Raw genomic sequence first — 57,671 nt, forward strand, 5'->3', positions numbered from 1 at the left:
ACAACAGGTTGATATTCCTGTACCACCTCTTTATCGTTTGAGCAATGGAGGGACGCAGAAGGATAGAAGAAGCGTGCGATTGGTTGTGCACGTCCAAGCAGTTAGGCTGATAAGTAGGCAAATCCGCTTATCGTGAAGGCTGAGCTGTGATGGGGAAGCTCCTTATGGAGCGAAGTCTTTGATTCCCCGCTGCCAAGAAAAGCTTCTAGCGAGATAAAAGGTGCCTGTACCGCAAACCGACACAGGTAGGCGAGGAGAGAATCCTAAGGTGTGCGAGAGAACTCTGGTTAAGGAACTCGGCAAAATGACCCCGTAACTTCGGGAGAAGGGGTGCTTTCTTAACGGAAAGCCGCAGTGAATAGGCCCAAGCGACTGTTTAGCAAAAACACAGGTCTCTGCGAAGCCGTAAGGCGAAGTATAGGGGCTGACACCTGCCCGGTGCTGGAAGGTTAAGGAGAGGGGTTAGCGTAAGCGAAGCTCTGAACTGAAGCCCCAGTAAACGGCGGCCGTAACTATAACGGTCCTAAGGTAGCGAAATTCCTTGTCGGGTAAGTTCCGACCCGCACGAAAGGTGTAACGATTTGGGCACTGTCTCAACCAGAGACTCGGTGAAATTATAGTACCTGTGAAGATGCAGGTTACCCGCGACAGGACGGAAAGACCCCGTGGAGCTTTACTGTAGCCTGATATTGAATTTTGGTACAGTTTGTACAGGATAGGCGGGAGCCATTGAAACCGGAGCGCTAGCTTCGGTGGAGGCGCTGGTGGGATACCGCCCTGACTGTATTGAAATTCTAACCTACGGGTCTTATCGACCCGGGAGACAGTGTCAGGTGGGCAGTTTGACTGGGGCGGTCGCCTCCTAAAGTGTAACGGAGGCGCCCAAAGGTTCCCTCAGAATGGTTGGAAATCATTCGTAGAGTGCAAAGGCATAAGGGAGCTTGACTGCGAGACCTACAAGTCGAGCAGGGACGAAAGTCGGGCTTAGTGATCCGGTGGTTCCGCATGGAAGGGCCATCGCTCAACGGATAAAAGCTACCCCGGGGATAACAGGCTTATCTCCCCCAAGAGTCCACATCGACGGGGAGGTTTGGCACCTCGATGTCGGCTCATCGCATCCTGGGGCTGTAGTCGGTCCCAAGGGTTGGGCTGTTCGCCCATTAAAGCGGTACGCGAGCTGGGTTCAGAACGTCGTGAGACAGTTCGGTCCCTATCCGTCGTGGGCGTAGGAAATTTGAGAGGAGCTGTCCTTAGTACGAGAGGACCGGGATGGACGCACCGCTGGTGTACCAGTTGTTCTGCCAAGGGCATAGCTGGGTAGCTATGTGCGGAAGGGATAAGTGCTGAAAGCATCTAAGCATGAAGCCCCCCTCAAGATGAGATTTCCCATAGCGTAAGCTAGTAAGATCCCTGAAAGATGATCAGGTTGATAGGTTCGAGGTGGAAGCATGGTGACATGTGGAGCTGACGAATACTAATAGATCGAGGACTTAACCATATAATATGTAGCAAATGTTATCTAGTTTTGAAGGAATATGCCTTCATAGTTTGGTGATGATGGCAGAGAGGTCACACCCGTTCCCATACCGAACACGGAAGTTAAGCTCTCTAGCGCCGATGGTAGTTGGGACCTTGTCCCTGTGAGAGTAGGACGTCGCCAAGCAAAAACCTAAGTCGTTTCGACTTAGGTTTTTTTATGTTTATTTTTATTTACCAAATGTTAAAATCCATAAATTGAATGAAGCTAAAGAAGAGAAAAGAATGAAATAGAGGCTGTTTAAAATAATGGCAATGATTTTTTGTGCTCCTGATTTTCCGAATGCTCCTAAAATAATACCTAAGATAGGAAGCATTAGTTCTATCATAAGTATATATTTAAAATAATGAGAGTAGAAAAAATGGGATGATATAAATAAGTATTCAATAACTACAGCAATTATCGCGATAGAGAAACATAAATAGGATAATAGCACAGTTATTTTTTTCACGGTTATTTCTCCTTAGAAATTAAATGATTATAATATAAGTTCTATTGATGTATAGAATACAAGAGTGTATATACTTTGGTTGAAACATACTGAAGTAAATTATACGTAAAATAGATCTCTAGAAATATATATTCTAATTCCCCTTTCTTCTTGCATATAGTTGCAATTCTTCTTTTGAATATAACTAAAACACGAACGTTATTGATTACTAATAAAAAAACATTCGATTATTTGTTGACATTGTTTATGAAATATTGTTAATATAGCCATAGAAACAATAATATATAAGACCTCATATAATCGCGGGGATATGGCCTGCAAGTCTCTACCTAACGACCGTTATTCGTTAGACTATGAGGGAAAGTCACTCGGTATTTTTCTATTCACAAGGGATACGTATGCCTGAGTAGAGCGCTTTCTCTCATAGTAAAAGAGAAACTGTTCTATTTCAGGCTTTTTTTATTTGAATCGGGGGGATTCTAATATGAAATCACTAGTTGGAGTCATAATGGGAAGCACGTCAGACTGGGAAACAATGAAATATGCTTGTGACATTTTAGATGAATTAAATATACCGTATGAGAAAAAAGTTGTATCCGCTCATAGGACTCCGGATTATATGTTTGAATATGCAGAGACAGCTCGTGAACGTGGATTAAAAGTTATTATTGCTGGAGCCGGTGGAGCAGCGCATTTACCAGGAATGGTTGCAGCGAAGACAAATCTTCCTGTAATCGGTGTTCCAGTTCAATCAAAGGCGTTAAACGGCCTAGATTCATTATTATCCATTGTCCAAATGCCAGGAGGTGTTCCAGTTGCAACTGTTGCAATTGGTAAGGCTGGTTCAACGAATGCTGGATTACTTGCTGCACAAATACTTGGATCATTTCATGATGATATACATGATGCATTAGAGTTGAGACGAGAAGCTATTGAGAAAACTGTGCGTGAAGGTAGTGAGCTAGTATGACGAGAATCATTTTACCTGGAAAAACAATCGGCATTATTGGAGGCGGCCAGCTTGGAAGAATGATGGGGTTGGCAGCTAAGGAAATGGGTTATAAAATCGCTGTTTTAGACCCTACAAAGCATTCACCATGTGCACAAGTTGCTGATAATGAGATTGTTGCATCTTATGACGATCTAAAAGCAATTCAGCACTTAGCAGAGATAAGCGACGTTGTCACATATGAATTTGAGAATATTGATTATAGATGTTTACAATGGCTTGAAAAACATGCGTATTTACCACAAGGTAGTCAATTATTAAATAAAACACAAAATCGCTTTACTGAAAAGAATGCAATTGAAAAAGCTGGTTTACCGGTAGCATCGTATAGATTGGTTCAAAATGAAAATCAACTTGCAGAAGCAATTACAGAGTTATCTTTTCCTTCTGTCTTAAAAACAACGACAGGTGGATACGATGGTAAAGGGCAAGTTGTTTTAAAGAGCGAAGCTGATGTTGTAAGAGCAAAAGAGCTTACTAATAAAGCAGAATGCATTCTAGAAAAATGGGTACCTTTTGAAAAAGAAATATCAGTTATTGTAATTCGTAGTGTAAGTGGTGAAACGAAAGTATTTCCTGTAGCAGAAAATATTCATGTGAATAACATCTTGCATGAATCTATCGTTCCAGCTCGCATTACAGAAGAGCTTTCTCAAAAAGCAATTGCTTATGCAAAGGTACTTGCGGATGAATTAAAACTTGTGGGAACACTAGCGGTAGAGATGTTTGCTACAGCTGATGGTGAGATTTACATTAATGAATTAGCACCAAGACCTCACAATTCAGGGCATTATACACAGGATGCATGTGAAACGAGCCAATTTGGTCAACATATTCGAGCAATCTGTAATTTACCTCTTGGAGAAACAAATTTGTTAAAACCAGTTGTCATGGTAAACATTTTAGGCGAACATATAGAAGGGGTCCTAGGACAAGTGAATAGACTAACCGGGTGCTATTTACACTTGTATGGAAAAGAAGAAGCAAAAGCGCAGCGAAAAATGGGGCATGTTAATATTTTAAATGATAATATTGAAGTCGCTCTAGAAAAAGCGAAGAGTTTGCATATTTGGGACCATCAAGAACAACTGTTGGAGGGAAAAAGATGATTAATCGTTATACACGCCCTGAAATGGGTGCAATTTGGACGGAAGAAAACAAATTTAAGGCATGGTTAGAAGTTGAGATTTTAGCTTGTGAAGCATGGGCTGAGCTTGGCGACATTCCAAAAGAAGATGTGAAAAAAATTCGTGAACATGCATCATTTGATATCGATCGTATTTATGAAATCGAAAAAGAAACACGTCATGATGTAGTTGCATTCACTCGTGCTGTATCAGAAACACCAGCATTAGGTGAGGAACGTAAATGGGTTCATTACGGTTTAACATCTACAGACGTAGTAGATACAGCATTATCTTACATCTTAAAACAAGCGAATGAAATCTTATTAAAAGACTTAGAAAACTTCGTTAGCATTTTAGCTAACAAAGCGAAAGAGCACAAATACACAATCATGATGGGGAGAACACATGGTGTTCATGCAGAACCAACAACATTTGGTTTAAAGCTTGGTCTTTGGTATGAAGAAATGAAACGTAACGTAGAGCGTTTCAAACAAGCTGCTGATACAGTTCGCGTTGGTAAATTATCTGGTGCGGTTGGTACATACGCGAATATTGATCCATTCGTAGAAAAATTTGTTTGTGAAAACTTAGGATTAGAAGCAGCACCAATTTCTACACAAACATTGCAACGTGATCGCCATGCTCATTACATGTCAACACTTGCACTAATCGCAACATCTATTGAAAAGATGGCAGTTGAGATTCGTGGTTTACAAAAGAGTGAAACACGTGAAGTTGAAGAGGCTTTCGCAAAAGGTCAAAAAGGCTCTTCTGCAATGCCACATAAACGTAATCCAATTGGATCTGAAAATATGACCGGTTTAGCTCGTGTTATCCGCGGTTATATGATGACAGCTTACGAGAATGTTCCATTATGGCATGAGCGCGATATTTCTCATTCTTCAGCAGAACGCGTAATTTTACCAGATGCTACAATCGCGTTAAATTACATGTTAAATCGCTTTGGTAATATCGTTAAAAACTTAACTGTATACCCAGAGAATATGAAACGCAATATGACAAGAACATACGGCTTAATTTATTCTCAGCGCGTAATGCTTACATTAATCGACAAAGGTATGGTACGTGAAGAAGCTTATGATATCGTACAACCTAAAGCGATGGAAGCTTGGGAAACACAAGTACAATTTAAAGAGCTTGTAGAAGGTGATGAGCGCATTACGAGCAAGTTAACGCAAGAAGAAATTAATGAGTGCTTCAACTATGAGCATCATATGCAACATGTTGATACAATCTTTGAACGCCTTGGATTAAACGAAGCGTAAAATTTCATATGGCACAGAATAGAGTCATTCTGTGCCATTCTTTATAAAAATATTATTCACATTTTTCAAACTACAGGGGGCTTGCGAAATGCAAAAGCTAGAATTGCTGTATGAAGGTAAGGCAAAAAGAATTTATCGTACAGAATCAGCAGATATGGTTTGGGTAGAGTATAAAGATAGTGCGACTGCTTTCAATGGGGAGAAAAAAGAGACGATTACAGGAAAAGGTCGTTTGAACAATGAGATTACAACTTTATTGTTCAGAAAGTTACAAGAAGTAGGAATTAAAACACATTTCGTTGAGAAGTTATCTGAAACAGAGCAACTTGTTAAAAAAGTGAGTATTATTCCTCTAGAAGTTGTCACAAGAAATGTAATTGCAGGAAGCCTTTCAAAACGATTAAGAATGGAAGAAGGAACTGTACTTGCAGAACCAATCGTAGAATTTTACTTCAAAGATGATGATTTAGGAGATCCGCTTGTAACGGAAGATCATATTCGTGTATTAAACGTTGCATCACCAGAGCAAGTAAGCGTATTACGAGATATGGCTCTACAAATCAATCAAGTATTGATTGAGCATTTCGCAAGCTGTCGTGTAAGATTAGTAGATTTCAAATTAGAGTTTGGTGTAACAGATGAGGGAGAAATTATTTTAGCGGATGAAATTTCACCAGATACTTGCCGTTTATGGGATGAAGCGAGCAATGAAAAGTTTGATAAAGACGTATTCCGTCGTGATCTTGGGAATTTAACAGAAGCATATGAAGAAATTTTAAAACGTTTAGGGGGAATTTCACATGTATAAAGTTAAGGTATATGTAACGTTAAGAGAAAGTGTATTAGATCCACAAGGAACAGCAGTAAAAGGGGCACTTCATAGTCTTTCATTTACAGAAGTACAAGACGTTCGAATCGGAAAGTACATGGAACTAACAATTGATAAATCAGTATCTGACCTTGATGCAAAGGTAAAAGAAATGTGTGAAAAACTATTAACAAACGTTGTAATGGAAGACTTCCGTTATGAAGTTGAGGAGGTTGTCGCACAGTGAAATTTGCAGTAATAGTATTTCCGGGTTCGAACTGTGATGTCGATATGTTCCATGCAATTAAAGATGAGCTTGGTGAAGAGGTAGATTACGTTTGGCACGATAGAGAGAATTTAGATGAATATGATGCAATTTTACTACCAGGTGGCTTCTCTTACGGTGACTACTTACGCTGTGGTGCTATTTCTCGCTTTGCTAATGCAATGAAAGCAGTGCAAAAAGCTGCTGAGCAAGGAAAGCCGATTTTAGGTGTATGTAATGGATTCCAGATTCTTGTTGAATCGGGATTACTACCAGGAGCATTAATGAGAAACGAAAACTTAAAGTTTATGTGCCGTACGGTTCAGTTACGTGTTGAAAATAATGAAACTATGTTTACATCACAATATGAAAAAGATGAAGTAATCAATATTCCAATTGCACATGGTGAGGGGAATTACTATTGTGATGAAGCAACTCTTAAACAATTAGAAGAGAATAATCAAATCGCATTCCGTTATGTAGAAAATCCGAATGGAAGCGTTTCAGATATTGCTGGTATTGTAAATGAAAAAGGGAATGTACTTGGTATGATGCCACACCCAGAGCGTGCTGTAGATGAATTACTTGGCGGTGCTGAAGGGTTAAAAGTCTTTCAATCTATCTTAAAACAGTGGAGGGAAACATATGTCGTTAATGCTTGAACCAAATCCAACACAAATTAAAGAAGAACGCATATATGCGGAAATGGGGCTAACAGACGAAGAGTTTGCCATGGTTGAAAAGATTTTAGGCCGTCTGCCAAATTATACAGAAACAGGATTATTCTCTGTTATGTGGTCTGAACATTGTAGTTATAAAAATTCGAAGCCAGTACTTCGTAAATTCCCAACGACGGGTGAGCGCGTTCTGCAAGGACCTGGAGAAGGTGCTGGAATTGTAGACATCGGTGATAATCAAGCGGTTGTATTTAAAATGGAAAGCCATAACCACCCTTCTGCAATTGAACCATATCAAGGAGCAGCAACAGGCGTTGGCGGTATTATTCGTGATGTATTCTCTATGGGAGCACGTCCGGTAGCCCTATTAAACTCACTTCGCTTCGGTGAATTACAATCACCACGTGTGAAATACTTATTCGAAGAAGTAGTAGCAGGAATTGCAGGATACGGTAACTGCATCGGTATTCCTACTGTTGGCGGCGAAGTACAATTTGATCCATGTTATGAAGGAAATCCACTTGTAAATGCAATGTGCGTAGGTTTAATTAACCATGAAGATATTAAAAAAGGGCAAGCGCACGGTGCTGGTAATACAGTAATGTACGTAGGAGCATCAACTGGTCGTGATGGTATTCACGGTGCAACATTCGCATCTGAAGAGCTATCTGAAAGTTCAGAAGCGAAACGTCCGGCAGTTCAAGTAGGAGATCCATTTATGGAGAAACTTCTTATTGAAGCGTGTTTAGAACTTATTCAGTCTGATGCACTTGTTGGAATTCAAGATATGGGCGCAGCTGGTTTAACATCATCTTCTGCAGAAATGGCAAGTAAAGCAGGAATGGGTATTGAAATGTACTTAGATGATGTACCACAGCGTGAAACAGGAATGACACCATATGAAATGATGCTATCTGAATCACAAGAGCGTATGTTAATTGTTATAAAAAAAGGTAGAGAGCAAGAAATAGTAGATTTATTTGAGAAGTATGGTCTTGCAGCAGTTACGATGGGGAAAGTAACGGAAGACAAAATGCTTCGTTTATTCCATAAAGGTGAAAAGGTAGCTGAAGTACCAGCAGATGCTCTTGCAGAAGAAGCACCAATTTATCATAAACCATCAAAAGAAGCAGCATACTTTGCTGAGTTCCAGCAGATGAAAATGGAAACACCAAAAGTAGAAGATTATAAAGAAACGTTATTCGCTTTACTACAACAACCGACAATTGCAAGTAAAGAGTGGGTATATGATCAATATGATTATCAAGTACGCACAAGCACAGTTGTTACACCAGGTTCAGATGCAGCGGTTGTACGTGTGCGCGGTACAGAAAAAGGATTAGCAATGACGACAGATTGCAACTCACGCTATATTTACTTAGATCCAGAAATGGGCGGGAAAATTGCGGTAGCAGAGGCAGCTCGTAATATCGTATGTTCTGGCGGAGAACCACTTGCAATTACAGATTGCTTAAACTTTGGTAACCCAGAAAAACCAGAGATCTTCTGGCAAATTGAGAAATCAGTAGACGGTATGAGTGAAGCTTGTCGCACATTACAAACGCCAGTTATCGGCGGAAACGTATCGATGTATAACGAGCGTAGTGGTGAAGCGGTATATCCAACACCGACTGTTGGTATGGTTGGTCTTGTACATGATCTAAAACACGTAACAACACAAGAATTTAAGCAAGCTGGCGATTTAGTTTACGTAATCGGAGAGACGAAAGCTGAGTTTGGTGGAAGTGAATTACAGAAAATGGTCCACGGCAAAATTTTCGGCCAATCACCAAGTATCGATCTAGATGTAGAATTAAAACGTCAAAAACAAGTATTAGAAGCAATTCAAGCTGGCCTTGTTCAATCTGCACATGATGTTGCTGAAGGTGGTTTAGCAGTTGCAATTTCTGAAAGTGCAATTGGTGCTAACGGTTTAGGTGCTAATGTGAAATTAGACGGAGAAGCAACGGCAGTATTATTTGCGGAATCACAATCTCGCTTCGTTCTAACTGTAAAACGTGAAAATAAAGAAGCATTCGAGAAAGTCGTTGAAGCAATTCAAGTTGGAGAAGTGACAAATACAAATGAAGTAACAATTAATAATGAAGAAAATGAAGTATTACTTACAGCAAATGTAGACGAAATGAGAAAGGCTTGGAAAGGGGCAATCCCATGCTTGCTGAAATAAAGGGGTTAAATGAAGAATGTGGCGTTTTCGGAATTTGGGGGCATGAAAATGCAGCACAAGTTTCGTACTACGGATTGCACAGTTTGCAGCACCGTGGGCAAGAGGGCGCAGGCATTGTTGTAAATAATGGGGAAAAAATCATCGGTCACAAGGGGTTAGGTTTAATATCAGAAGTGTTTTCAAGAGGTGAGCTAGAAGGATTAAACGGGAAATCAGCAATCGGACACGTACGATATGCGACAGCAGGTGGAAGTGAAGTTGCTAACGTTCAACCATTATTATTCCGTTTTTCTGATCATAGTATGGCATTAGCTCATAACGGAAATTTAATTAATGCAAAGATGCTTCGTCGTGAATTAGAGGCAGAAGGAAGTATTTTTCAAACAAGTTCAGATACAGAAGTACTTTTACATCTCATTAAACGTAGTACAAAAGATTCTTTAATTGAAAGTGTAAAAGAGGCTTTAAATAAAGTGAAAGGTGCGTTTGCATATCTTTTACTAACTGGAAATGAAATGATCGTTGCGTTGGATCCAAATGGATTCCGTCCTCTTTCAATTGGAAAGATGGGGGATGCTTACGTTGTAGCATCAGAAACATGTGCTTTCGATGTAGTGGGTGCTACATATATTCGCGATGTAGAACCTGGTGAATTACTTATCATCAATGATGAAGGAATTCATGTAGATCGTTTTACAAATGAAGTAGATCATGCAATTTGTAGTATGGAATACATTTACTTTGCACGTCCGGATTCTAATATTGCAGGTATTAACGTTCATGCAGCACGTAAAAATATGGGGAAACGTTTAGCGGCAGAAGCTCCTATTGAAGCTGATGTTGTTACTGGTGTACCAGATTCTAGTATTTCAGCTGCGATTGGCTATGCGGAGGCGACAGGCATTCCGTATGAGTTAGGATTAATTAAAAATCGTTACGTTGGACGTACATTTATTCAACCTTCTCAAGAACTGCGCGAGCAAGGGGTAAAGATGAAGCTTTCCGCAGTAAGAGGTGTAGTTGAAGGGAAACGAGTTGTTATGATTGACGATTCTATCGTAAGAGGAACGACAAGTAAACGAATTGTTCGTATGCTTCGCGAGGCTGGAGCGACAGAGGTTCATGTAAGAATCGCTTCACCACCTCTGAAATATCCATGCTTCTATGGTATTGATATTCAAACGAGAAAAGAATTAATTGCAGCAAATAATACAGTAGAAGAAATACGTGAAATAATCGGAGCAGATTCTTTAACATTTTTAAGCGAAGATGGATTAGTAGATGCAATTGGACGTCCATATGAAGGGAAATATGGCGGCCTATGTATGGCTTACTTCAATGGAGACTATCCAACAGCACTTTATGATTATGAGCAAGAGCTTTTAGAAAGTATGAAATAAGAAGAAAAAAGCTTCTACCTCTTTTGATGTAGAAGCTAGCTTCTTTCTTAAAACGGCCGCCCTGGATGGGGAGAAATTAAAAGACGAGGTGTAAATAACGATGGCGAATGCATATAAGCAAGCAGGAGTAGATATTGAAGCTGGATATGAAGCGGTATCTCGCATGAAAAAACACGTACAAACAACAATGAGAAAAGAAGTACTAGGCGGTTTAGGCGGTTTTGGAGGTATGTTTGATCTATCAAAATTTGCATTAGAAGAACCTGTATTAGTATCTGGAACAGATGGCGTGGGAACAAAATTAATGCTCGCTTTTATGGCAGATAAACATGACACAATCGGTATTGATGCAGTAGCAATGTGTGTAAATGATATTGTTGTCCAAGGAGCAGAGCCGCTTTTCTTCCTTGATTATATTGCTTGTGGTAAAGCTGAACCTAGTAAAATTGAAAACATCGTCAAAGGTATATCAGAGGGCTGTCGCCAAGCTGGTTGTGCATTAATTGGTGGAGAAACAGCTGAAATGCCAGGAATGTATTCTACGGAAGAGTATGATTTAGCTGGTTTTACAGTTGGGATTGTTGATAAAAAGAAAATTGTAACAGGTGAGAAAATTGAAGCTGGTCACGTATTAATTGGATTAGCATCTAGCGGTATTCATAGTAATGGTTACTCTTTAGTACGAAAAGTGTTACTAGAAGATGGAGAGCTATCTTTAGATCGTATTTACGGACGCTTAGAGCTACCTCTTGGTGAAGAATTATTAAAACCAACGAAAATTTATGTCAAACCTATTTTAGAACTATTGAAGAAACATGAAGTATACGGTATGGCGCATATTACAGGTGGCGGATTCATTGAAAATATTCCACGTATGTTGCCAGAAGGAATTGGTGCTGAAATTGAGCTAGGAGCTTGGGAAATTCAGCCGATCTTCAGTTTACTTCAAGAAGTTGGAAAACTGGAAGAGAAAGAAATGTTCAATATTTTTAACATGGGTATTGGTATGGTAGTAGCGGTGAAGGAAGAAGATGCAAAAGATATTGTTCGTCTTCTTGAAGAGCAAGGCGAAACAGCTCGTATTATTGGACGCACTGTACAAGGTGCTGACGTTACTTTTAACGGGAGCACAGAACTATGAGTAGATTAGCAGTTTTTGCTTCTGGAAGCGGCTCTAACTTTCAATCTCTCATTAATGCGGTAGAAGAAAAAAGATTGGATGCAGATATTAGTTTATTAGTATGTGATAAACCAGAGGCACGCGCTATTGGACGGGCACATTATCACCATATTCCGTGTTTCGCCTTTTCAGCGAAAGCATATGAGTCAAAAGAAGCATTTGAAAAAGAGATATTAAAGAAGCTAGAAGAATATGAAATTGATTATGTTATTTTAGCTGGCTATATGCGTTTAATCGGGCCGACTTTACTAGAAGCGTACGGCGGGAAGATTATTAATATTCATCCATCACTACTACCGAGTTTTCCAGGTAAAGATGCTGTCGGTCAAGCGTTAGAAGCAGGTGTGAAAGTAACTGGAGTAACGATTCATTATGTAGATGCAGGTATGGATACAGGTCCGATTATTGCGCAAGAAGCAGTAGTTGTTTCTGAAGGGGATACGAGAGAAAGTTTACAAAAGAAAATTCAACAAGTTGAACATAAATTATACGTAAATACAGTGAATCAAATTGTTCAGTCTGTGAAAGAACCAACTGTTAACTAACATACAACCAGGGGTGAAGGATAAATGAAAAAGCGTGCATTAGTAAGTGTTTCAGATAAAACAGGAGTAGTAGAATTTGTTAAAGGCTTACTTGAACAAGGGATCGAAGTTATCTCAACAGGTGGTACGAAAAAATTACTAGAAGAAAACGGTTTACAAGTAATCGGTATTTCTGAAGTAACTGGTTTCCCAGAAATTATGGATGGCCGTGTAAAAACATTACATCCAAATATTCATGGTGGTCTATTAGCCGTTCGTGATAATGAAACACATGTAGCGCAAATGAATGAATTAGGCATTCAACCAATTGACTTTGTTGTTGTTAACTTATACCCATTTAAAGAAACAATCGCTAAGCCTGATGTAACATTTGCTGATGCAATTGAAAATATTGATATCGGTGGCCCAACAATGATTCGCTCTGCTGCGAAAAATCATAAATTTGTCTCGGTAATTGTAGATCCAGTAGATTATGATGTTGTATTAGCAGAACTGAAAGAGAACGGCGAAGTAAAAGAAGAGACGAAACGTAAATTAGCAGCGAAAGTATTCCGTCATACAGCAGCATATGATGCGTTAATTTCTAACTACTTAACAGAACAAATGGGTGAAGAAAGTCCAGAAACGTTAACTGTGACGTTTGAGAAAAAGCAAGACTTACGTTATGGAGAGAACCCACATCAAAAGGCTACTTTCTATAAAGCACCATTTGCTGCAACTTCTTCAGTTGCATATGCAGAACAATTACACGGTAAAGAATTATCTTATAACAATATTAACGATGCAGACGCAGCGCTTAGCATCGTAAAAGAATTTACAGAACCAGCAGTAGTGGCGGTAAAACATATGAATCCATGTGGTGTTGGAGTAGGAACTGATATTCATGAAGCATACACACGTGCTTATGAGGCAGATCCAGTATCAATTTTTGGCGGTATTATTGCAGTTAATCGTGAAATTGATAAAGCTACAGCTGAAAAGTTACATGAAATTTTCTTAGAAATTGTTATCGCACCTTCGTTCTCGCAAGAAGCTTTAGAAGTGTTGCAAAGTAAGAAGAACTTACGTTTACTAACTGTAAATATTGAAAAAGCGACAAGTGCAAGTAAAAAATTAACTTCTGTACAAGGTGGACTTCTTGTTCAAGAGGAAGATACGTTATCATTAGATGAGAATACAATTTCAATTCCAACGAAACGTGAACCGTCAGAGCAAGAGTGGAAAGACTTAAAACTAGCTTGGAAAGTTGTAAAGCATGTGAAATCAAATGCAATTGTTTTGGCGAAAGATGATATGACAATTGGTGTCGGTGCTGGACAGATGAACCGTGTAGGTTCTGCAAAAATCGCAATTACACAAGCTGGCGAAAAAGCACAAGGTAGCGCACTTGCATCTGATGCTTTCTTCCCAATGCCAGATACAGTAGAAGAAGCAGCGAAAGCAGGTATTACAGCAATTATCCAACCGGGTGGATCAATTCGTGATGAAGATTCTATTAAGATGGCAGATGAGTATGGGATTGCGATGGTGTTCACTGGCGTACGTCATTTCAAACACTAATAGAGGATGTTTAAAAAGTCCGGTCAAGATAACTGTCGCATGTCGTCGTTGCATTGCCAGTGCGGTACTCATGTAGGAAAACTACACTCCGTGTCCTCCTGTCGAATGCGCCTCGACCTGCTCGGTTCTCTTGATCCTCCTTTTTAAACTTATATTGATAAGGGTGTTTAAAAAGTCCGGTCAAGATAACTGTCACATGTCGTCGTTGTATTGCCAGTGCGGTACTCATGTAGGAAAACTACACTCCGTGTCCTCCTGGCAAATGCGCCTCGACTTGCTCGGTTCTCTTGATCCTCCTTTTTAAACTTACAGTGATAGAAAAAGCAAACTAGGAGCATAGCTTCTAGTTTGTACTTATTTAATTATTGGGGGATGAAATATGAATGTTTTAGTAATTGGTCGCGGTGGGCGTGAGCACGCTTTAGCTTGGAAATTTGCACAATCTGAAAAGGTAGAAAAAGTATATGTAGCACCAGGTAATGAAGGTATGCGAGATGTCGCAACACCAATTGATATTGATGAAAATGATTTTGATGCATTAGTCTTATTTGCCAAAGAGAATAATGTTGAATTAACTTTCGTTGGACCTGAAATTCCGCTTATGAACGGAATCGTGGATCGTTTTAAGGAAGAGGGACTTCGTGTATTTGGTCCTAATAAAGCAGCTGCTGTTATTGAAGGTAGTAAAGCTTTTACGAAGGAATTGATGAAAAAGTATGATATTCCAACTGCGGCATATGAAACTTTTACAGACTATGAAGAAGCGGTAAAGTATATTCAAAAAGTTGGTGCACCGATTGTAATTAAGGCAGATGGTTTAGCTGCTGGTAAAGGTGTAACAGTAGCAATGACGCTTGAAGACGCATTACAAGCTGTGAAAGAAATGCTGCAAGATGTGAAATTCGGTGAAGCAAGCAAGAAGGTCGTTATTGAAGAGTTTCTAGATGGACAAGAATTTTCATTAATGGCATTCGTGAATGGAACAACCGTACATCCGATGGTAATTGCTCAAGATCATAAACGCGCTTTTGATGGGGATAAAGGTCCAAATACAGGCGGAATGGGTGCATATTCTCCAGTACCACAAATTCCAGAATCAGCAGTTCAAGAAGCGATTCAAACAGTATTACACCCAACTGCCAAGGCGATGATTGCAGAAAACCGTTCGTTTACAGGTATTTTATACGCAGGTCTTATTTTAACAAATGATGGTCCAAAGGTAATTGAATTTAATGCACGCTTTGGTGATCCTGAAACAGAAGTTGTATTACCTCGCTTAGAAAACGATTTAGTTGATGTATGTAACGCTGTATTAGATGAAAGTGAATTAAAATTACAATGGTCAGAAGAAGCGGTAATCGGTATCGTACTGGCTTCTAAAGGATACCCAGAAGCATATAAAAAAGGTGATATTATTAGCGGACTAGATGCGCTGCAAGATGTGATTGTTTTCCATGCGGGTACAGCGATGAAACATGGAGACTTTGTAACAAACGGTGGCCGTGTGCTATTTGTTGCTTGTAAGGCGAATAGTTTACAAGAAGCGAAAGACAAAGTATATAAAGAAATCGGTAAAATTGAGAGTGATGGTTTATTTTATCGAAGTGATATAGGATATCGCGCAATTGGGCATGAGATGACGAGAAGCTAATATGAAAATCCCGCTGATTTCTCAGCGGGATTTTTTATTCATCTTTATCTTTTTTCAATTTCCCTTTTTGCTTTGCCATTTCTCGAAGCAAATACTCGATGTGTGCATTGACGCTACGAAACTCATCATTCGCCCATTTTTCGATGACTGCGTGTAATTCAGGATCAATACGTAATGGAAAGCTTTTCTTTTTAGCCATAATTATTTACAACCTTTTAATATAGGCTTCCTGTATTAATAACTGGCTGCGCACCTTTATCTGAAACGATGGCAACTAATAAGTTGTTTACCATATTTGCTTTACGCTCGTCATCGAGTTCCAGCACGCCTTCTTCATCTAACATATGGATTGAATCTTTCGCCATCTTCACAGCACCTTCAACAATCTCTTTTCTAGCAGCTAATACTGCTTTTGCTTGTTGACGTTGTAGCATTGCATGGGCAATTTCTGTTGCGTAAGCTAAATGTGTTAAACGAGTTTCTAATACTTCTACGCCAGCGATTTCAAGGCGCGCTTCTAACTCACGTTTTAATTCTTCAGAGATTTCTTCAGTATTTCCGCGTAACGTAATGCAAGTTTCATCTTGAAAATTATCATAAGGATATTTTGTTGCAACGTGGCGGATTGCCGTTTCGCTTTGAATTTCTACGAATCGATCGTAATGCTCAACACCAAACATTGCTTTTGCAGAATCAACAACTTTATATACGATAACGGCTGCAATTTCAATTGGATTTCCCTCAACATCGTTTACTTTTAATTTCTTACTGTTAAAGTTTTCAACACGTAACGATACAGTTTGACGGAATGCGAATGGAATTGTTAAAAATAAACCGTTTTGACGAATTGTTCCTAAATAATTACCGAAAAACGTAATGACTTTCGCTTGGTTTGGTTGAACAATACCAATACCTGTAGCGAGAACCGCTGCTAAAATAATTGTTAATGCTGCTACTATGAAAATTTCTTGGGCAAGGCAAAATATACCGATAGCAGCTAAAATCAAAATCCCGATAATACCGAGAAAACCATTTACATAAAAAACTTGTTTTTCTTTCATATGATCGCCTCCTGATATAAAAATGATATCACTTTTATATCATTTTACGCAAGGGGTTTACACCTAATTTTCTGAATTTTAGTGATGGATGTTTTTTATGTATGTTTTAGGGGTGAGAATAAGAATGTACGTTCTGTTTTGTGGTAAAATAAAGAAGACTTAACCGCCCACTGCAGCAGCTAAGTCTCTTTGAGAGCATCTTGCATCGTGACAAATGATTCAAAGCGGTTTTGCCAGGATTAATTCTTCAATCGCTGACTCAATCTCTTTGTCAGAAGTGTCATAACTTCCATTTGACTTTGGTTTGTCATGACTGGGAGTTTGATTCACTTCTTCTTTAGCATGTCCTTTTTCAGTAAAATTCATGCTAGGCATTTTAAATGCGCCCATATTCATATATTTTCCAAACTTACATGCTTCAACGATAGGGCAGAAACGAACGATGCCCTCTGCAATTTTCATGGCACCAATCCATAGCAAAACTTTAGACCAAGTGCACCGAGGTTTACGTACGAGTTTAGCTGTACTACAACCGAAGAGGATAAGTCCGAGTGTGATTCGAATTAGAGCACTAATTGTACCGATGTTTTGCTTCATTAGAAAAACACTCCTTTTTGATGAACTTCGAAATAGAAATACTATTTCATTTGTTAGTATTCCATATAAGTTTTTTGATATGTAATCCAACATTTAACGTTGAAAAAGATGTTGGAATGGGCGTGTGTGTAAGTAGCTTTTTTTGTTATAATGAAAGAATGCATAAAAGGGAGCGCGAAACTTGGCTCGTCTTTGTGAACAGATATAGTAGAAGAATTTCAAAAATCTTAATAAAAACTAACTGCTTTTTTGAGCAGGGATATAGATATGATTAGAAAAAAGAAAGGGTGTTTTCATGTACGATATTTCCAAATGGAAACATGTATTTAAGCTTGATCCAAATAAGGAGTTAAGTGACGAACATTTAGAAATGATTTGTGAGTCTGGAACAGATGCTGTTATTGTAGGCGGAAGTGATGGCATAACAATTGATAATGTACTACACATGCTAGTTAGCATTCGTAGATATGCAGTACCTTGTGTGTTAGAGGTTTCTGATGTGGAAGCAATTACACCAGGATTTGATTTTTATTATATCCCAAGCGTTTTAAATAGCCGAAAGGTAGAATGGATAACAGGTGTTCATCATGAAGCTTTGAAAGAATTTGGGGATATTATGGACTGGGACGAAATTTTCATGGAAGGGTATTGTGTTTTAAATCCTGAAGCGAAAGTAGCCCAGCTTACAGATGCGAAATGTGATGTAACAGAAGATGATGTGATTGCATACGCGCGTTTAGCAGACAAGCTATTACGTTTACCGATATTTTATTTAGAATATAGCGGTACGTATGGCGACATTGAACTTGTTAAAAATGTAAAAGCAGAATTAAAACAAGCGAAGTTGTATTATGGCGGCGGTATTTCTAATGCAGAACAAGCGAAAGAAATGGCGCAGTATGCTGATACAGTAGTTGTTGGAAATATTATTTATGATGATATAAAATCCGCGTTAAAAACAGTTAAAGCAGTAAAAGGAGAGTAGGTGCAGGCGTATATGAGTACGACAGATAGGTTATTAAATGGTTTAAATCCGCAACAACAAAAAGCAGTACAAACAACGAATGGACCACTTCTATTAATGGCAGGTGCCGGTAGTGGTAAAACACGTGTGTTAACACATCGTATTGCGTATTTACTTGGTGAAAAAGGTGTAGCACCATGGAATGTACTAGCTATTACCTTTACAAATAAAGCAGCTCGTGAAATGCGCGAGCGTATCGATACACTTGTCGGACCAGAAGCAGAAGATATTTGGATTTCTACGTTCCACTCTATGTGTGTACGTATTTTACGACGTGATATCGATCGCATTGGTATTAATCGTAACTTTACAATCTTAGATTCAGGCGATCAGTTAACTGTAGTCAAAAAAATTATGAAAGAGCGCAATATTGATCCGAAGAAATTTGAGCCGCGCTCTATTTTAGCTGGTATTAGTAATGCGAAAAATGAATTGTTATCTGCAGATAAATATGCGAAAAAAATTACAATCGCTGATCCATATGAAAAATTAACGAGCGATGTATATACAGAATATCAAAAACGTCTTTTGAAAAATAATTCATTAGACTTTGACGATTTAATTATGACAACGATTCAGCTATTTGAACGTGTTCCAGAAGTACTAGAGTTTTATCAGCGTAAGTTCCAATACATTCACGTGGATGAGTATCAAGATACGAACAAAGCGCAGTACCTTCTTGTTAAACATTTAGCAGCACGTTTTAAAAATCTTTGCGTTGTAGGTGATTCTGATCAGTCTATTTACCGCTGGCGTGGTGCGGACATTTCTAACATTTTGTCATTCGAAAAAGACTATGAGAATGCGCAAGTTATTCTATTAGAACAAAACTATCGTTCGTCACAAAATATTTTAAATGCAGCGAATGCTGTTATTGAAAAAAATTCAAACCGTAAACCGAAGAAATTATGGACAGACAATCAAGTTGGAAGCAAAATCTCGTATTATCGTGCTGCAACAGAAAAAGACGAGGCGTATTTTGTTGCGAAAAAAATTCGTGACGATATTCAAATGGGGAAACGAAAATATACTGATTTTGCAGTGTTATATCGTACAAATGCCCAGTCTCGTATGGTCGAGGAAATTTTCCTGAAATCTAATATTCCTTACAAAATTGTCGGCGGTACTAAGTTCTACGATCGTAAAGAGATTAAAGACATTTTGGCGTACTTACGTTTAATTGGGAATCCAGATGATGAGATTAGTTTCGCACGTATTATTAACATGCCGAAACGCGGTATAGGTGCGACTTCTATCGATAAAATTATAAATTATGGTGTGCAAAACGGAATCTCATTAACTGCTGTATTTGATGAGATTGAGCATGTTGGTGTAAGTGCAAAAATAACAAAGGCAGTAAAAGAATTTGCAGGTTTATTACACAACTGGGTAAATATGCAAGAGTATTTATCTGTTACAGAGTTAGTAGAAGAAGTTATTGAAAAAACAGGCTATCGCGATATGTTGAAAAATGAGCGTACTTTAGAAGCAGAAGGCCGTTTAGAGAACTTAGATGAGTTTTTATCTGTTACGCAAACATTTGAATCTCAAAGCGAAGATAAGAGCCTTGTTGCATTCTTAACAGACTTAGCGCTTGTTGCTGATATTGATCGTGTAGATGAAGATCCAACTGCTGGTGAGGAAGTTATTTTAATGACGATGCACTCGGCGAAAGGATTAGAATTCCCAGTTGTCTTTATTGTTGGTTTAGAGGAAGGGATATTCCCGCATACTCGTTCTCTGATGGAAGAAGATGAAATGCAAGAAGAACGTCGTCTTGCTTATGTAGGTATTACTCGTGCAGAAGAAGAATTATATTTATCCAATGCACAAATGCGTACTTTATTTGGTAGAACAAGTATGAACGCATCATCTCGATTTATTACAGAAATTCCGGCAGAACTAGTGGAATCATTAAATGAAACAGCGCCGAAGCGTGAAACTTCGTTTGGGGCAAAAGGAAGAACGAAAAGTACAACAACAACACGTTCTCGTTCAGCTTTCGTACGTCCTGCAGCTAAGACAACGGGCGGCGAACAAATCGGCTGGGCAGTAGGCGATAAAGCTTCCCACCAAAAATGGGGAGTCGGTACAGTTGTAAGTGTAAAAGGTGAAGGTGATGCGAAAGAATTAGATATTGCGTTCCCAAGCCCAATTGGTGTTAAACGTTTATTAGCAAAATTCGCACCTGTGACGAAACAATAGGAAAGGAATGAGGATATGTCAAAAGAGATAGCAAAAGAACGTATAGAAGAACTACGTGATTTGTTAAATACATTTAACTATCAATATCACGTATTAGACAATCCTTCTGTTTCTGATGCGGAGTATGACCGTAATATGCAGGAGCTTATAAAATTAGAAGCAGAGAACCCAGAGTTTATGAGTGAAGACTCTCCCTCCATTCGCGTTGGGGGGACTGTTCTTGATATATTTGAAAAGGTAACGCATAAATCACCAATGTTAAGTTTAGGAAACGCGTTTAATGAAGGAGATTTGCGTGATTTTGATCGAAGAGTACATCAAGGAATTGATGATGCGAATGTAAGATATATATGCGAATTAAAAATTGACGGACTTGCTGTTTCACTTCATTATGAAAAAGGACGCTTCATTCAAGGAGCAACACGTGGTGATGGTATAACGGGTGAAGATATTACCCAAAACTTAAAAACGATTAAAGCTATCCCGCTGCGTTTAAATGAAGAAGTAACGTTAGAAGCACGAGGCGAGGCTTATATGCCGAAGCGTTCATTCGTTAAGTTGAATGAAGAGAAAGAACAAAATGGTGAAGATGTATTTGCGAATCCACGTAATGCGGCAGCAGGATCGATACGTCAACTTGATCCGAAAGTTGCAGCGAAGCGTAATTTATCTATGTTTGTGTATGGTCTTGCTAATGTAGAAGAAAAAACAATTCCATCCCATAGTGAATCACTGGATTTCTTAGGTGAGCTTGGATTTAAGACGAATCCAAATCGTCGTACATGTGAAACAATCGAAGATGTAATAGCCTATGTAGAAGAATGGCAAGAAAAACGCCCGCATCTTGATTATGAGATTGATGGAATCGTTATAAAAGTAGACGATGTTGCTCTTCAAGAAAGCTTAGGAACTACAGCGAAGAGTCCAAGATGGGCGATTGCTTATAAATTCCCGGCTGAAGAAGTTGTTACGAGATTAACAGGGATTGAATTAAGTGTCGGCCGCACAGGGGTTGTAACACCAACTGCAGAGCTAGAGCCAGTGCGAGTAGCTGGAACTATCGTTCGTCGTGCTTCTTTACATAACGAAGATTTAATTCGTGAAAAAGATATTCGAATCGGTGACTACGTTGTTGTGAAAAAAGCTGGAGATATCATTCCTGAAGTTGTGAACGTTATTTTTGATAAGCGTAATGGTGAGGAAGAAGAATATCATATGCCAACGCATTGTCCAGCGTGTGAGAGTGAACTTGTTCGTTTAGAAGAAGAAGTAGCACTTCGATGTATAAATCCGACTTGTCCAGCTCAAATTCGTGAAGGATTAATCCATTTCGTTTCAAGAAATGCAATGAATATTGACGGACTTGGAGAACGTGTAATTACACAACTCTTTGATGCGGATTATATTCGTACGTTTGCAGATTTATATGCATTGACGAAAGAACAATTATTACAGTTAGAGCGTTTTGGTGAAAAATCAGCAACAAATTTAGTACAAGCAATTGATAATTCGAAGGAAAACTCATTAGAGCGATTATTATTTGGTCTTGGAATTCGCCACGTTGGAGCGAAAGCAGCACGCACATTTGCGGAGCATTTCGAAACGATGGATGAGCTTGTGAAAGCGACGGAAGAAGAACTAAAAACAATTAATGAGATTGGTGAAAAAATGGCTCAATCCGTTGTAACATATTTTGATAATGAAGACGTATTAGAGCTATTACAACAGTTTAAAGAGTATGGCGTGAACATGACATACAAAGGTATAAAAAGTGCAGATTTACAAAATGTTGAATCTTACTTTGCAGGAAAAACGGTTGTCTTAACAGGTAAGCTAGAAGTTATGGGGCGAAGTGAAGCGAAGAAAAAGATTGAAGCACTTGGTGGAAAAGTAACAGGAAGTGTTAGTAAAAGTACGGATTTAGTTGTTGCTGGTGAAGCTGCTGGTTCGAAATTAGCGCAAGCAGAGAAGCACAATGTTGAAGTTTGGAATGAAGAGAGGTTCTTACAAGAGCTGAATAAGTAAGAGGTGCAAACTTACGATGAAAAAAATAGCGTTAGCGGTATTAAGTCTTAGCCTACTTGTAAGTGGGTGTAGCATGGGTTCTAACAAAGATGAAAAAACAGTTGAGAAATCAGGGAAAGCGAAAGAGCAAGCGGTTATCTCAAAATATTCCATTTCGGATGAATATTATAAGACAACATTTCCATTTGATCCAGGTCGTGCACGTGGTTTAGTTGGACAAAGTTTGAACAATCGTCTAGATATAGATGAATTTGAAACGGGACTAATGCGCATTGCGAAAGAATCATTTAGCACGAAAGATTATTTCTTTAAAGGTGGAGACGTTTTAGACACACAAATGATTCAAATGCTTGTGAAAAGAAAGCGTACAGATGCTGAACAAAAAGAGCTAGAGGATAAGTTGAAAAAAGATGCGGTCAAATTTCCAAATATAGGGTTGAATCCTGCCGTAGGTGAAGGATCAGAATCGTTAGAAGTAAAAAATACAAAAAATCCAATGTATATCTCAAATATTTTAGAACATGACTATTACTTACAAAATGGTGATAAAGGTACTGAGCCTGATGGTGTTGTAGTTGGATTAGCGATGAATTCGGTTCATTATTACGAGGAAGAGCATGGTTATCCGCGTGAGGCTAAAATCGAGCAAGAAAAAATGTTAGCTGAAGGGAAAAAAATGGCACAAGAAATCTTGAAAGTCATGCAGCAAAAAAAGCCTGGAATAAAAGATGTTCCGGTTACATTTGCAATTTATCGTCAAGGTCCAAAGTCTTCGCTTGTACCAGGGAATTTTGTTTCTTATGCTAAGGTAGAAAAAGGCAGTGAAACGGTTGAGGATTGGAAGCCGATCAATGAGAAATACTATTTGTTCCCGTCTGAACAAGCGAAATCGGATAATAAACGTGAAGATCTTGCAAGTGTGTCAAACTTTAAATCAAAATTAAGTGAATATTTCCAAGGCGATTATACAGCTATTATTGGTACTGGAATGTATAGAGATGATGAATTAAAAGAAATGAAGCTCGATATTCCTGTCCAATTCAATGGGAAAGCTGAAGTCATTGGTTTTACACAATATGTAGCTGGACTTGTTATGCAATACTTCCCGAATTATATGAAAGTACAAGTAACAATTAAATCAGTGGAACGCCCAGAAGCAATTATTATACGTGAAGCGAAGCAAGATGAACCACTTGTGAAAATTTTAGATTAAAGATGAAAGCTGTTTCTATAAAGGAACAGCTTTTTTTCTCGGAAAATTTTGTTATAATTTTAAATGTTACAAATAAAGGGGTAAGGGGTAAAATCATGGAAGAACTAAGCTTTCAAGTCATTATTTTATTAATTGCATTCGGGTTTTTAGCTGCTTTTATTGATTCGGTTGTTGGAGGAGGAGGGTTAATTTCGCTTCCTGCACTTATGTTTGTTGGTTTATCACCAGCTTCGGCAATCGCAACAAATAAATTAGCTGCAACGATGGGGACGCTTACGAGTACAATTTATTTTATTCGATCAGGTAAGGTTGATTTTCGAATTGTAGGAAAGTTAATCCCATTAACTATTGTTGGAGCAGTCGCAGGTGCCTTAGTAGTAAAGTTTATTCCGCCTGATATTTTGCGTCCACTAGTACTTGTGATGTTGGTTTTTATTGCCATTTATATTATTGCGAAAAAAGATTGGGGAAGTGCATCTACCTATAAAAAGATGACAAAAGGGAAAACATTAATGTTTTTCTTTGTTATTTTAATGATAGGGTTTTACGACGGATTTTTTGGACCGGGGACAGGATCCTTTTTAATTTTTGCATTTTTATTAATTGGTTTGGATTTTATTCAAGCGGCAGCATCTGGAAAACTATTGAATTTCGTTAGTAATATCGTATCTTTAATTACTTTTTTATTTTTAGATGTGATTCATTTTGAATACGGTATTATTATGGGGTTATCAATGATTTTAGGTGCTTATTTTGGATCGAAGTTTGCGGTTCAAAAAGGTGTTGGATATGTAAGGACTTTATTTTTATTAGTTACTATTTTGTTAATAGGGAAAAATGTTTTGGAATATACTCATATTTTGTAGATTCATACGTATGTATGAATCTCTTTTTTTTATTATATTTTAAAAATTAATTAATTTTTAAAATATAAGTCTAGGAATATTTGAATAAATCTAAATTATCGTGTAGAATAATGTTGTAAAATGTAAACGTTTTTCTAAGGGGAGGCTAAAAAAATGGTAGTAGCATACAAACATGAGCCATTTACAGATTTTTCAGTAGAGGCTAACAAATTAGCGTTTGAAGAAGGTTTAAAGAAAGTAGAATCTTATCTTGGACAAGACTATCCATTAATTATCGGGGGAGAAAAGATCACTACAGAAGACAAAATTGTTTCTGTAAACCCTGCAAATAAAGAGGAACTTGTTGGTCGCGTTTCAAAAGCAAGCCGTGAATTAGCTGAAAAAGCAATGCAAGTAGCGGATGCAACATTCCAAACTTGGAGAAAGTCAAAACCAGAAATGCGTGCAGACATTTTATTCCGTGCTGCAGCAATTGTTCGTCGTAGAAAACATGAGTTCTCTGCTATTCTTGTAAAAGAAGCAGGTAAACCATGGAATGAGGCAGATGCTGATACAGCAGAAGCAATCGACTTTATGGAATATTATGCTCGTCAAATGTTGAAATTAAAAGATGGTATTCCAGTAGAAAGCCGTCCAATTGAATATAATCGTTTCTCTTACATTCCATTAGGAGTAGGTGTTATCATTTCTCCTTGGAACTTCCCATTCGCAATTATGGCAGGTATGACAACAGCTGCTTTAGTTTCTGGTAACACAGTATTACTAAAACCAGCTAGTACAACTCCTGTAGTAGCAGCGAAATTTATGGAAGTATTAGAAGAAGCTGGCTTACCAGCTGGCGTAGTTAACTTCGTTCCAGGTAACGGTTCTGAAGTTGGTGATTACTTAGTAGATCACCCTCGTACACGCTTCGTTAGCTTCACTGGATCACGCGATGTAGGTATTCGTATTTATGAGCGTGCAGCAAAAGTAAATCCAGGACAAATTTGGTTAAAACGTGTTATCGCTGAAATGGGCGGTAAAGATACAATCGTTGTTGATAAAGAAGCAGATCTTGAATTAGCTGCTAAATCTATCGTTGCATCAGCATTCGGATTCTCAGGACAAAAATGTTCTGCATGTTCTCGTGCAGTAATCCACGAAGATGTATACGATCATGTATTAAATCGTGCAGTTGAATTAACAAAAGAATTAACAGTTGCTAACCCAGCTGTATTAGGTACAAACATGGGTCCTGTTAATGACCAAGCTGCATTCGATAAAGTAATGAGCTATGTTGCAATTGGTAAAGAAGAAGGTAGAATCCTAGCTGGTGGCGAAGGAGACGATTCTAAAGGCTGGTTCATCCAACCAACAATCGTTGCTGACGTTGCAGAAGATGCTCGCTTAATGAAAGAAGAAATCTTCGGACCAGTAGTAGCATTCTGTAAAGCAAAAGACTTTGATCATGCACTTGCAATTGCAAACAATACAGAATACGGTTTAACAGGAGCAGTTGTTACTAACAACCGTGACCATATTGAAAAAGCACGTGAAGACTTCCACGTTGGTAACTTATACTTCAACCGTGGATGTACTGGTGCAATCGTAGGTTATCAACCATTCGGTGGCTTTAACATGTCTGGTACAGACTCTAAAGCTGGTGGCCCTGATTACTTAGCGCTTCACATGCAAGCAAAAACTACTTCTGAAACTTTATAAGAAATAGTAGGAAAGATCTTCACAGACTGTGAAGATCTTTTCTTTTTGAGAAATTCTCTATAATAGAAGCTAGTTAATTTCAATTAAGAAAAGGTTACCAAATATTACTATTTGTTCTTTGGAATTAGTTAAACCCTATTAATAGTGGGATAAACATGTAAATAGAAACAAAATAGCGAGAAAAATTGACTTATTAGTCATATTTTTTAGTATTCATTTTGAGAATTTCCTGTATAATACAATTTGAAAGAAAATCTATGGTTAGACAAGGGAACACTCCTTTCGGTTTTGCTCACTGAAAGGAGTGTTTTTTTTAGGTCGCTAAAAACTCTGCTGTACTCCTTACATTTGCGTATACTCCATTTAAACTCGCCAAAATTGTATTATGAATATAAACAGCTGGTATAGTAGCATTCTTAAATGAAAGATCTTTTGTAGCACAAGCATCGTGTATTAGGGTACAGTGAAGGCCAAAATCAAAAGCAGCCCTTACCGTAGCATCAATACACATATGGGTCATCATCCCGCATATTACGACGTGCTCAATTCCTGAACGTTGTAATCGTTCTAGAAGATCAGTTTCTCGGAAGCTATTTGGATAATGTTTAAGGATAACGGTTTCCTCTCTAAGTGGACGGACATTTTCGTGAATATGGACACCTTCTGTATTGGGTAGGAAAAAAGTAGCGTTATCTTTTATAGCTACATGCTGGATATGAAAAATAGGTTCGTTTCTTATTCTAAAATGTTGCAGTAGCTGTTCAGCATATTCACTTGCTTCTACTGGATTACGTAATTCCATCTTTCCATTTGGAAAATAATCATTTTGAATATCGACGAGCAAAAGGGCTGTTTTCATATATTCATCTTCCTCCGAGTTTCATATTCAAATAATGTTATTCAATTCATAGAGAGGATTCTCCTTTTAAAAAGTATGAGGGAGGAGAATTTAACATAACATTGTATTGTGATTTTTATTTGAAAATTTTAATAGATAAATAATTAATGTTTTTCTGAAAAATGTATTGACTCTTATTATTCTGAGTTCTATAATGAGAATTAATTAAATGACAATTAAATCGATACACTCTTATCCAGAGAGGTGGAGGGACTGGCCCTACGATACCTCAGCAACGGGTTTTTAAATACCGTGCTAATTCCAGCAAGCTTAAAATAAGCTTGGAAGATGAGAAGATGTGAACGAGTACATATAAGTGCTCTCCTTCTTATCTTTTATAGGTGATAAGAAGGAGAGCACTTTTTATTTTACCTCGAAATCTCTACTTCAAGTTTTACAGCATATAGGAGGGAAGAAAATGATTTCTTTTAACAATGTAAGTAAAGTATATGAATCAGGTGGGCAATCTGTTCATGCAGTGGAGGATGTAACGCTATCAGTTGAAAAGGGCGAAATTTTTGGCATTATCGGATTTAGTGGTGCTGGAAAGAGTACGTTATTACGTCTAGTAAACATGCTAGAGAGACCAACTGCGGGAACGATTTCAATAGATGATAAAGATATTACATCATTATCGACGAAAGAATTACGGAAATTAAGACAAAGAATCGGGATGATTTTTCAAAGCTTTAATTTATTTAATTCAAGAACAGTGTTTGGAAATATTGCGTATCCATTAAAGTTAGCGAAATTGCCAAAGAATGAAATAAAAGAAAGAGTAACTGAATTACTAAAATTTGTTGGTCTAGAAGATAAAGCAAACTATTATCCAGAGCAGTTATCAGGTGGACAAAAGCAGCGCGTTGGAATTGCAAGAGCACTGGCGACATCACCGGATATTCTCATATGTGATGAGGCAACATCAGCTTTAGATCCAGAAACAACGACAGAAATTCTGAACTTATTAAAGAAAGTAAATCGAGAATATAATGTAACAATCCTACTCATTACACATGAAATGCACGTAGTGAAAGAAATTTGTCACCGTGTAGCTGTAATGGAGAAGGGAAAGGTTATTGAAGAAGGGAAACTGTTTGACGTTTTCACACAACCAAAAACAAAGACAACTCAAAACTTTGTACGTTCTGTTATTAATGATCATTTACCGGAAAGTGTTCTAGGGAAAATTCAAAATGGTGGACAGATTTATCGCTTAACATTTACTGGTGAAGAGACAGGGCAGCCAGTACTATCATATATCGCGAAAAACTATAACGTCGATGTAAACGTACTGTACGGAAATATTATTGAACTTCAAAATGTGCTATTTGGAAATCTACTTGTAGAATTGCAAGGTGAGCAGAAAGAAATTCAAAAAGCATTACAACATCTAAGACTGCAAGTGCAGCTGAAGGAGGTAGAAGCTCATGCGAGTTGATTGGAGTATATTTTGGCCCCGCATATTAGATGCGACGGGGGATACCCTCTTAATGGTAATTGTAACCCTTATATTTGCTACAATTCTTGGTATACCTCTAGGTTTACTGTTGTATGTAACGAGAAAAGGAAACTTTTTAGAAAATAAATGGGTCTTTTCTATTCTTAATATCATTATTAATACAATTCGTCCGGTTCCATTCATCATCTTCTTAGTAGCTTTAAGCCCACTAACAAGAAGTGTTATCGGAACGACGATTGGAACAGCAGCAGCAATCTTTCCAATGACGTTAGTTGCATCAATCGGTATTGCTAGAATGGTTGAAACAAATCTTGTTTCTGTTCCGAAAGGGGTAATTGAAGCAGCGCAAGCAATGGGAGCTTCACCAATTAGAATTGTTTTTGAAATTCTTGTGCCAGAAGCGTTAGCGCCATTAATCTTAGGTGTTACGTTTATGACAGTTGGTTTAATTGAATTTTCTGCAGTTGCTGGGCTTGTCGGTGGTGGCGGTCTTGGTGACTTAGCAATGACATATGGTTATCAACGTTTTGATACGTCAGTTATGTTCGTAACGGTTGTTTTACTTATTATTCTCGTACAAATAGCTCAAAATTTAGGAAACTACTTTGCAAAAGTCTTTTTACGTAGATCATAAAAAGGAAGAGGGGAAAAGAAAATGAAGAAAATTTTAGCATTTGCATTATCAGCAATCGTAGGAATTACAGCTTTAAGCGGCTGCTCAGGTGGAGATACAGGTGCAGGAGCGAAAGAGAAAGTAGTTCGCGTCGGTGTAACTGGAACAGATGGAGACGCTTGGGAAATTTTGAAGAAAAAAGCTGAAAAAGAAGGGATTAAAATTAAACTAGTTGAGTTCTCTGATTACACAACGCCAAATAAAGCGTTAGCTGATGGAGATATTGAACTAAACTCATTCCAGCATATCGCTTTCTTAGAGCAATTTAAAAAGGAGCATAAGTTAGATATTACAGCTGTTGGTACAACGCAAATTGCACCGATGGGCTTATACTCTGAAAAATATAAGAAAGCAAATGAAATCCCAGATGGTTCAGAAATTGCTATTCCAAATGATCCAACGAACCAGGCGCGTGCATTAAAACTTCTTGATGCAGCCGGATTATTAAAGCTTAAGAAAGATTTCGGCCTATTTGGGGATCCAAGTGGTATCGCTGAAAATCCAAAGAAGTTAAAAATTACACCGGTTATCGCACAGCAAACACCTCGTGTATTAAAAGATGTAGCAGCTTCAGTTATTAATAACGGTGTTGCTGGTCAAGCTGGATTAGATCCAGCGAAGGATCCTATTTTCTTAGAAGATCCAAAGAATGAAAATGCGAAACCTTATATTAATATTTTCGCAGCTCGTACGAAAGACAAAGATGATCCAACGCTGAAAAAAGTAATTGAATTGTATCATTCAAAAGAAGTAACAGATGCAATTAAGAAAGAAACGAATGATGGTTCAATTTCAGTAGATCTTTCACTTGAGGAGCTTGAAAAAATCGTAAAATAATTATTGGGTTTAACGACTAACAGTAGGAACCCCTCCGCTGTTAGCTCGTTCAACATAGAATCTACTTAACAAACAAAACCCTAATTCTGTGCCTTCCAATTTTGTATAACGTAGAATCCAATGTTTGTTAAGTAGAGTGATGGACCAGGAGTTTTCCTGGTCTTTTTTTATTAATGAAAATAGCTAGCAAATAGTAAGGTAATCCAAATTATAACGGGATAAGAAAATAAGCTGAAAAGGAGTGTAATTACGAATTGCTTTTTATGAATGAAGTGTTTTTCGGATAACAAGAAGAAAATAGAAAAGATGACAATGAAAACTGCTGATATTGCGCCAGGATTATAGGAACGATAAATGAAAAACAAAATAAGATGTTGAACAGAGTTGAAGAAGATAGCTCCTTGAATAAAAATAATCCAGTAAATAGAAGATATGATGTTTAACTGATATAGAATAATTATGAGTAAGACAAAGATTGTTAATATAGTAATTGCAATGAAAAATTGTGTGTTAGTTATAAAGTGAATCGAAAATTGATTAGCAAGGTATTGTGGCATTTGAAAGGCCTCTTCAAGGTTGTGAATGAAAAATAAAAAGGGGATTAGCCAAATTGTATTAGCGGTGAAATGTCTTGTTGAAGATGTTTTTATCAATTTACATCAGCTCCAATAAAGATATAGAAAGCCTATAAAAAAACAGGCCTTCTATACGGATATGGTTATTCAATTATGATACTTTTTAAATGCTCCTCGGGATGTGGTTGTGCTTCTGTATAAGAAGGTAGCTCTTCCTGTAAAATGTTTAGTGCTTGCTTAGCTGATTGCTGAATCGGATTCGGTAGCTCTTCTAATATACGCATACCAACTTTTATTTTTGTACGAATTACCTTTCTTAGTAGTTCATCATGCATGTACTACACCTCCAAACCGAATGTTTAGTACATCATCTTCAAACTTAGCTCCTTGAATAGAAAGGTGCGTTAATGTTTTTGGCAATGTGATATTTCGCTTCGCAGAACCAGCTCGAATAATAAGTTCATCACCTTTTTGATTTAATGAAAGTTCACTTTTGTTTGAGAAGGGAATGGACAGAACGAAAATATACTCATCGCCATCTTTTTTTACATATTGTGTGCGACCGTTAAATTTCACTTCCGTAGGAGAAGAGTCAGATTTAAATAAAGCGTCTCCTACACGTTCTAACATAGACAAGCCAACAACTTCTTGTTCAAACATCGGAGCTTCGTAAATAGGAAGTGGCTGAAAACTATCTTGAATTAATGTTTTATATTTCTTTTGCGTATCTTTCCATGCCTGAAAATAAGGATCGGTGACAGTGTTAGGGATGACGCGGTTAATCATAATGGCATCTACGTTATAATCGTATAAGTTTAAATAAGTAAAGCTGCGCTGAGCTTCTTTAATGACCATTTTTTCAGGATTTACAACGATGCGGATACTTGTTATTTCTCGGTTTGATAAAATATCTCTCATTTCTCCAAGCTGTTCAAGTGTATTTGTTAATTCGTCCATAATATCATCGGTTGGAAGGGGGACACCAAGAAGTGGTTGAGCTACAGGACGAACGACTTTTAAAACTTTTCTTTTAATAGGAAATAATTTTTCCATCCACCAGCCGAGCATGTCTGGAAAGCTGAGCATTGCTAATGTTTCTCCAGTTGGTGCACAATCAATGATGATAACATCATATGTGTTTTGTTTATAATAATCGAGTACGCGAAGTAAGCTAATTAAATCTTCCATACCAGGAAACATTGTTAATTCTTCTGTTGTAATATCATCGGCTGCTTTGGAAGTGAAGAGTAGTGTAATATATTTCTGCAATTTTCCCCAGCCTTTTTCCATTTCATAAATCGTATTAATTTCTTGTGCCCATAAATTTTCTCGAATTTCTAATGGTTCAGAAGATAGTTTTATGCCAAATGAATCTCCTAAACTATGAGCAGGATCTGTACTCATTACTAATGTTTTTAATCCTTTTTTTGCGCTTTGGAGTGCTGTTGCTGCTGAAATGCTAGTTTTTCCTACGCCGCCTTTACCCGTATACAAAATAATTCTCATCATTCTATCCCCTTTGTTTCGAGTTTCGAATATTACGAGTGTCGAAGTATTTAATTGAATAAAAACCCAGCTAGGGTTTTATTCAATCGGAATGTTTTTCATTTTAGGTGTAGAAACCTTTTCTTCTGTTTTTTGCTGTGACGTAGCGATGTGATTCATGATCTTTTGGAATATTTGTAATAAGAAAGCTGTTTCTTCTTCTGACAAAGCTTCTGTCACTAGGTTAAAGTAATGGGCCGCATTTTGTTTCACTTCTTGAACGAGTATTACGCCGTTTTCTGTTAAACGAATTAATACAATACGTCGATCGTTTTCATCACGGTATCGTTCAATATACCCCTTTTTTACAAGACGATTTACAACGCCTGTCGTTGTACTCATCGGTATATCAAGAAGTTCAGCGATTTTTGTCATTGTAATATCTGTATTTCGCTCCATCCAAAGTAAACAAAATACTTCTGTTTTAGAAAGTGTTAAATCTAGGCTTACCCATTCTTCAGGATAGAAAAGTTTCTTGGCATTATCTAGCAGTAAGTCTAAAAAATGTTCATATTGCAACAATTATTTCCACTCCCGTATATTTCGAGGTTCGTAATATTTATTTTTATTTTATGTAGAATTGAAATAAATGTCAATCATTTTAATTGTTTTTTCAGATTAGACAGAAAACTACCTTTAAAATAATATTTTTTTATGATAGATTTATAAATAGCAAAATAGAATTTACATAAAAATCCATCGTGATAAATATATTTGTCTATAATGGGTGTACAGCCAACGAGGGGGAGAACGATGAGAAGACGAAATACGCAAGCGTTCACGTTTTTAGCATGGACTTCATTTGTTTGCGCGCTTTCAGGTATGCTAATTGGGATTTATACGTTAGATGAAACGCTTAGTGTAAAAGGATACTATTTAATTGGAACATTATTTTTAACAATGTCTTGTTTTGTATTACAAAAAACAATTCGTGATAATGAAGAGGATAACGAGAGATTTCCGAAAAATAAACCGTTAGATAAAGAGTAAATCGTAAAGAAAGGCATTTGCCTTTCTTTTTTTATGTAAAAATACCGTAAGTACCGTGTGTTGACTTGCTTGAAGTACTGAAAATTTGGTATCATCAATAGTATTGTAGATTGAACGATATATTATGGAGGTGGCCTAGCCGTGTCAAGAATTTCCGTTGAGAATGTAAAGCACGTAGCACATTTAGCACGTCTTGCAATTACTGATCAAGAAGCAGAAAAATTTCAAAAACAACTAGATGCAATTGTTACATTTGCAGAACAGTTAAATGAATTAGATACAACTGATGTAAAACCAACAACTCACGTATTAACTATGAAAAATGTTATGCGTGAAGATGTACCAGAAAAAGGTTTACCAGTAGAAGAAGTATTAAAAAATGCACCGGATCACAAAGATAATCAAATCCGTGTTCCAGCAGTATTAGAATAGAGGAGGGAATTTCGATGTCATTATTTGATCATTCGGTATCAGAGTTACATAAGAAGTTAAACAACAAAGAAATTTCCGTTACGGATTTAGTAGAAGAATCTTACAAACGTATTGCGGATGTTGAAGATAACGTAAAAGCTTTTCTTACATTAGATGAAGAAAATGCACGCGCGAAAGCGAAAGAATTAGATGCAAAGATTGGTGCTGAAGATAATGGTTTATTATTCGGTATGCCAATCGGTGTAAAAGATAACATTGTAACTAACGGTCTTCGTACAACTTGTGCGAGCAAAATGTTAGCAAACTTTGATCCAATTTATGATGCGACAGTTGTGCAAAAGCTAAAAGCTGCTGATACAGTTACAATCGGTAAATTAAATATGGACGAGTTCGCAATGGGTTCTTCAAATGAAAACTCAGGTTTCTATGCTACGAAAAACCCATGGAACTTAGATTATGTTCCAGGCGGATCTAGTGGTGGTTCTGCGGCAGCTGTAGCAGCAGGAGAAGTATTATTCTCTCTAGGTTCTGATACGGGTGGTTCTATCCGTCAACCAGCTGCATATTGCGGTGTTGTAGGTTTAAAACCAACTTACGGACGCGTATCTCGTTACGGATTAGTAGCATTCGCATCTTCACTTGACCAAATTGGACCGATTACACGTACAGTAGAAGACAATGCATACTTATTACAAGCTATTTCAGGTATTGACCGTATGGATGCAACTTCTGCAAATGTTGAAGTTGGAAACTATTTAGCTGGCTTAACAGGCGACGTTAAAGGTTTACGCATTGCTGTACCAAAAGAATACTTAGGCGAAGGTGTTGGCGAGGAAGCTCGTGAGTCAGTATTAGCTGCTTTAAAAGTATTAGAAGGTATGGGCGCAACTTGGGAAGAAGTATCTCTTCCGCACTCTAAATACGCTCTAGCAACGTATTACTTACTATCTTCTTCTGAAGCATCTGCTAACCTTTCACGCTTTGATGGCGTGCGTTACGGTGTTCGCTCTGATAATGTAAATAATTTATTAGATCTTTACAAAAACACACGTAGCGAAGGTTTCGGTGATGAAGTAAAACGTCGTATTATGCTTGGTACATTTGCTCTTAGCTCTGGTTACTATGATGCATATTACAAAAAAGCACAACAAGTACGTACATTAATTAAGAACGACTTTGAAAATGTATTTGCTAACTATGATGTTATTATTGGGCCAACAACGCCAACTCCGGCATTTAAAGTGGGCGAAAAAGTGGACGATCCAATGACAATGTATGCAAATGACATTTTAACAATCCCAGTAAACTTAGCGGGTGTTCCAGCGATTTCTGTTCCATGTGGATTCGGTGCTAACAACATGCCACTTGGTTTACAAATCATTGGTAAACACTTCGATGAAGCGACAATTTACCGCGTTGCACATGCGTTTGAGCAAGCAACAGACTATCATACAAAAAAAGCAAGTCTGTAAGGAGGCGAGCATAGATGAATTTAGAAACAATTATTGGTTTAGAGGTTCACGTTGAGTTAAAAACAAATTCGAAAATTTTCTCTGCGAGTCCAACAGAATTCGGAGCAGAGCCAAATACACAAACAAGTGTAATTGACTTAGGATACCCAGGGGTACTTCCTACTTTAAATAAAGAAGCAGTTAACTTTGCAATGAAGGCTGCAATGGCATTAAACTGTGAAATCGCAACGGAAACGAAGTTCGACCGTAAAAACTATTTCTACCCAGATAATCCGAAAGCTTACCAAATTTCTCAATTCGATAAGCCAATTGGTGAAAATGGTTGGATTGAAATTGAAGTAGACGGTAAAAAGAAACGTATCGGTATTACACGTCTTCATTTAGAAGAGGATGCTGGTAAATCAACGCATACAGCTGATGGTTCATTAGTAGACTACAACCGTCAAGGTATGCCTTTAATCGAGATCGTATCTGAGCCAGATATGCGTACGCCAGAAGAAGCATATGCATACTTAGAGAAGTTAAAATCAATCATTCAATACACTGGCGTATCTGATTGTAAGATGGAAGAAGGTTCTCTACGTTGTGATGCGAACATTTCCCTTCGTCCAGTTGGACAAGAGAAGTTCGGTACAAAAGCGGAACTGAAAAACTTAAACTCATTCACTTACGTACAAAAAGGTCTTGAGCACGAGCAAGTGCGCCAAGAGAAAGAATTGTTATCTGGTGGTATCATCCAACAAGAAACACGTCGTTATGATGAAGCAACGAAGAAAACAATCTTAATGCGTGTGAAAGAGGGGTCTGACGATTACCGTTACTTCCCAGAGCCAGACTTAGTTGAACTTTACATCGATGATGAGTGGAAAGAAGAAATCCGTGCTTCGATCCCAGAACTTCCAGATGCACGTAAAGCTCGCTACGTTGCAGAAATTGGCTTACCAGCTTATGATGCACACGTATTAACATTAACGAAAGAGATGTCTGATTTCTTTGAAGCAGCAATTGAAGATGGAGCAGATGCGAAACTAACATCAAACTGGTTAATGGGTGAAGTGCTTGCATACTTAAACAAACAACAAAAAGAATTAAAAGACGTTGCATTAACGCCTGCTGGTTTATCTAAAATGGTTCAATTAATTGAAAAAGGTACAATTTCTTCTAAAATCGCGAAGAAAGTATTTAACGAATTAATTGAAAAAGGTGGAGACCCAGAAGAAATCGTTAAAGCGAAAGGTCTTGTTCAAATTTCTGACGAAGGTACACTTCGTAAGGTTGTAACAGAAATTCTTGATAATAATGAGCAATCTATCGAAGACTTTAAAAACGGTAAAGACCGTGCAATTGGCTTCTTAGTTGGTCAAATTATGAAAGCGACAAAAGGACAAGCCAATCCACCGCTTGTTAACAAAATCTTACTTGAAGAGATTAATAAGCGATAAAAATAAAAGAGGAATTCTTATTTTTGAGCGCTAAAATAGTATAGATTCTTAAAGATTAAACAGAAAAAACACCCGTATTTGGGTGTTTTTTCTGAGTTAATCAAACGTTTGTTTAAATGGTGAAAAATAATTTAAATAAACGTTTGATTAACTGTCAAAAGTGAAAAAATGTTTGTATAGCAACTATGGTATGATAGTTGCAAAAAGGTGGGAATAATGATAAATCTAGACATAGAGGTTTTTTTCATCTCATGAAATAATAGATAATTATTATTCGTTATATGTAAATTGATGTGAGGAAATAGATGGACATAAATTTTTTGTAAAACAAAACCATTGAAATGAATATTTACTTTTGATGGGCTACACGAATCGGGTTCTTACTGCCTGTTTGAGCGGGATAAAAGAAGGATAGGAAGATGAGAGGAGGTAGGCATGGGAATACTGAATAGAAGTTCGGTATGTTCTTTTTCGATACATAAAGAAATTTCCTGTGCTAATAAATGATGAAGCGAGCAAGGATTATTTATAACCCTACTTCTGGACGTGAGCTATTTAAGAAGAGCTTACCAGAAGTATTACAAAAATTAGAACAAGCTGGATATGAAGCGTCTTGTCATGCGACAACTGGTCCTGGAGATGCGACTGTGGCAGCGAGGCAAGCTGCGGATCGTAAGTTTGATGTTGTTATCGCAGCTGGTGGTGACGGTACGTTAAATGAAGTGGTGAACGGTTTAGTAGGACATGAACATCGTCCAAAGTTTGGAATTATTCCAGTTGGAACGACAAATGATTTTGCGCGTGCGATTGGTGTACCTCGTGCTATTGAAGAGGCTGCGGATATTATTTGTGAAGGGAAAACAGTTCCGTTAGATCTTGGTAGAGCGAATGATACATATTTCATTAATATTGCTGGTGGCGGCCGTATTACAGAATTAACATATGAAGTGCCAAGTAAGCTGAAAACGGTATTAGGTCAACTTGCTTACTATTTAAAAGGAATCGAAATGTTACCATCATTACATCCAACATATGTTGAAATCGAGTATGATGGGAAGTTACTACAAGAAGAAATTACGATGTTTTTAATTACAAATACTCGTTCAGTTGGTGGATTTGAAAAGGTAGCACCATATGCGTCTATTAACGATGGGTTATTTGATTTATTAGTGCTGAAAAAAGGTTCTATCGCTGATTTAATTAAAGCAGCAACACAAGCGCAGCGAGGGGAACATATTAACAATCCAAAAGTGCTATATACACAAGCGAATCGAATTAAAGTGCATTCACCAGATAAACTAATGATTAATTTAGATGGTGAATATGGTGGAGATGCGCCGATGGAATTCGAAAATATATATCATTGTCTAGAACTATTTGTTCCTGAACATCAAGAAGATGCCCTGTAAAGGCATCTTTTTTTGTTTTTACCTCACTATTTGCGAGTAATAAGACGCCCCGGCTGATTAAAGTTTAGATGAATTGTAAATTGGAAGTTAGTTTGATTTTTATGGTATTTTTACAATCCGTTTATTTTATATCCATATTTTATTGATACACTGGAGGAGATAAGAAACGAGAGGTAGGGTGCTATGGAAAAGGTAAAAGCAATACTATTTGATAAAGATGGGACATTAATGGATTTTCATTCAATTTGGATAAAAATAGCTGAAGAACTTGTGGCGGAATGTATAAATTTATATCAACTTCCAAAGTCAATGCAGCAGAATTTATTAAAAGAGATCGGTGTGGAGGGGGTATTTGTGAACCCTTGTAGCGCAATAGCGGCAGGAACAAGCCTTGATGTTGCAAAGGGGCTTTGTAAGTATATTACGTCATCTAAGGAAGAGGAGATGCATGAGTGGGTAAGTGAAAAGTTATTTTCTCTTATGTACGAGCATCGTTCATATATGAGAATGACGGCGGATTTACCGAGAATTTTACAAGGTTTAAAGGATAGAGGATTTATTTTAGGTGTTGTTACAGCTGATGATTTCGCCCCGACAGAATTATTTTTAAAACAGTATCAATTAGAGTCTTATTTTGATTATGTTGTAGCTTCAGATACGTTTCCGGCACAAAAACCTGATAAAAGAATTGTAGAATCATTTTGTGAGAGATTTAATTTAGAAACATGTGAAGTAGCGGTCGTCGGGGATACACCGACGGATTTACATTTAGCGAAAAACGGTGGTGACTGCTATGCAATTGGCGTACTATCTGGTACGGGTGATCGTCAAACGTTAGAACCACTTGCAGATTTAGTGTTACAATCTGTTGAAGATTTAATTTCTCATTCAGGTGAGTTTATTTGGAAACAAGGAAAGTCTAATGTATAAACAAATAAGTCTATAAAGACTCTTTATGAGTCTTTATAGACTTATTTTTTATGCCGAGATATTAAGAGAATGGGATGAATACTAGAAAGGGGAAGTTGGCATACATCTTGCAATATAAAGAGAAAACATTGTATAGAAAAGGATGGGGTACACAATGAGCACAAAAAAATTTGCTAAAGTAAATGAACAAATTCCAGGGCCGAAAGCAGCGTCTTTATTAGAACGCCGCCAAAATATAGTACCAAAAGGAGTAAGTAATGGTATTCCAACATTCGTACAGTCTGCAGATGGAGCTCTTGTAACAGATGTTGATGGTAATCAGTACATTGATTTTGCAGGAGCAATAGGGACAATTAACGTAGGACATTGTCATCCAGCTGTTAAAGAAGCACTTCATAAACAAGTAGATCAATATATTCATACGGGATTTAATGTCATGATGTATGAGCCATATATTGAATTAGCGGAAAAGCTTGCTGCATTAGCGCCAGGAAGTTTTGATAAACAAGTCCTGTTTTTAAACAGTGGTGCAGAAGCAGTTGAGAATGCGGTGAAAATCGCTCGTAAATATACGAAGAGACCTGGGATTATCGCATTTTCTAAAGGGTTTCATGGGCGTACATTAATGACAATGACGATGACAAGTAAAGTAAAACCATATAAATTTGGATTTGGCCCATTTGCTCCAGAAGTATATAAGGCGCCATTCCCATATGAATACCGTCGTCCAGAAGGATTAACAGAAGAGCAGTATGATGATTTTATCATTGAAGAGTTTAAGAACTTCTTCATATCAGAAGTAGCACCAGAAACAATTGCAGCCGTTGTAATGGAACCTGTTCAAGGGGAAGGTGGATTTATCGTTCCAAGTAAGAAATTTGTTCAAGAAGTACGCAGCATTTGTTCAGAGCACGGTATTTTATTTGTAGCGGATGAAATTCAAACAGGCTTTAGTCGTACCGGAAAATACTTTGCAATTGATCATTATGATGTCGTTCCAGATTTAATTACGGTATCTAAATCATTAGGTGCTGGTGTACCGATTAGTGGTGTTATTGGGCGTAAAGAAATTATGAATGAGTCTGCACCGGGAGAACTGGGCGGAACGTATGCAGGAAGCCCACTAGGATGTGCGGCTGCATTAGCTGTGCTTGATATAATTGAAAAAGAGAAATTAAATGATAGAGCGATAGAATTAGGAAAAGTCGTAATGAACCGATTTGAAGAGATGAAAAATAAATATAATTGCATTGGTGATGTGCGCGGCTTAGGGGCAATGTGTGCATTTGAGCTCGTTCAAGATCGTAAGACTAAAGCGCCTGACAAAACATTGGCAGCTAATTTATGTGCGGAAGCAAATAAACGCGGATTACTTCTACTATCAGCAGGAACATATGGAAATGTTATTCGCGTGTTAATGCCATTAGTTATTACAGATGAGCAGCTAGAGGAAGGTTTAACAATAATTGAAGAATCATTGCAAGCTTGTTATGAGCAAGCGAACATCGCTCGTGTTTAAAAACTGAATTATAAATCGCAAACATTCTAGCTTACTCTATATAAAATGCAGAAAATTCACTTTATAATAAAGGTAGTAAAGTGAATCGATGGATATGAAGTAGGGAGTGGCTAGGATGGTTGCAGAAAAGGAACGAGTGTTGATGGATTTACAAGATGTATTTGAATATGCATTTGACGAAATTTTTGTTACAGATGATAAAGGAATCGTTGTGCGTGTAAATAGTACGTGTGAAAGACATTACCAACTCTCTGCTAAGGAATTAGTAGGAAAGCATGTACAAGAACTACAGAAAGAAGGAATTTTTTATCCGTCTGCAACATTAGAAGTAATTGAAAAGAAAAGGCCAGTTGAACTTGTTCAAACAACAAAATCAGGAGAATATTTACACGTTCGCACGCGTCCAGTATTTGATGAACAAGGTAATTTAAGACGAGTTATTAGTTATTCCCGAGATCTTACAGAACTCTACCAATTACGTAAGAAGGTAGAGGAGATGGATAATCAGTTAAAGACATATAAGAAAGAATTAAGAGAAACATATGAGCATGAAGGGCTTATTTTTAAAAGCATTGCTATGCAAAAAATAGTTGAAACAATCAAAAAAGTTTCTGTGGTGGATAGCACTGTTCTCATATTAGGTGAGACAGGAGTAGGGAAAAGCCGACTAGTACGCCATTTACATGAAGTAAGTCACCGGAAAAATGAAAGTTTTTATGAGATTAATTGTGCGGCATTGCCGACGAATTTAATTGAATCTGAGCTTTTTGGATATTCAGGTGGGTCTTTTACAGGGGCAAATCGTGAAGGGAAGAAGGGACTGTTAGAATCAGCGCATAAAGGAACTCTTTTCTTAGATGAAATCGGTGAAATGCCGCTTGAAATTCAGGCGAAACTTTTGCAAGTATTACAGGAGAAAACATTTCGGCCGGTAGGAGGAAGAGACTTAAAAAAAGTAGACGTTCGTATAGTCGCCGCTACGAATAGAGATTTAAGTAAAATGGTAAAAGAGGGGACATTTAGGAAAGATTTGTATTACCGCCTAAATGTAATCCCAATTTCAATTCCTCCGCTTCGTGAAAGAACAGAAGATATATTACCGTTAGTCTATCATTATTTACAGCATTTCAATAAAAAGTATGGACGTGATGTGAAGCTAGCTCCTAGTACGTTACAAATGTTTGTAGGGTATTCATGGGAGGGAAATAATAGAGAGATAGAAAACGTAATCGAGAGGATTGTTATAACTGCTGACGATGTTGTCACGATAGAAGATTTACCAATATCGATGCAGGAGTCTACAGTTGAGCAATCGGGTCAAAGTCTCTATAAAATGTTAGAAGAAGTGGAACGAAACATTATCTTAAAAACATACAAAACACATGGATCCAGCTATAAAGTCGCAGAATTCTTGAAAATAAGCCAATCTGCTGCTACTAGGAAAATTAAGAAGTTTATAGAGGAGGATTATATAGTTGGAGGAGAAGAAGGAACTTAAAAAAGTGTTATCACGTTTTGATGTTCTTTTCCTTGCGATAGGCGCCATGCTTGGATGGGGTTGGGTTGTACTCTCAGGGGATTGGGTTACATCGGCTGGTTCTATAGGGGCAGTTATTGCTTTCATTATAGGAGGATTACTTGTTATTTTTGTGGGACTAACATATGCTGAACTTGCTTCTGCCATGCCGGAAACAGGTGGTGGTTTATTATATGTAAAAAAAGCATTTGGGAAAAAATCAGCATTTATCGCATCGTGGGCAATGGTACTTGGATATGTATCAGTTGTTACTTTTGAAGCTGTTGCTTTACCAACAGTGGTAGATTATATATTGCCAAATTATCAAAGTATTTATTTATGGACGATAGGAGGCTGGGATGTATACTTGACGTGGGCGATGATTGGAATGGGTGGGGCATTACTTATTACAATCATTAACTACTTTGGTGTCAAAACAGCCGCTGTATTTCAAAGTATATTTACAATATTTATTGTAGCGACGGGCATTATGCTCGTTTTTGGATCTAGTTTTAACGGAGATACAAAAAATTTAGAGCCATTTTTTATAAATGGTGCAGGCGGAGTAATGGCTGTCCTTATAATGGTTCCATTTCTGTTTGTCGGATTTGATGTAATCCCGCAAGTAGCGGAAGAAGTGAATCTTCCATTTAAAGAAATCGGAAAACTTTTAATATTCTCTGTTGTTTGTGCGGTCGTATTCTATCTACTTATTACAGTTGGAGTTTCGATGGCATTAGATCAAAACGCACTCTTGAATACGAAATTGGCAACTGCTGATGCGATGGGAGTAGTTTTTGGATCGAAAATATTTGCGAATATTTTAATCTTTGGCGGGCTAGCTGGAATTGTTACAAGTTGGAATGCTTTTATCATTGGAGGTAGTCGTGTGTTATATGCGATGGCTAAAAATGAAATGATTCCAGCTTGGTTTGGAAAAGTGCATCCGAAATATAAAACACCTACTAATGCGATTATGTTCCTAGGGATGCTATCATTTTTTGCTCCGTTACTTGGAAGACCAGCACTTGTATGGATTGTAAATGCAGGTGGACTTGGGATTGTTGTTTCATATTTATTAGTTAGTTTATCATTTTTAAAGTTACGCAAAACAGAACCTAATATGGCTAGACCGTTTCGCGTGAAGAATGGAAAAGTAGTCGGGAGTATAGCAGTAATATTAAGTATTGGTTTTATTTTATTGTATATGCCAGGTATGCCTGCTGCATTAATTTGGCCGTACGAATGGCTAATGGTGTTAGGGTGGACGATTTTAGGTGGTTATTTCTTTATGAGAATGCTGTTTGATAAGTATAAGAACAATTCTAATGAGAATGAAGATATAGAGGAGGAAGAAAACATTGGATAAAAAAGCGACGTTCGTAAACTTAGAGAAAAAGGCGATGTATATAAATGGTGAGTGGATTACACTGCAAGAACAAATCGAAGTGAATAATCCAGCAACAAAGGAAGTATTTGCAACTGTACCAAAGGGCGGGATTATAGAGGCAAAGCAGGCAGTTGATGCTGCACATGAAGCTTTTAAATCATGGTCAAAATTAACTGCAGCAGATCGTGCAGTAAAGTTAAAAAAATGGTTCACACTCATTGATGAAAATAAAGAAGAAATTGCAGCAATCATGACGAGAGAACAAGGAAAGCCGTTCGCAGAAGCACTTGGTGAAGTAAATTATGCAAATAGTTTTGTTGAATGGTACGCAGAAGAAGGAAAGAGAATATACGGTGAAATGATTCCTGCTTCTCATCCGAATAAACGTATTTTAGTTATGAAGCAACCAGTTGGGGTTATGGCAGCTATTACACCATGGAACTTCCCAGCTGCTATGATTACGAGAAAGGTAGCTCCAGCGCTTGCAGCGGGCTGTACAGCGGTTGTGAAACCAGCGAGTCAAACACCATTAACGGCATTGAAGTTAGTTGAATTAGCACATGAAGCAGACATTCCAAAAGGTGTAATAAATATTGTAACAGGTAGTGCAAAAGCAATTGCTGATACGTGGATGGAAGATGAGCGTGTCCGAAAGGTTTCCTTTACAGGATCAACTGAAATTGGGAAAGAATTAATGGCTAGCGCTGCACAAACGATGAAAAAGGTTTCACTTGAGTTAGGTGGTCATGCTCCATTTATTGTTATGAATGATGCTGATTTAGATAAGGCGGTAGAAGCGGTAATCGGTTCGAAATTCCGTAACGCAGGACAAACGTGTATATGTACAAACCGCGTCTTCGTTCAAGAAGAAGTGTACGAAGAATTTGCAGGAAAGTTCACAAAAGCTGTAGAGCAGCTTAAAGTTGGAGACGGATTCGGCGAAGGAACAACTGTAGGGCCACTTATTGATGCGAATGCAATTTCGAAAGTACAAGAACATATTGAAGATGCAATTCAAAAGGGTGGAGAAGTTTTATACGGTGGCCATAAATTTACAGAGTTAGATGGATATTTCATTCAGCCGACAGTAATTGGATTGGCAAATGACACGATGCTTTGTATGAATGAAGAAACATTTGGACCGGTTGCACCAGTTGCGAAATTTAAAACGGTTGAAGAAGTAATCGAACGTGCAAATAATACACCATATGGCTTGGCTGCTTATATTTTCACAAAAGATATTAGTCAGGCATTCCAAATTAGCGAAGCATTAGAGTACGGAATTATCGGCTTAAATGATGGACTTCCATCAGTTGCACAAGCACCATTTGGTGGCTTTAAAGAAAGTGGTATCGGCCGTGAAGGAGGCCATTTCGGTATCGAGGAATATTTAGAAATTAAATATATTTCGTTAGGGCTATAAGTAGTATACTAGAATCTCTATAAGGTAACAGAGAAGGAGATTCTAGTATGGTATATTGGCTATTATTACTCGTAACAATTATTTTTGAAGTAGCTGGAACAATTGCGATGAAATTATCGAACGGTTTAACAAAGCCCGTTCCAAGTGTACTTATTTTTGTATTCTATGGAATTTGTTTCAGCGTGTTTGCTATCGTTGTTAAAAAGATTCATTTAAGCATTGCCTATGCAATTTGGTCTGGTGTGGGAACACTACTTATTACGATTATTAGTGTGTATTTCTTTAAAGAGCATATTAACTTATTCCAAGCGTGTTGTATTCTTTTTATTGTTTTAGGAGTAATTGGACTTAAAGTTTCATCAGCATCATGAAAGCTATCTTTTGTAGAAGATAGCTTTTTTCTTTGTCACAATTTATATCAGCGATTTTTGAAATATATTGATGTGCCGGAAAAAACGACATAATAAAAGGAGGCTGCCCATTGGGGGAGCCTCCTTTTATATTAAAACGCCCAGTTACCTTTACGGAAAATCGGCTCATGTCTTCCATCGGCTGTAATACCATCGATATCAAGCTCAGCTGATCCGATCATGAAGTCATTGTGTGTAATACTAGCGTTCGCACCATTTTCAGCAAGTTCGTCTTTAGACATTGTTTTTCCACCAACTAAGTTAAATGCATAAGCATTTCCGATTGCAAGGTGGCAAGATGCGTTTTCATCAAATAGCGTATTGTAGAATAAAATATTTGTGTTCGAAATTGGTGAATCATGAGGCACTAAAGCAACCTCGCCTAAGAAGTGAGAGCCTTCATCTGTTTCTACTAAATGTTTTAAAGCTTCTTCTCCATCTTCTGCTTTGTAGTCTACGATACGTCCGTTTTCAAATGTTAACGTGAAGTTATCGATAATGTTGCCTGCAAATGCTAACGGTTTTGTGCTAGACACTTGGCCGTTTACACCTGTTTTAAGTGGCATTGTAAATACTTCTTCAGTTGGAATGTTAGCCATAAATGGTACGTTCTTTTCATTTAGGCTACCAGCACCAGCCCATATATGCTTTTCTGGAAGTTCGATCGTTAAATCTGTTCCAGGCCCTGTATAGTGAAGAGCTTTATAATGCTTTTCGTTTAAGTAATCAACTTTTGTATGTAGCGTTTCGTCATGTTCTTTCCATGCTTCCACAGGATTTTCTAAATCAGCACGAGTAGCTTTGAAGATAGCATCCCATAGTTTTGCTTCCTGCTCTTCTGGTGCTACGTCAGGGAATACTTTTGCAGCCCATTCTTTTGTTGGAACAGAAATTACACACCAGCTTACTTTATCTGCTTGTACATAATCACGGTATACTTTCATTGCTTCTCCGGCTACTTTATGAGCAGTTGCGATACGCGTTGATTCTACGCCTTTTAATAAATCAGGGTTTTCTGCATAAATAGACATAAATGCAGCGCCTTCTTTTGCTAATTCTTCACGAGCATGTGCTTTCCAAGATGGGAACTCAGCGAAAGCTTCTTCAGGAGCTAGATCGAACTTTAAGCGTGTTAACGTCTCATCATTCCAATCAACATATACGTGTTTTGCACCAGATTTATATGCTTTTTCTGTAACGAGGCGTACAAATTGTACAGCTTCAAGAGGTGCACTAATTGATAAAGTTTGTCCAGGTTGAATATTAACACCAACATTGACTGCAAGGGCAGCATACTTCTCTAACGTTTGTTCAAATGACATATGTATAATCTCCTTTAGTTTGAAAGATTTCTTACTATATATAATACAAGAAAATTCTAAAAATATATATAAATATAAAGTAAAAAGAGAGCTCAAAATGTATTGAGCTCTCACAGTTATTTAATGGAAGAAGCAAACTGTTCAACTGTAGTTGTATGGTGTATGCGAACGCGCTTCATTTTTAACAGCTCATCTGGTTCGCCCTTTGTAATGAACTGTCCAGGCTTCGTTGTCGTTGCAAATTGATAGTATTTCTTCGTTTCTGCGACGACTTTATCATCTACATGACCGAATGGATAAGCAATTGCGATAACAGGCTTACCAGTTATTTTTTCTAGCTTTTCTTTTGATCCTTTTAACTCTTCTTCATAGTTTGTAATTTTCGGCAAGTCAGCGTGTGTTGCTGTGTGAGATTGTACAGAGAAAATGCCGGAACCAACCATTTCTTTTATTTCAGATGTAGAAAGAGCTCCTTCTACATCAACATTATCAACAATCATATATTCTGTTGCCGCTGGTTTAAATGTATCGTCTTTTAGTTTTTGTAAAACATGAAATGCATTCATATTATTTTTCATACCGTCATCAAATGTAACGAAAATCGGCTTGTTTACTTTATTTATATCGCCCCAGCGTTCAAACGTTAACAATGTATAACCATTTTCTTTTAAATATTTCATTTGTGCTTCAAAGTTAGCTGGAGATACGAATAAATCTTTAATACCTTGTCCGTGGTAATCATCAATTGCATGATACATAAGAACAGGAATTTTTTGCTCGAAAGTTATAGTAGACTTTGTAAGCGGAATAGTTTTCCCATCCTCTTTTATCCCTAATGCTTCAATTTGATATTCCCCACGTTTTCCTTCAAATTCCTTTATGTCAAAAGGAATAGTGAATTGTTTCTCCTTTTCCTTAGAAGAAAAAGATTTAGTATTTTCTTTTCCATCAGCAGTGCGCCAAATTTTATATTGTACTTCGGTTAAAGAATCCTTTATGTCCGTAATATGAATATTTACGTTTGTAGATTCGTGCGTAATTGGATTATAAGAAATTTTACCTTGTTCTTGCACGGTCTCTTCTTGTTTCTTAACTTCTTGAACCTTTTTCTCTTTTTTAGGTTCTGGACTTACATTGCTAGTACTACATCCTGCTAGAATGGCAGATGTACATAAAGCAATTGCTGCGTATTTTTTCATGAAATCACCTTCTATTGTATATTATGGTGCATGCTTACATTAAAATCCCCACCGCTATAAGAGTGGTGGGGATATACCCTTGTTCATCATATCATTTGAAGAAAATGAGGGGAATATGATTTTTAGGAGGAGCTATTAGAGCGAAAGATTAGTGACTTTGAATAGAGGTATTCTTTCGTTTCTTATTAGAATTGATAATAATATAACCGACTACAAAAATAAGAGGAATAATGAAGACATAGATCGGCATTCCCCATATATAATAACTTTTCATGCTTAAAACTAGTAAATGTAAGAAGTCGAAAAGAGCGTGGGCTTTCATAGTATCCTCCAATGTGTTTTTTTACAAATTATAACATTGCACATTTGTGATTTGTATATTTTGGTAAATGATTTAAGCTAATTTTAAAGTAAGAGGAAGGTTTATTAATATGCAATTTTGCATATTTAGAGTAGTTTCTATTAAAATATCAGGATCTTAAACTATAATAAGAAACGCTATAAATGAAAGTAATACTGATGTACGGAGTGGAGAACAGAAATGAAATATAAAAAAATAGTATATATTCTGCTCATATCGTTATTCATAGTTGGTTGCCAAAGTGAAGTGAGTAAGGCGAATAGTGTGGAAGAGTATATTCCGAAGCATCTGATGAATGCGGAAGTTACGGCGGATATTATGACGATTGAGATGGATCGCGATACCCGTAAAAAAGTAGAGGCTATTACTAAAAAAATGAGAAATTATGTGGAGAATGATCAAGAATGGTATGTAAACTACATATCGGGGCATATAGATAAGCAGGTGAAGCCTTATCATCCGAATTTTGGTGTTACGGAAGAAGAATATAATTTTTTTAGGAACGCTGTTGAGAATAGTAGTTTATCTAATACAAGTGATGGAAAGCTGCAATTTAAACAAAAAAGTAACCATGAGATAGAAATTGTTTCAAGTGAAAATCTAGAGCTATTTCAAAATATAGTAATTGATACGGAGAAAAATATAGTAAAAACTTCGTTTGGAGAATGTCAGTATGTTGGAGAAGAGAAAACACCTTTGGAACAAAAGATAACGGGGCCCTGGCATGGCAAGCAATGGATGCTAAAAGAACAAAATTTAATTTACTTATTTTCTTTGGGTAAGCTTGAAGGAGAGAATAAATCCATTATTGATATTTCAGTAAAAGGCATACACGAAGGAAAACTTATTAGTAAAGAGGAAGTAGTTGAATTTCGTTCGGTTTCATAAAGAATCAAAAAATCACCTTACTTAAACAAGTAAGGTGATTTTTTATTAAATAAACAATCCAGCGATTGTTGCAGATAAAATAGAAGCAAGTGTTGATGCAAATAGCATTTTCCAACCGAATTTTGATACGATGCTTCCTTGCTTTTCAGAAAGGGCACGGATTGTACCAACGATTGCACCAATTTGGCTAATACTTGCAAAGCTAATTAAGAATACAGTAACGATTCCAACTGTACGTGGATCTAATGTTGCAGCAGCGCCTTTTAAATCAAGGATTGCTACGAATTCATTTAAGACAATCTTTGTACCCATAATACCACCAGCTGGGATAATATCATGAACTGGGATACCCATTAAGAATGCGAATGGAGCAAGTATATAACCGAAGATTTGTTGTAAAGTAACAGCATATCCCATTGCACCTGAAGCTGCGCTGATTACGTAGTTTACAACTTCCATAACACCGATAAAGGCGATCATTAATGCGGCAACGATACCAGCTACTTTTAAACCATCAAGCGCACCGTTAATCATTGCACCGATAAAGCTGTCTCCGAATAGAGTTCTATCAAATTTTTGAATCACTTCATCTTCCTTTTTCGTATCAACTGGTGTTAATAACGAACAAACGATTAAGCTTGAGAATAAGTTTAGTGGAAGAGCTGCTAGTACATATTTCGCATCTAACATCATTACGTACGATGCTGTAACAGAAGCAGAAACTGAGCTCATCGCAGAACAACAAATGATAAACATACGGTTTTTATTGAAATGTTGTAAATCATTTTTAATAACGATTAACGCTTCACTTGAACCGAAGAATACAGAGTTTACTGCGTGGAATGATTCAACGCGTGGTAAACCAGTAATTTTTGAAATTACGCCGCCGACAACGCGAACGATGAATGGTAAAACACCTAAATAACTAAAGATAGAAAGTAGTGCTGAGAAAAATACGATAATTAATAATACATTTAAGAAAAAGACAAAATCTCTTTGAATTCCATTAAAGAGAAAATCGACACCTGTCGTACCAAGTTTAATTAGTTTGTTGAAAACTTTACCAATGAAAACAATGATTTGTTGACCAATCTTTGTGCCAAACATAAACCAACCGATTAAAATTTGAAAACCAATCATAATAGCAATTGCACGGAAGTTGATTTTACTTTTGTTGTTTGACAAAGCAAAGCATAAACCTAAAACGACAAGAATGCCGATAATGCTCATTACGTATTGCATGTAGTTGCCCCTTTCAGAAGTTCGTATAAAGTTTGTACATAAAACGCTCGTTATATTACTAAAAATAAAATGAAGAGGTTTTATGTCATACGTAAGATGTCTGACCTTTTAGAAAAATGAAAATAAAAAAAGACCCATATGGATTCACTTTCATCTATGAGAGAAAGCTAATCAATATGAGTCCTTTTTTGCGCATAGGCTAATATTCATTAGTTTTCCCCATAGTCCAGCAATTTAAGGTTGCCGGGTAGAAACTCTCGATCCATATTATCAAGTATATATGAGGTAACATCGTCCGTATTAAATTAGTAGTAGCGTAACATTACTAGAGAACTATCGTCAATAGCTTTTTTTCTTCCAATAGAAAAAGACCATATAAGTATGATAAAATGTAACGCAGTGTTATGAAAAAGAGAGGTCGGAAAATGAGTACAAAAATGACGCCACCAGTTGAAAAAAACGAGTTTATAGATGTAGTATTTGAAGATTTAACGCATGATGGTGCCGGTGTTGCGAAAGTAAAGGGCTATCCTATTTTCGTTAAAAACGGATTACCAGGTGAAGAAGCGCAAATTAAAATTATTAAAGTGAAGAAAAACTTCGCGTTTGGTCGTTTAATGAAGCTTCATCAAGAAAGTCCATATCGTAAAGATGCAGAATGCCCTGTGTATAACGAGTGCGGCGGTTGCCAGCTTCAGCACTTAACATATGAAGGACAATTACAAGCGAAAGAAAAACAAGTACGCGACGTTATGCAGCGCATCGGCGGACTAAGCGATGTTCCTGTTCATCCTGTACTTGGCATGAAAAACCCGTGGGTATACCGCAATAAAGCACAAGTACCAATTGGGGAACGTGAAGGCGGACTTGTAGCTGGCTTCTATCGTCAAGGAACGCATGACATCATTAATATGGAATCATGCTTAATTCAGGCGGAAGAAAACGATGCTTTAATTCAAGAAGTAAAACGTATTTGTGAAAAACACGGTATTTCGGCGTATAACGAAGAGCGTAACAAAGGAACACTTCGCCACGTAATGGCTCGATACGGACAAGTAACAGGGGAAATTATGCTTGTCTTCATTACACGTACAGCAGAATTGCCAAACAAAAAAGCAATCATTGAAGAGATTGCTGCGAAATTCCCAGAAGTAAAATCAATTGTTCAAAACGTAAATACGAAGCGTACAAACGTTATTTTCGGAGACACAACGACAGTACTGTACGGATCAGAATATATTTATGACTTTATCGGTGACATTAAATTTGCGATTTCGGCACGTTCATTCTATCAAGTAAATCCAGAACAAACGAAAGTACTATACGATAAAACGTTAGAATACGCAAAGCTAGACGGTAACGAAACAGTAATAGATGCCTATTGCGGAATCGGATCAATCTCCTTATTCCTAGCGCAAAAAGCGAAAAAAGTGTACGGCGTTGAAATTGTTCCAGAAGCAATCGAAGACGCAAACCGAAACGCAGCACTAAACAACATGACAAACGCTGAATTTGGCGTAGGAGAAGCAGAAGTAGTTATTCCAAAATGGTACAAAGAGGGCGTAATCGCTGACACAATGGTCGTAGATCCACCGCGTAAAGGTTGTGACGAGGCACTACTAAACACAATCATCGACATGAAACCAAAACGCGTCGTATATGTATCATGCAACCCAGCAACATTAGCACGTGACTTAAAAGTACTAGAAGAAGGCGGATATAAAACGCAGGAGGTACAACCTGTTGATATGTTCCCGCATACTACTCATGTGGAGTGTGTGGCTTGGCTTAAGTTGGTATAATAGAAAAGCAGTTGATATAGAAAAAATCTATACCACCTGCTTTTTGGTTTATAAAAATACCATTTAGCAATGATTTTAGTTAAAATAAATATTGCTGATTTTCACAAATTATAAATTGAGAGTTTGAAGTTGTATTCATAGTGAGAGGATTTGAATTTGAAATGATAGATAATTTTTGGCGTGATTTACCACGACCATTTTTCGTACTTGCACCAATGGAAGATGTGACAGACGTTGTTTTCCGTCACGTAGTAAGTGAAGCTGGTCGTCCAGACGTATTCTTCACAGAGTTTACAAACTCGGATAGCTATTGCCATCCAGAAGGTATGAAAAGTGTACGTGGCCGTTTAATTTTTACAGAAGATGAACAGCCAATAGTGGCACATATTTGGGGAGATAATCCTGAATATTTCCGCCAAATGAGTATTGGTATGGCAGAGCTAGGATTTAAAGGTATCGATATTAATATGGGCTGCCCTGTACCGAATGTAGCATCAAGAGGAAAAGGTAGTGGCCTTATTCTACGTCCAGACGTTGCGGCAGAACTTATCCAAGCAGCAAAAGCGGGCGGGCTACCTGTCAGCGTAAAAACACGACTTGGCTTTAAAGAGTTAAGTGAGTGGGAAGATTGGTTAACGCACATTTTAAAACAAGATATTGCGAACCTTTCTATTCACTTACGTACAAGAGAAGAAATGAGCCAAGTAGACGCGCACTGGGAACTAATTCCGGAAATTAAAAAATTACGTGACCGCATTGCACCAAATACGCTAATAACAATCAACGGAGACATTCCTGATCGTCAAACCGGAATGGAACTTGCTGAAAAATACGGTATTGATGGAGTTATGATCGGACGAGGTATTTTCAAAAATCCGTTTGCTTTTGAAAAAGAGCCAAGAGAGCATAGCAGTAAAGAACACCTTGATCTTTTAAGACTGCAGCTTGATCTTCAAGATCAATATGCAGAAGTACTGCCACGTTCAATCACGGGGCTTCATCGCTTTTTCAAAATTTATGTAAAAGGCTTCCCTGGAGCTGCTGAACTAAGAAATCAATTGATGAGTACGAAATCGACGGATGAAGTGCGTGCTTTGTTGGATAAGTTTGAGGATAGTGTTGATAAGGATGGAGATAGTGAAACATTGTAACTTTTGAAAGTTAGAGGGATGGGGTATAGCGATTTAATTAGTGTTTGTTTCATTTTAATTAAGGTGAACCGTATCATAAGTAAGTGATGTATTCTATGTAAAACAAGGGTAAGAAAAGAATACAGGAGAAAATGGCTGGTCTTGATTTTCACTGATATTATCATGTTTATTTTATCCCGCTATTTGCCGGGTAGTAAAACTCCCACCTCAAAATTCAGCTAGTGCAAAGAAGTTAGGTGGGAGTCGTGCTGCCCGTAAAAGCCCGATTGGTGCGGGCTGATTAAAGTTTCACTTTATTATGCCTATAATTGGAGGCCATGTGAATGTTAAGTGATCAGGCGAGATATTCTAGGCTCGCGAATATAACAAAAATAATAAATACAAAATTAGAACTACGTGAAGTATTGCAACGTGTAACAATGGCGATATCGGAGGAGATTGTTAAGTGCAACGCTGTTGGAATTTATTTACCAAAGGAAGATGGAACATTTAGAGGGTTTGCAGGAAAACCAGAGACAATAAATGGCGTAATGCTCGATACTCAGGTAATTGATCCTGAAATAGACTTACTGGCAAAAGAAGTTATTGAAACAAAAAAAACCATTTATATCCCTGATACATCAAAGGATCATCGGCCGGATCCGAGACCAGTTGCTGCGTTCAAAATTAAGTCCTTATTAGCTCTGCCTATCTCATTTGGGCAAGAGTTATTTGGGCTGGTTTTTTTATTTGATTATGGAGTTCCAATGAACTTAACAAATTCAGAAATTCAAAGTGTTGAAGCTTATGTAAATATGGCTGCGGTCGCAATTCAAAACGCAAATAATTTAACACAAAAGGAAAACCTTATTGCCGAGAAGCAGCTGTTACTAAATGTTACCCGTGATTTATCAATGTGTTCCTCGGTACAGGAAAGTTTTGATAAATGTTTTCTTTACTTAGGACAGATTTTAGAGAGTAAAAACATGGCTGCCCACCTTTTAGACCCGCTAGACAAAACAATGATTAAAACAACGAAGTTAAGCAAGGACTGTGATTGGACAGAAGCAGATTGGATGGAGAAAAGCTATGAAGCCAAGATCCAAGAGGTTATTCAAACGAAAAATATAGATAGTAAGGGTCAACTGATGATTCCATTGGTTTCAATGGGAGAAGTATTAGGGGTAATCGTCGTTGGCAAAGAGGGAAAAGCTCACAATTATGATAATTCCCAAATGCAACTGGCAAAATCTATCGTTGATGCCACAGCTCCTACGTTTTCAAACTTGTTATATATGGATCGACTTGAAAGCATGGTGGAAGAGCGAACGAGAGAACTAGCTGTTGCTAATGAAAAAGTTACAAGTGTGATTGAAAGTATTACGGATGGATTCTTTACTTTGAATAATACATGGGAATTTACGTACGTAAATAAGCATCAATATTTTCCACAAAGAAAAACAGCAAAAGATGTATTAGGCAAGAATATATGGGTGATTTTCCCGAGTAGCGTTGACGAAGTTATGTATAAGGAACTTCATCGTGCAATGTCAGAGCGAACTACAGTTTGTTTCGAATTTTTTTCTACCTCTGATGAATATTGGCACGAAGTTATTGCATACCCGTATGATGATGGTATTTGTTGTATTTTTAAAAACATAACGGAAAAAAAGCAATATGAGCAGGAATTGAAAAGGTTATCGAACATAGATTTAATAGGGCAAATGGCAGCAGGCATCAGCCATGAGATTAGAAATCCAATGACAACAGTACGAGGTTTTTTGCAGTTATTAAAAGAAGAGCCTACCTATGAGAAACATAATAAGCACTTTAATTTAATGATTGAAGAACTTGACCGTGCAAATTCTATTATTACTGAATTTCTCTCAATGGGTAATACAAGGAAATCGGATTTGCAGATGTTAGATTTAAATGCAATTATCCACGATATTATTCCATTAATAAAGATTGATACGTATAATCAAAATAAATATATTCAAGTCGGTACAAATGACATTCCGGAATTACTTTTAAATCGTAATGAGATACGGCAATTATTAATAAACCTATACCGTAATGGCTTAGAAGCCATGGACACAGGGAAAGTTCTAACCATTAGCACTTACAAGGAAGGTCAAAATTGTGTGGTGCTTGCAGTGCGGGATCAAGGAAAAGGTATCAGGCCTGAAGTATTACAGAAACTGGGTACTCCATTTTACACGACCAAAGATAATGGAACTGGATTGGGGTTAGGTGTATGTTATGCCATTGCTGCCCGTCATAATGCAAAAATAGAAATTCAAACAGGATCGGAAGGCACTACCTTTTTTGTTAAATTTAATTATGCAAATAACGAATAATAACTTCATTTAGATTAGTTACGGTGAACCGTACCGCAAATAAAAAGTAAAACCTAAGTAAACATAATCAATATATTTCACCTGAATTTTGCGTAACATTCATGTTTGAGTTGCCCACTAAATTAGAGTTGCATAAAAAGAAATGGACTAACCTATATCAGGTTAGTCCATTTTCAAGTGTGTAATTAATAGTAAATCCCCATCCGTAATTTCGTACGATTATCCCATCGCCAACTAAAATACCTTTTACCGTATTTGATTTTAATTCTTCTTTATATAGTTTGATATCTTTTATAAGCGCGAATTCTTCGACCACATAATATGCGGTTATATAGAGCTTGTTATGTATTGTTTTATGAAAGGATAGAAAATCTCCCTTTTGTACTTTTAAGTATCAGATCCTGACTTTCCATATGTATATTCTGTTAGCATTGGGTCCTCATGTCCGAAGTTTCGTTCAGCATCTTTATAACCAATTAGATAATTCAATATTGATTCCCTCCCATATTAACTCTAGTAGCATTATAATTCGATTGGGTTTAAATGGATAATTCAAAGTGCCTAAACAACATATGTTGGTGTTTTAAAATCATCCCCAAAAGTATTAATCCACCCATGACTACAAAACCTCCCCCTAAAATGTTAAAGTAGTAACTTAACGACATTCATTTACACATGCTAAAAGCATTACTATAATCAACATTTCAGGAGGCAAAACAATGGCAATGAGCAACAACGATATATTAAAAAGAGTAAGATATGCTTTAGATATAAAAGATATAGATATGGTGGAAATCTTTAAACTTGGCGGGATGGAAGTAACGAAAGAAGACGTAGTTGATATGCTTACAAAAATAAAGAGAGCGCCGCAACATGAAGCTGAAAATGACGATGTAATCGAAGATGAGTACGTACTAACATGCGATATGATGATGTTAGAGGCATTTTTAAATGGATTTATTACTTTAAAAAGAGGAAAGCAAGATCCGACACCAGGGCAACCGGCTCCTGCACAGAGCAAGGAGAGTGCCAATAACCTTCTTTTAAAGAAAATGAAAATTGCACTTTCATTAACGAGTGAAGATGTACTTGATATATTAGATAGCGTAGGCGTTACGGTAACAAAAGGAGAGTTAGGCGCTCTGTTAAGAAAAAAAGGCCATAAAAATTACAAAGAGTGCGGCGATAGATACGCAAGGAATTTCATTAAGGGATTAGGCGTAAAGTATAGAGGATAATAAGTTCGTTAAAACGGTAAATGATATAATAGGTAGAGTAGGAAGTTTGTATCCTACTCTTTTTTATTTGTAAAAATAATACACTAGGTGATGAAATGGTACATACATATTTAGGTGAGACAATTAATTTTCATATAACTTATAAGAAGAAAAAGTCCGTGCGTCTTTTTGTAGATTCTTACGGAAATGTTGAGGTGCAAGCTCCAAAAGGTACGCCTGTTGAATACTTAGTCCAGTTGTTAGAGGAGAAATGGGATTGGATTCAGAAAACACGTAAGGAAATGCAGGAGCGAGCGCTTGGGCCACAAGAAAAGGATTATGATCAAGGGGAGGGCTTTCTGTATTTAGGCAACACGTATCCGATACAGATTTCCCAAGATGCAAGTATTATGCAAGACAATGCGATTTTTGAAGGGGATAAGTTACATATTTATGTGAAAGAGCTTAAGGACGAGAAAATCCAACAAGCTTTAAAACGATTTTACTATAAGCAGTGCAAGGCGTTAGTAGAGAAGAGTATTAAAGCACATCAAAATAACTTTAAAACAAAACCGCGTTCTATTCGTATTACAGATAGTAGCCGTACGTGGGGAACTTGTGATTCGAACTTGCAGTTAACGTTTAATTGGAAGCTAGCAATGGCACCACAGCAGGTAATTGACTATGTAGTTGTTCATGAAATGTGTCATATGGTCCATTTAAATCATGATCGATCTTTTTGGCGTCTTGTCGGGAAGATAATGCCTGATTATAAGGAAATGGAAAACTGGTTAGCGTTATCGAGTTGGAAGATGACGGTTTAGTAATGGGGATTATATAGGTTGCGATTATTG

Annotated in this window: 50 protein-coding genes, 2 rRNA genes and 3 riboswitches (1 of these 55 only partly in view); of the genes, 40 read left to right on the top strand and 12 right to left on the bottom strand. The window is 37.3% G+C overall.

Features of this window, described 5'->3' with window-relative positions; genetic code table 11:
- Both LUS72_RS01700 and rrf read left to right on the top strand, forming a co-directional pair.
- Positions 1–1,498, top strand: a 23S ribosomal RNA gene (locus LUS72_RS01700) (it extends 1,424 nt beyond the left edge of the window).
- A gap of 49 nt (positions 1,499–1,547) precedes the next feature.
- Positions 1,548–1,663, top strand: a 5S ribosomal RNA gene (gene rrf, locus LUS72_RS01705).
- Positions 1,664–1,706: 43 nt separating this feature from the next.
- Here the strand turns inward: rrf and LUS72_RS01710 are convergent.
- Complete coding sequence (locus LUS72_RS01710) at positions 1,707–1,988, bottom strand: hypothetical protein (protein WP_097829015.1); 282 nt, start codon at positions 1,986–1,988, stop codon at positions 1,707–1,709.
- Between the two features lie 272 nt (positions 1,989–2,260).
- Positions 2,261–2,362: riboswitch (purine riboswitch) on the top strand.
- Positions 2,363–2,472: 110 nt separating this feature from the next.
- Here LUS72_RS01710 and purE point away from each other — a divergent pair.
- From purE to purD, 12 genes are all read left to right on the top strand, one after another.
- Positions 2,473–2,958 carry a 5-(carboxyamino)imidazole ribonucleotide mutase gene (purE, locus tag LUS72_RS01715; RefSeq protein ID WP_002010008.1) on the top strand — a complete coding sequence of 162 codons (486 nt, stop codon included), beginning with the start codon at positions 2,473–2,475 and terminating at the stop codon, positions 2,956–2,958.
- Complete coding sequence (purK, locus tag LUS72_RS01720; protein WP_264448515.1) at positions 2,955–4,106, top strand: 5-(carboxyamino)imidazole ribonucleotide synthase; 1,152 nt, start codon at positions 2,955–2,957, stop codon at positions 4,104–4,106. Before purE ends, purK begins: the two co-directional genes overlap by 4 nt.
- Positions 4,103–5,410, top strand: a complete 1,308-nt coding sequence (gene purB / locus LUS72_RS01725) for an adenylosuccinate lyase (protein WP_097829013.1) — start codon at positions 4,103–4,105, stop codon at positions 5,408–5,410. Before purK ends, purB begins: the two co-directional genes overlap by 4 nt.
- Positions 5,411–5,498: 88 nt before the next feature.
- Positions 5,499–6,218, top strand: a complete 720-nt coding sequence (purC, locus tag LUS72_RS01730; RefSeq protein WP_264448516.1) for a phosphoribosylaminoimidazolesuccinocarboxamide synthase — start codon at positions 5,499–5,501, stop codon at positions 6,216–6,218.
- Entirely contained in the window at positions 6,211–6,465 is a 255-nt protein-coding gene (gene purS / locus LUS72_RS01735; RefSeq protein WP_000278821.1) for a phosphoribosylformylglycinamidine synthase subunit PurS, read from the top strand. The genes purC and purS overlap by 8 nt, the downstream gene beginning before the upstream one ends.
- The gene (gene purQ / locus LUS72_RS01740) at positions 6,462–7,145 is read left to right on the top strand and encodes a phosphoribosylformylglycinamidine synthase subunit PurQ (RefSeq protein WP_000666771.1); all 684 of its coding nucleotides are present in this window, start codon (positions 6,462–6,464) and stop codon (positions 7,143–7,145) included. Before purS ends, purQ begins: the two co-directional genes overlap by 4 nt.
- Positions 7,129–9,348 carry a phosphoribosylformylglycinamidine synthase II gene (gene purL, locus LUS72_RS01745; protein WP_097829012.1) on the top strand — a complete coding sequence of 740 codons (2,220 nt, stop codon included), beginning with the start codon at positions 7,129–7,131 and terminating at the stop codon, positions 9,346–9,348. Before purQ ends, purL begins: the two co-directional genes overlap by 17 nt.
- Entirely contained in the window at positions 9,333–10,748 is a 1,416-nt protein-coding gene (purF, locus tag LUS72_RS01750) for an amidophosphoribosyltransferase (RefSeq protein WP_000879018.1), read from the top strand. The genes purL and purF overlap by 16 nt, the downstream gene beginning before the upstream one ends.
- A gap of 100 nt (positions 10,749–10,848) precedes the next feature.
- Positions 10,849–11,889 carry a phosphoribosylformylglycinamidine cyclo-ligase gene (purM, locus tag LUS72_RS01755; RefSeq protein WP_097829011.1) on the top strand — a complete coding sequence of 347 codons (1,041 nt, stop codon included), beginning with the start codon at positions 10,849–10,851 and terminating at the stop codon, positions 11,887–11,889.
- Positions 11,886–12,473 (top strand): phosphoribosylglycinamide formyltransferase, encoded by a 588-nt coding sequence (purN, locus tag LUS72_RS01760; RefSeq protein WP_097829010.1) that lies wholly within the window; start codon positions 11,886–11,888, stop codon positions 12,471–12,473. The genes purM and purN overlap by 4 nt, the downstream gene beginning before the upstream one ends.
- A 24-nt stretch (positions 12,474–12,497) precedes the next feature.
- Positions 12,498–14,033 carry a bifunctional phosphoribosylaminoimidazolecarboxamide formyltransferase/IMP cyclohydrolase gene (gene purH / locus LUS72_RS01765; RefSeq protein WP_097829009.1) on the top strand — a complete coding sequence of 512 codons (1,536 nt, stop codon included), beginning with the start codon at positions 12,498–12,500 and terminating at the stop codon, positions 14,031–14,033.
- Positions 14,034–14,412: 379 nt separating this feature from the next.
- Positions 14,413–15,684, top strand: a complete 1,272-nt coding sequence (gene purD / locus LUS72_RS01770) for a phosphoribosylamine--glycine ligase (protein ID WP_097829008.1) — start codon at positions 14,413–14,415, stop codon at positions 15,682–15,684.
- A gap of 34 nt (positions 15,685–15,718) precedes the next feature.
- Here purD and LUS72_RS01775 read toward each other — a convergent pair whose 3' ends face one another.
- From LUS72_RS01775 to LUS72_RS01785, 3 genes are all read right to left on the bottom strand, one after another.
- The gene (locus LUS72_RS01775) at positions 15,719–15,883 is read right to left on the bottom strand and encodes a type II toxin-antitoxin system antitoxin (protein ID WP_001085172.1); all 165 of its coding nucleotides are present in this window, start codon (positions 15,881–15,883) and stop codon (positions 15,719–15,721) included.
- A gap of 16 nt (positions 15,884–15,899) precedes the next feature.
- Positions 15,900–16,745: an SPFH domain-containing protein gene (locus LUS72_RS01780; protein WP_264448517.1), complete on the bottom strand. Its 846-nt coding sequence runs from the start codon at positions 16,743–16,745 to the stop codon at positions 15,900–15,902.
- A gap of 219 nt (positions 16,746–16,964) precedes the next feature.
- Positions 16,965–17,342: a YgaP family membrane protein gene (locus tag LUS72_RS01785; RefSeq protein ID WP_264448518.1), complete on the bottom strand. Its 378-nt coding sequence runs from the start codon at positions 17,340–17,342 to the stop codon at positions 16,965–16,967.
- A gap of 295 nt (positions 17,343–17,637) precedes the next feature.
- Between LUS72_RS01785 and LUS72_RS01790 the strand changes: the two genes are divergently transcribed.
- The 6 genes from LUS72_RS01790 (at position 17,638) to pruA (ending at position 26,376) form a co-directional block, all read left to right on the top strand.
- Positions 17,638–18,327: a heptaprenylglyceryl phosphate synthase gene (locus LUS72_RS01790; protein WP_264448519.1), complete on the top strand. Its 690-nt coding sequence runs from the start codon at positions 17,638–17,640 to the stop codon at positions 18,325–18,327.
- Positions 18,328–18,339: 12 nt separating this feature from the next.
- Positions 18,340–20,571, top strand: coding sequence for a DNA helicase PcrA (gene pcrA / locus LUS72_RS01795; protein WP_264448520.1), 2,232 nt, complete (start codon positions 18,340–18,342; stop codon positions 20,569–20,571).
- A gap of 15 nt (positions 20,572–20,586) precedes the next feature.
- Complete coding sequence (gene ligA, locus LUS72_RS01800; RefSeq protein WP_264448521.1) at positions 20,587–22,596, top strand: NAD-dependent DNA ligase LigA; 2,010 nt, start codon at positions 20,587–20,589, stop codon at positions 22,594–22,596.
- A gap of 16 nt (positions 22,597–22,612) precedes the next feature.
- Positions 22,613–23,809 carry a CamS family sex pheromone protein gene (locus LUS72_RS01805; RefSeq protein ID WP_264448522.1) on the top strand — a complete coding sequence of 399 codons (1,197 nt, stop codon included), beginning with the start codon at positions 22,613–22,615 and terminating at the stop codon, positions 23,807–23,809.
- A gap of 95 nt (positions 23,810–23,904) precedes the next feature.
- Positions 23,905–24,675, top strand: a complete 771-nt coding sequence (locus tag LUS72_RS01810) for a TSUP family transporter (RefSeq protein WP_071747201.1) — start codon at positions 23,905–23,907, stop codon at positions 24,673–24,675.
- A gap of 153 nt (positions 24,676–24,828) precedes the next feature.
- Positions 24,829–26,376 (top strand): L-glutamate gamma-semialdehyde dehydrogenase, encoded by a 1,548-nt coding sequence (gene pruA / locus LUS72_RS01815; protein ID WP_071747202.1) that lies wholly within the window; start codon positions 24,829–24,831, stop codon positions 26,374–26,376.
- Positions 26,377–26,689: 313 nt separating this feature from the next.
- Here the strand turns inward: pruA and LUS72_RS01820 are convergent, their stop codons facing one another.
- Positions 26,690–27,235: a cysteine hydrolase family protein gene (locus LUS72_RS01820; RefSeq protein ID WP_097829021.1), complete on the bottom strand. Its 546-nt coding sequence runs from the start codon at positions 27,233–27,235 to the stop codon at positions 26,690–26,692.
- A gap of 228 nt (positions 27,236–27,463) precedes the next feature.
- Positions 27,464–27,569, top strand: a riboswitch (SAM riboswitch).
- Between the two features lie 123 nt (positions 27,570–27,692).
- Here LUS72_RS01820 and LUS72_RS01825 point away from each other — a divergent pair.
- The 3 genes from LUS72_RS01825 to LUS72_RS01835 are packed head-to-tail and all read left to right on the top strand — an operon-like array spanning position 27,693 to position 30,243.
- Complete coding sequence (locus tag LUS72_RS01825; protein WP_264448523.1) at positions 27,693–28,712, top strand: methionine ABC transporter ATP-binding protein; 1,020 nt, start codon at positions 27,693–27,695, stop codon at positions 28,710–28,712.
- Positions 28,702–29,367, top strand: coding sequence for a methionine ABC transporter permease (locus LUS72_RS01830; RefSeq protein ID WP_001261864.1), 666 nt, complete (start codon positions 28,702–28,704; stop codon positions 29,365–29,367). The genes LUS72_RS01825 and LUS72_RS01830 overlap by 11 nt, the downstream gene beginning before the upstream one ends.
- 21 nt (positions 29,368–29,388) lie before the next feature.
- The gene (locus LUS72_RS01835) at positions 29,389–30,243 is read left to right on the top strand and encodes a MetQ/NlpA family ABC transporter substrate-binding protein (RefSeq protein ID WP_000721589.1); all 855 of its coding nucleotides are present in this window, start codon (positions 29,389–29,391) and stop codon (positions 30,241–30,243) included.
- Positions 30,244–30,413: 170 nt separating this feature from the next.
- Here the strand turns inward: LUS72_RS01835 and LUS72_RS01840 are convergent, their stop codons facing one another.
- From LUS72_RS01840 to LUS72_RS01855, 4 genes are all read right to left on the bottom strand, one after another.
- The gene (locus LUS72_RS01840) at positions 30,414–30,896 is read right to left on the bottom strand and encodes an HXXEE domain-containing protein (protein WP_141533372.1); all 483 of its coding nucleotides are present in this window, start codon (positions 30,894–30,896) and stop codon (positions 30,414–30,416) included.
- A gap of 65 nt (positions 30,897–30,961) precedes the next feature.
- A complete protein-coding gene (locus tag LUS72_RS01845) occupies positions 30,962–31,153 on the bottom strand; it encodes a DUF3926 domain-containing protein (RefSeq protein WP_264448525.1) in 192 nt (63 codons plus the stop codon).
- Positions 31,146–32,327 (bottom strand): ArsA family ATPase, encoded by a 1,182-nt coding sequence (locus tag LUS72_RS01850; RefSeq protein ID WP_097828997.1) that lies wholly within the window; start codon positions 32,325–32,327, stop codon positions 31,146–31,148. The genes LUS72_RS01845 and LUS72_RS01850 overlap by 8 nt, the downstream gene beginning before the upstream one ends.
- 75 nt (positions 32,328–32,402) lie before the next feature.
- Positions 32,403–32,885 carry a MarR family winged helix-turn-helix transcriptional regulator gene (locus LUS72_RS01855; RefSeq protein ID WP_264448526.1) on the bottom strand — a complete coding sequence of 161 codons (483 nt, stop codon included), beginning with the start codon at positions 32,883–32,885 and terminating at the stop codon, positions 32,403–32,405.
- Between the two features lie 231 nt (positions 32,886–33,116).
- Between LUS72_RS01855 and LUS72_RS01860 the strand changes: the two genes are divergently transcribed.
- The 11 genes from LUS72_RS01860 to LUS72_RS01910 all read left to right on the top strand — a co-directional run bounded on the left by LUS72_RS01860 (position 33,117) and on the right by LUS72_RS01910 (position 45,257).
- A complete protein-coding gene (locus LUS72_RS01860; protein WP_001254393.1) occupies positions 33,117–33,353 on the top strand; it encodes a YiaA/YiaB family inner membrane protein in 237 nt (78 codons plus the stop codon).
- A 141-nt stretch (positions 33,354–33,494) separates the two neighbouring features.
- Complete coding sequence (gatC, locus tag LUS72_RS01865; RefSeq protein WP_000086999.1) at positions 33,495–33,785, top strand: Asp-tRNA(Asn)/Glu-tRNA(Gln) amidotransferase subunit GatC; 291 nt, start codon at positions 33,495–33,497, stop codon at positions 33,783–33,785.
- Positions 33,786–33,799: 14 nt separating this feature from the next.
- Positions 33,800–35,257, top strand: coding sequence for an Asp-tRNA(Asn)/Glu-tRNA(Gln) amidotransferase subunit GatA (gene gatA, locus LUS72_RS01870; RefSeq protein ID WP_000051449.1), 1,458 nt, complete (start codon positions 33,800–33,802; stop codon positions 35,255–35,257).
- 14 nt (positions 35,258–35,271) lie between these two features.
- Complete coding sequence (gene gatB / locus LUS72_RS01875; RefSeq protein WP_001047688.1) at positions 35,272–36,699, top strand: Asp-tRNA(Asn)/Glu-tRNA(Gln) amidotransferase subunit GatB; 1,428 nt, start codon at positions 35,272–35,274, stop codon at positions 36,697–36,699.
- Positions 36,700–37,202: 503 nt separating this feature from the next.
- On the top strand, positions 37,203–38,108 hold the full coding sequence (locus LUS72_RS01880; protein WP_000977668.1) for a diacylglycerol kinase: 906 nt from the start codon (positions 37,203–37,205) through the stop codon (positions 38,106–38,108).
- A gap of 183 nt (positions 38,109–38,291) precedes the next feature.
- Complete coding sequence (locus LUS72_RS01885) at positions 38,292–39,038, top strand: HAD family hydrolase (protein WP_264448529.1); 747 nt, start codon at positions 38,292–38,294, stop codon at positions 39,036–39,038.
- A 154-nt stretch (positions 39,039–39,192) separates the two neighbouring features.
- Positions 39,193–40,557 (top strand): 4-aminobutyrate--2-oxoglutarate transaminase, encoded by a 1,365-nt coding sequence (gene gabT, locus LUS72_RS01890; protein WP_264448530.1) that lies wholly within the window; start codon positions 39,193–39,195, stop codon positions 40,555–40,557.
- Positions 40,558–40,672: 115 nt separating this feature from the next.
- Complete coding sequence (locus tag LUS72_RS01895) at positions 40,673–42,055, top strand: sigma-54 interaction domain-containing protein (protein WP_097828991.1); 1,383 nt, start codon at positions 40,673–40,675, stop codon at positions 42,053–42,055.
- Complete coding sequence (locus tag LUS72_RS01900; RefSeq protein WP_097828990.1) at positions 42,033–43,442, top strand: APC family permease; 1,410 nt, start codon at positions 42,033–42,035, stop codon at positions 43,440–43,442. The genes LUS72_RS01895 and LUS72_RS01900 overlap by 23 nt, the downstream gene beginning before the upstream one ends.
- Positions 43,435–44,886 carry an NADP-dependent succinate-semialdehyde dehydrogenase gene (gene gabD / locus LUS72_RS01905; RefSeq protein ID WP_097828989.1) on the top strand — a complete coding sequence of 484 codons (1,452 nt, stop codon included), beginning with the start codon at positions 43,435–43,437 and terminating at the stop codon, positions 44,884–44,886. The genes LUS72_RS01900 and gabD overlap by 8 nt, the downstream gene beginning before the upstream one ends.
- A gap of 47 nt (positions 44,887–44,933) precedes the next feature.
- Positions 44,934–45,257, top strand: coding sequence for a DMT family transporter (locus LUS72_RS01910; protein WP_097828988.1), 324 nt, complete (start codon positions 44,934–44,936; stop codon positions 45,255–45,257).
- A 131-nt stretch (positions 45,258–45,388) separates the two neighbouring features.
- Here LUS72_RS01910 and LUS72_RS01915 read toward each other — a convergent pair whose 3' ends face one another.
- Positions 45,389–46,618 (bottom strand): aminopeptidase, encoded by a 1,230-nt coding sequence (locus LUS72_RS01915; RefSeq protein ID WP_097828987.1) that lies wholly within the window; start codon positions 46,616–46,618, stop codon positions 45,389–45,391.
- 116 nt (positions 46,619–46,734) lie between these two features.
- Positions 46,735–47,817: a polysaccharide deacetylase family protein gene (locus tag LUS72_RS01920; RefSeq protein WP_071747217.1), complete on the bottom strand. Its 1,083-nt coding sequence runs from the start codon at positions 47,815–47,817 to the stop codon at positions 46,735–46,737.
- A 541-nt stretch (positions 47,818–48,358) separates the two neighbouring features.
- Here LUS72_RS01920 and LUS72_RS01925 point away from each other — a divergent pair.
- Positions 48,359–49,066 (top strand): hypothetical protein, encoded by a 708-nt coding sequence (locus tag LUS72_RS01925; protein WP_097828986.1) that lies wholly within the window; start codon positions 48,359–48,361, stop codon positions 49,064–49,066.
- A 45-nt stretch (positions 49,067–49,111) separates the two neighbouring features.
- Here the strand turns inward: LUS72_RS01925 and LUS72_RS01930 are convergent, their stop codons facing one another.
- On the bottom strand, positions 49,112–50,308 hold the full coding sequence (locus tag LUS72_RS01930; RefSeq protein WP_097828985.1) for a NupC/NupG family nucleoside CNT transporter: 1,197 nt from the start codon (positions 50,306–50,308) through the stop codon (positions 49,112–49,114).
- Between the two features lie 202 nt (positions 50,309–50,510).
- A riboswitch (purine riboswitch) is annotated at positions 50,511–50,612 on the bottom strand.
- Positions 50,613–50,733: 121 nt separating this feature from the next.
- On the opposite strand from LUS72_RS01930, the gene rlmD reads away from it, so the two are divergent.
- The 5 genes from rlmD to LUS72_RS01955 all read left to right on the top strand — a co-directional run bounded on the left by rlmD (position 50,734) and on the right by LUS72_RS01955 (position 57,641).
- Positions 50,734–52,110 carry a 23S rRNA (uracil(1939)-C(5))-methyltransferase RlmD gene (rlmD, locus tag LUS72_RS01935; protein ID WP_264448533.1) on the top strand — a complete coding sequence of 459 codons (1,377 nt, stop codon included), beginning with the start codon at positions 50,734–50,736 and terminating at the stop codon, positions 52,108–52,110.
- Between the two features lie 161 nt (positions 52,111–52,271).
- Positions 52,272–53,261 carry a tRNA dihydrouridine synthase gene (locus LUS72_RS01940; protein ID WP_097828983.1) on the top strand — a complete coding sequence of 330 codons (990 nt, stop codon included), beginning with the start codon at positions 52,272–52,274 and terminating at the stop codon, positions 53,259–53,261.
- Positions 53,262–53,584: 323 nt separating this feature from the next.
- Positions 53,585–55,600, top strand: a complete 2,016-nt coding sequence (locus tag LUS72_RS01945) for a GAF domain-containing sensor histidine kinase (protein ID WP_097828982.1) — start codon at positions 53,585–53,587, stop codon at positions 55,598–55,600.
- Between the two features lie 719 nt (positions 55,601–56,319).
- Positions 56,320–56,838, top strand: a complete 519-nt coding sequence (locus LUS72_RS01950; protein WP_097828981.1) for a YehS family protein — start codon at positions 56,320–56,322, stop codon at positions 56,836–56,838.
- Between the two features lie 95 nt (positions 56,839–56,933).
- Positions 56,934–57,641, top strand: coding sequence for a M48 family metallopeptidase (locus LUS72_RS01955; RefSeq protein ID WP_097828980.1), 708 nt, complete (start codon positions 56,934–56,936; stop codon positions 57,639–57,641).
- Positions 57,642–57,671 lie beyond the last annotated feature (30 nt).

It is taken from the genome of Bacillus cereus, from assembly GCF_025917685.1.
GTDB classification, from domain to species: domain Bacteria; phylum Bacillota; class Bacilli; order Bacillales; family Bacillaceae_G; genus Bacillus_A; species Bacillus_A cereus_AT.

Coding starts and splice junctions, on each gene's coding strand:
- LUS72_RS01895 (WP_097828991.1), top strand. CDS start 40,673: ATGGTTGCAGAAAAGGAACGAGTGTTGATGGATTTACAAGATGTATTT.
- purH (WP_097829009.1), top strand. CDS start 12,498: ATGAAAAAGCGTGCATTAGTAAGTGTTTCAGATAAAACAGGAGTAGTA.
- purK (WP_264448515.1), top strand. CDS start 2,955: ATGACGAGAATCATTTTACCTGGAAAAACAATCGGCATTATTGGAGGC.
- purD (WP_097829008.1), top strand. CDS start 14,413: ATGAATGTTTTAGTAATTGGTCGCGGTGGGCGTGAGCACGCTTTAGCT.
- ligA (WP_264448521.1), top strand. CDS start 20,587: ATGTCAAAAGAGATAGCAAAAGAACGTATAGAAGAACTACGTGATTTG.
- LUS72_RS01775 (WP_001085172.1), bottom strand. CDS start 15,883: ATGGCTAAAAAGAAAAGCTTTCCATTACGTATTGATCCTGAATTACAC.
- purS (WP_000278821.1), top strand. CDS start 6,211: ATGTATAAAGTTAAGGTATATGTAACGTTAAGAGAAAGTGTATTAGAT.
- LUS72_RS01860 (WP_001254393.1), top strand. CDS start 33,117: ATGAGAAGACGAAATACGCAAGCGTTCACGTTTTTAGCATGGACTTCA.
- purB (WP_097829013.1), top strand. CDS start 4,103: ATGATTAATCGTTATACACGCCCTGAAATGGGTGCAATTTGGACGGAA.
- rlmD (WP_264448533.1), top strand. CDS start 50,734: ATGAGTACAAAAATGACGCCACCAGTTGAAAAAAACGAGTTTATAGAT.
- LUS72_RS01785 (WP_264448518.1), bottom strand. CDS start 17,342: ATGAAGCAAAACATCGGTACAATTAGTGCTCTAATTCGAATCACACTC.
- LUS72_RS01820 (WP_097829021.1), bottom strand. CDS start 27,235: ATGAAAACAGCCCTTTTGCTCGTCGATATTCAAAATGATTATTTTCCA.
- LUS72_RS01915 (WP_097828987.1), bottom strand. CDS start 46,618: ATGTCATTTGAACAAACGTTAGAGAAGTATGCTGCCCTTGCAGTCAAT.
- pruA (WP_071747202.1), top strand. CDS start 24,829: ATGGTAGTAGCATACAAACATGAGCCATTTACAGATTTTTCAGTAGAG.
- LUS72_RS01780 (WP_264448517.1), bottom strand. CDS start 16,745: ATGAAAGAAAAACAAGTTTTTTATGTAAATGGTTTTCTCGGTATTATC.
- LUS72_RS01850 (WP_097828997.1), bottom strand. CDS start 32,327: ATGATGAGAATTATTTTGTATACGGGTAAAGGCGGCGTAGGAAAAACT.
- LUS72_RS01945 (WP_097828982.1), top strand. CDS start 53,585: ATGTTAAGTGATCAGGCGAGATATTCTAGGCTCGCGAATATAACAAAA.
- LUS72_RS01805 (WP_264448522.1), top strand. CDS start 22,613: ATGAAAAAAATAGCGTTAGCGGTATTAAGTCTTAGCCTACTTGTAAGT.
- gatB (WP_001047688.1), top strand. CDS start 35,272: ATGAATTTAGAAACAATTATTGGTTTAGAGGTTCACGTTGAGTTAAAA.
- LUS72_RS01880 (WP_000977668.1), top strand. CDS start 37,203: ATGATGAAGCGAGCAAGGATTATTTATAACCCTACTTCTGGACGTGAG.
- LUS72_RS01955 (WP_097828980.1), top strand. CDS start 56,934: ATGGTACATACATATTTAGGTGAGACAATTAATTTTCATATAACTTAT.
- LUS72_RS01825 (WP_264448523.1), top strand. CDS start 27,693: ATGATTTCTTTTAACAATGTAAGTAAAGTATATGAATCAGGTGGGCAA.
- LUS72_RS01790 (WP_264448519.1), top strand. CDS start 17,638: ATGTACGATATTTCCAAATGGAAACATGTATTTAAGCTTGATCCAAAT.
- LUS72_RS01930 (WP_097828985.1), bottom strand. CDS start 50,308: ATGCAATACGTAATGAGCATTATCGGCATTCTTGTCGTTTTAGGTTTA.
- LUS72_RS01920 (WP_071747217.1), bottom strand. CDS start 47,817: ATGAAAAAATACGCAGCAATTGCTTTATGTACATCTGCCATTCTAGCA.
- LUS72_RS01810 (WP_071747201.1), top strand. CDS start 23,905: ATGGAAGAACTAAGCTTTCAAGTCATTATTTTATTAATTGCATTCGGG.
- LUS72_RS01885 (WP_264448529.1), top strand. CDS start 38,292: ATGGAAAAGGTAAAAGCAATACTATTTGATAAAGATGGGACATTAATG.
- LUS72_RS01925 (WP_097828986.1), top strand. CDS start 48,359: ATGAAATATAAAAAAATAGTATATATTCTGCTCATATCGTTATTCATA.
- gabT (WP_264448530.1), top strand. CDS start 39,193: ATGAGCACAAAAAAATTTGCTAAAGTAAATGAACAAATTCCAGGGCCG.
- purC (WP_264448516.1), top strand. CDS start 5,499: ATGCAAAAGCTAGAATTGCTGTATGAAGGTAAGGCAAAAAGAATTTAT.
- LUS72_RS01940 (WP_097828983.1), top strand. CDS start 52,272: ATGATAGATAATTTTTGGCGTGATTTACCACGACCATTTTTCGTACTT.
- purE (WP_002010008.1), top strand. CDS start 2,473: ATGAAATCACTAGTTGGAGTCATAATGGGAAGCACGTCAGACTGGGAA.
- LUS72_RS01910 (WP_097828988.1), top strand. CDS start 44,934: ATGGTATATTGGCTATTATTACTCGTAACAATTATTTTTGAAGTAGCT.
- gatA (WP_000051449.1), top strand. CDS start 33,800: ATGTCATTATTTGATCATTCGGTATCAGAGTTACATAAGAAGTTAAAC.
- purN (WP_097829010.1), top strand. CDS start 11,886: ATGAGTAGATTAGCAGTTTTTGCTTCTGGAAGCGGCTCTAACTTTCAA.
- LUS72_RS01845 (WP_264448525.1), bottom strand. CDS start 31,153: ATGCATGATGAACTACTAAGAAAGGTAATTCGTACAAAAATAAAAGTT.
- purF (WP_000879018.1), top strand. CDS start 9,333: ATGCTTGCTGAAATAAAGGGGTTAAATGAAGAATGTGGCGTTTTCGGA.
- LUS72_RS01950 (WP_097828981.1), top strand. CDS start 56,320: ATGGCAATGAGCAACAACGATATATTAAAAAGAGTAAGATATGCTTTA.
- purM (WP_097829011.1), top strand. CDS start 10,849: ATGGCGAATGCATATAAGCAAGCAGGAGTAGATATTGAAGCTGGATAT.
- LUS72_RS01830 (WP_001261864.1), top strand. CDS start 28,702: ATGCGAGTTGATTGGAGTATATTTTGGCCCCGCATATTAGATGCGACG.
- purL (WP_097829012.1), top strand. CDS start 7,129: ATGTCGTTAATGCTTGAACCAAATCCAACACAAATTAAAGAAGAACGC.
- pcrA (WP_264448520.1), top strand. CDS start 18,340: ATGAGTACGACAGATAGGTTATTAAATGGTTTAAATCCGCAACAACAA.
- LUS72_RS01835 (WP_000721589.1), top strand. CDS start 29,389: ATGAAGAAAATTTTAGCATTTGCATTATCAGCAATCGTAGGAATTACA.